49 protein-coding genes, 1 tRNA gene and 1 pseudogene are annotated in these 52,095 nt (G+C 58.3%); 18 read left to right on the top strand and 33 right to left on the bottom strand.

From position 1 onward, the window contains the following. From ACWR1S_RS25360 to ACWR1S_RS25335, 6 genes and pseudogenes are all read right to left on the bottom strand, one after another. Window positions 1-202, bottom strand: a pseudogene (locus tag ACWR1S_RS25360) (virion morphogenesis protein); the annotation flags it as partial. Continuing rightward, window positions 189-641: a phage tail protein gene (locus ACWR1S_RS25355; RefSeq protein ID WP_454565408.1), complete on the bottom strand. Its 453-nt coding sequence runs from the start codon at window positions 639-641 to the stop codon at window positions 189-191. The pseudogene ACWR1S_RS25360 and the gene ACWR1S_RS25355, both read right to left, overlap by 14 nt. Then, entirely contained in the window at window positions 638-1,099 is a 462-nt protein-coding gene (locus ACWR1S_RS25350; RefSeq protein ID WP_454565407.1) for a head completion/stabilization protein, read from the bottom strand. The genes ACWR1S_RS25355 and ACWR1S_RS25350 overlap by 4 nt, the downstream gene beginning before the upstream one ends. Window positions 1,100-1,197: 98 nt before the next feature. Further along, window positions 1,198-1,902, bottom strand: a complete 705-nt coding sequence (gene gpM / locus ACWR1S_RS25345; protein ID WP_454565406.1) for a phage terminase small subunit — start codon at window positions 1,900-1,902, stop codon at window positions 1,198-1,200. Continuing rightward, entirely contained in the window at window positions 1,899-2,924 is a 1,026-nt protein-coding gene (locus ACWR1S_RS25340; RefSeq protein ID WP_454565405.1) for a phage major capsid protein, P2 family, read from the bottom strand. Before ACWR1S_RS25340 ends, gpM begins: the two co-directional genes overlap by 4 nt. After that, window positions 2,925-3,851, bottom strand: a complete 927-nt coding sequence (locus tag ACWR1S_RS25335; protein WP_454565410.1) for a GPO family capsid scaffolding protein — start codon at window positions 3,849-3,851, stop codon at window positions 2,925-2,927. Window positions 3,852-4,013: 162 nt separating this feature from the next. Between ACWR1S_RS25335 and ACWR1S_RS25330 the strand changes: the two genes are divergently transcribed. From ACWR1S_RS25330 to ACWR1S_RS25320, 3 genes are read left to right on the top strand one after another with little or no spacing between them, the layout of a single operon-like run. After that, window positions 4,014-6,071, top strand: coding sequence for a terminase large subunit domain-containing protein (locus ACWR1S_RS25330; protein WP_454565404.1), 2,058 nt, complete (start codon window positions 4,014-4,016; stop codon window positions 6,069-6,071). After that, window positions 5,986-6,825, top strand: a complete 840-nt coding sequence (locus ACWR1S_RS25325; protein ID WP_454565403.1) for a phage portal protein — start codon at window positions 5,986-5,988, stop codon at window positions 6,823-6,825. Before ACWR1S_RS25330 ends, ACWR1S_RS25325 begins: the two co-directional genes overlap by 86 nt. 53 nt (window positions 6,826-6,878) lie before the next feature. Next, window positions 6,879-7,136 (top strand): ogr/Delta-like zinc finger family protein, encoded by a 258-nt coding sequence (locus ACWR1S_RS25320; protein ID WP_454565402.1) that lies wholly within the window; start codon window positions 6,879-6,881, stop codon window positions 7,134-7,136. On the opposite strand, the gene ACWR1S_RS25315 is transcribed toward ACWR1S_RS25320, so the two are convergent. The 9 genes from ACWR1S_RS25315 to ACWR1S_RS25275 form a co-directional block, all read right to left on the bottom strand. Next, window positions 7,112-7,324 carry a hypothetical protein gene (locus tag ACWR1S_RS25315; RefSeq protein WP_454565401.1) on the bottom strand — a complete coding sequence of 71 codons (213 nt, stop codon included), beginning with the start codon at window positions 7,322-7,324 and terminating at the stop codon, window positions 7,112-7,114. The two genes, ACWR1S_RS25320 and ACWR1S_RS25315, sit on opposite strands and share 25 nt — an antisense overlap. A gap of 510 nt (window positions 7,325-7,834) precedes the next feature. Beyond that, window positions 7,835-8,077, bottom strand: coding sequence for a hypothetical protein (locus ACWR1S_RS25310; RefSeq protein WP_454565400.1), 243 nt, complete (start codon window positions 8,075-8,077; stop codon window positions 7,835-7,837). Continuing rightward, the gene (locus ACWR1S_RS25305) at window positions 8,071-8,292 is read right to left on the bottom strand and encodes an Arc family DNA-binding protein (RefSeq protein WP_454565399.1); all 222 of its coding nucleotides are present in this window, start codon (window positions 8,290-8,292) and stop codon (window positions 8,071-8,073) included. Before ACWR1S_RS25305 ends, ACWR1S_RS25310 begins: the two co-directional genes overlap by 7 nt. Next, window positions 8,289-8,570, bottom strand: a complete 282-nt coding sequence (locus ACWR1S_RS25300) for a hypothetical protein (RefSeq protein ID WP_454565398.1) — start codon at window positions 8,568-8,570, stop codon at window positions 8,289-8,291. The genes ACWR1S_RS25305 and ACWR1S_RS25300 overlap by 4 nt, the downstream gene beginning before the upstream one ends. Window positions 8,571-8,631: 61 nt before the next feature. Further along, window positions 8,632-8,883 (bottom strand): hypothetical protein, encoded by a 252-nt coding sequence (locus ACWR1S_RS25295; protein ID WP_454565397.1) that lies wholly within the window; start codon window positions 8,881-8,883, stop codon window positions 8,632-8,634. A gap of 13 nt (window positions 8,884-8,896) precedes the next feature. Continuing rightward, window positions 8,897-9,190: a hypothetical protein gene (locus tag ACWR1S_RS25290; RefSeq protein ID WP_454565396.1), complete on the bottom strand. Its 294-nt coding sequence runs from the start codon at window positions 9,188-9,190 to the stop codon at window positions 8,897-8,899. A gap of 89 nt (window positions 9,191-9,279) precedes the next feature. Then, window positions 9,280-9,663 (bottom strand): hypothetical protein, encoded by a 384-nt coding sequence (locus ACWR1S_RS25285; RefSeq protein WP_454565395.1) that lies wholly within the window; start codon window positions 9,661-9,663, stop codon window positions 9,280-9,282. Continuing rightward, entirely contained in the window at window positions 9,660-12,284 is a 2,625-nt protein-coding gene (locus tag ACWR1S_RS25280; protein ID WP_454565409.1) for a toprim domain-containing protein, read from the bottom strand. Before ACWR1S_RS25280 ends, ACWR1S_RS25285 begins: the two co-directional genes overlap by 4 nt. 40 nt (window positions 12,285-12,324) lie before the next feature. Then, window positions 12,325-12,546 carry a hypothetical protein gene (locus tag ACWR1S_RS25275; protein WP_454565394.1) on the bottom strand — a complete coding sequence of 74 codons (222 nt, stop codon included), beginning with the start codon at window positions 12,544-12,546 and terminating at the stop codon, window positions 12,325-12,327. Between the two features lie 87 nt (window positions 12,547-12,633). Between ACWR1S_RS25275 and ACWR1S_RS25270 the strand changes: the two genes are divergently transcribed. Next, complete coding sequence (locus ACWR1S_RS25270; protein WP_454565393.1) at window positions 12,634-12,882, top strand: helix-turn-helix domain-containing protein; 249 nt, start codon at window positions 12,634-12,636, stop codon at window positions 12,880-12,882. Window positions 12,883-12,898: 16 nt separating this feature from the next. Further along, window positions 12,899-13,963, top strand: coding sequence for a phage integrase (locus tag ACWR1S_RS25265; RefSeq protein ID WP_454565392.1), 1,065 nt, complete (start codon window positions 12,899-12,901; stop codon window positions 13,961-13,963). Window positions 13,964-14,083: 120 nt separating this feature from the next. Here the strand turns inward: ACWR1S_RS25265 and ACWR1S_RS25260 are convergent. The 5 genes from ACWR1S_RS25260 to rpsU all read right to left on the bottom strand — a co-directional run bounded on the left by ACWR1S_RS25260 (window position 14,084) and on the right by rpsU (window position 22,627). Next, window positions 14,084-14,160 (bottom strand) — tRNA-Ile (locus tag ACWR1S_RS25260). 15 nt (window positions 14,161-14,175) lie between these two features. Beyond that, a complete protein-coding gene (locus tag ACWR1S_RS25255; RefSeq protein ID WP_454565391.1) occupies window positions 14,176-17,922 on the bottom strand; it encodes a bifunctional diguanylate cyclase/phosphodiesterase in 3,747 nt (1,248 codons plus the stop codon). 127 nt (window positions 17,923-18,049) lie between these two features. Further along, a complete protein-coding gene (gene rpoD, locus ACWR1S_RS25250) occupies window positions 18,050-19,894 on the bottom strand; it encodes an RNA polymerase sigma factor RpoD (protein WP_454565390.1) in 1,845 nt (614 codons plus the stop codon). Window positions 19,895-19,961: 67 nt separating this feature from the next. Beyond that, a complete protein-coding gene (gene dnaG, locus ACWR1S_RS25245; RefSeq protein ID WP_422610347.1) occupies window positions 19,962-21,926 on the bottom strand; it encodes a DNA primase in 1,965 nt (654 codons plus the stop codon). Window positions 21,927-22,411: 485 nt separating this feature from the next. Continuing rightward, window positions 22,412-22,627, bottom strand: coding sequence for a 30S ribosomal protein S21 (rpsU, locus tag ACWR1S_RS25240; protein ID WP_002551877.1), 216 nt, complete (start codon window positions 22,625-22,627; stop codon window positions 22,412-22,414). Window positions 22,628-22,826: 199 nt separating this feature from the next. Here rpsU and tsaD point away from each other — a divergent pair, with 199 nt between their 5' ends. Continuing rightward, window positions 22,827-23,852, top strand: coding sequence for a tRNA (adenosine(37)-N6)-threonylcarbamoyltransferase complex transferase subunit TsaD (tsaD, locus tag ACWR1S_RS25235; protein ID WP_123594035.1), 1,026 nt, complete (start codon window positions 22,827-22,829; stop codon window positions 23,850-23,852). 23 nt (window positions 23,853-23,875) lie between these two features. Here tsaD and plsY read toward each other — a convergent pair whose 3' ends face one another. Continuing rightward, window positions 23,876-24,445, bottom strand: coding sequence for a glycerol-3-phosphate 1-O-acyltransferase PlsY (gene plsY, locus ACWR1S_RS25230; protein WP_454565389.1), 570 nt, complete (start codon window positions 24,443-24,445; stop codon window positions 23,876-23,878). Window positions 24,446-24,519: 74 nt separating this feature from the next. Between plsY and folB the strand changes: the two genes are divergently transcribed. Both folB and folK read left to right on the top strand, forming a co-directional pair. Further along, the gene (gene folB / locus ACWR1S_RS25225) at window positions 24,520-24,876 is read left to right on the top strand and encodes a dihydroneopterin aldolase (RefSeq protein WP_454565388.1); all 357 of its coding nucleotides are present in this window, start codon (window positions 24,520-24,522) and stop codon (window positions 24,874-24,876) included. Next, on the top strand, window positions 24,867-25,382 hold the full coding sequence (gene folK / locus ACWR1S_RS25220; RefSeq protein WP_454565387.1) for a 2-amino-4-hydroxy-6-hydroxymethyldihydropteridine diphosphokinase: 516 nt from the start codon (window positions 24,867-24,869) through the stop codon (window positions 25,380-25,382). The genes folB and folK overlap by 10 nt, the downstream gene beginning before the upstream one ends. Window positions 25,383-25,471: 89 nt before the next feature. On the opposite strand, the gene ACWR1S_RS25215 is transcribed toward folK, so the two are convergent. From ACWR1S_RS25215 to ACWR1S_RS25165, 11 genes are all read right to left on the bottom strand, one after another. Further along, a complete protein-coding gene (locus ACWR1S_RS25215; protein WP_454565386.1) occupies window positions 25,472-26,695 on the bottom strand; it encodes a multifunctional CCA addition/repair protein in 1,224 nt (407 codons plus the stop codon). A 62-nt stretch (window positions 26,696-26,757) separates the two neighbouring features. After that, complete coding sequence (locus ACWR1S_RS25210; protein ID WP_454565385.1) at window positions 26,758-28,320, bottom strand: SpoVR family protein; 1,563 nt, start codon at window positions 28,318-28,320, stop codon at window positions 26,758-26,760. Continuing rightward, window positions 28,317-29,588, bottom strand: a complete 1,272-nt coding sequence (locus ACWR1S_RS25205; protein WP_158953247.1) for a YeaH/YhbH family protein — start codon at window positions 29,586-29,588, stop codon at window positions 28,317-28,319. Before ACWR1S_RS25205 ends, ACWR1S_RS25210 begins: the two co-directional genes overlap by 4 nt. Window positions 29,589-29,709: 121 nt before the next feature. Then, on the bottom strand, window positions 29,710-31,632 hold the full coding sequence (locus ACWR1S_RS25200) for a PrkA family serine protein kinase (RefSeq protein WP_007910115.1): 1,923 nt from the start codon (window positions 31,630-31,632) through the stop codon (window positions 29,710-29,712). 297 nt (window positions 31,633-31,929) lie between these two features. After that, on the bottom strand, window positions 31,930-32,259 hold the full coding sequence (gene glpE, locus ACWR1S_RS25195; RefSeq protein WP_454565384.1) for a thiosulfate sulfurtransferase GlpE: 330 nt from the start codon (window positions 32,257-32,259) through the stop codon (window positions 31,930-31,932). Window positions 32,260-32,292: 33 nt separating this feature from the next. Beyond that, window positions 32,293-33,174, bottom strand: a complete 882-nt coding sequence (locus ACWR1S_RS25190; RefSeq protein ID WP_454565383.1) for a symmetrical bis(5'-nucleosyl)-tetraphosphatase — start codon at window positions 33,172-33,174, stop codon at window positions 32,293-32,295. After that, a complete protein-coding gene (gene apaG, locus ACWR1S_RS25185; protein WP_454565382.1) occupies window positions 33,174-33,554 on the bottom strand; it encodes a Co2+/Mg2+ efflux protein ApaG in 381 nt (126 codons plus the stop codon). Before apaG ends, ACWR1S_RS25190 begins: the two co-directional genes overlap by 1 nt. 113 nt (window positions 33,555-33,667) lie before the next feature. Further along, window positions 33,668-34,486: a 16S rRNA (adenine(1518)-N(6)/adenine(1519)-N(6))-dimethyltransferase RsmA gene (rsmA, locus tag ACWR1S_RS25180; RefSeq protein ID WP_102900136.1), complete on the bottom strand. Its 819-nt coding sequence runs from the start codon at window positions 34,484-34,486 to the stop codon at window positions 33,668-33,670. After that, entirely contained in the window at window positions 34,483-35,472 is a 990-nt protein-coding gene (gene pdxA / locus ACWR1S_RS25175; protein ID WP_454565381.1) for a 4-hydroxythreonine-4-phosphate dehydrogenase PdxA, read from the bottom strand. Before pdxA ends, rsmA begins: the two co-directional genes overlap by 4 nt. Next, window positions 35,469-36,791 carry a peptidylprolyl isomerase SurA gene (gene surA, locus ACWR1S_RS25170; protein WP_454565380.1) on the bottom strand — a complete coding sequence of 441 codons (1,323 nt, stop codon included), beginning with the start codon at window positions 36,789-36,791 and terminating at the stop codon, window positions 35,469-35,471. The genes pdxA and surA overlap by 4 nt, the downstream gene beginning before the upstream one ends. After that, window positions 36,766-39,579: an LPS-assembly protein LptD gene (locus tag ACWR1S_RS25165; protein ID WP_454565379.1), complete on the bottom strand. Its 2,814-nt coding sequence runs from the start codon at window positions 39,577-39,579 to the stop codon at window positions 36,766-36,768. Before ACWR1S_RS25165 ends, surA begins: the two co-directional genes overlap by 26 nt. Before the next feature lie 130 nt (window positions 39,580-39,709). Here ACWR1S_RS25165 and ACWR1S_RS25160 point away from each other — a divergent pair, with 130 nt between their 5' ends. The 3 genes from ACWR1S_RS25160 to ACWR1S_RS25150 are packed head-to-tail and all read left to right on the top strand — an operon-like array spanning window position 39,710 to window position 42,166. Then, on the top strand, window positions 39,710-40,729 hold the full coding sequence (locus tag ACWR1S_RS25160; RefSeq protein WP_454565378.1) for an aminoglycoside phosphotransferase family protein: 1,020 nt from the start codon (window positions 39,710-39,712) through the stop codon (window positions 40,727-40,729). Beyond that, window positions 40,726-41,397: an N-acetylmuramate alpha-1-phosphate uridylyltransferase MurU gene (gene murU / locus ACWR1S_RS25155; RefSeq protein WP_454565377.1), complete on the top strand. Its 672-nt coding sequence runs from the start codon at window positions 40,726-40,728 to the stop codon at window positions 41,395-41,397. The genes ACWR1S_RS25160 and murU overlap by 4 nt, the downstream gene beginning before the upstream one ends. Window position 41,398: 1 nt before the next feature. Next, complete coding sequence (locus ACWR1S_RS25150; RefSeq protein ID WP_454565376.1) at window positions 41,399-42,166, top strand: TerB family tellurite resistance protein; 768 nt, start codon at window positions 41,399-41,401, stop codon at window positions 42,164-42,166. Between the two features lie 123 nt (window positions 42,167-42,289). On the opposite strand, the gene ACWR1S_RS25145 is transcribed toward ACWR1S_RS25150, so the two are convergent. Further along, window positions 42,290-43,273: an alpha/beta hydrolase family protein gene (locus tag ACWR1S_RS25145; RefSeq protein WP_454565375.1), complete on the bottom strand. Its 984-nt coding sequence runs from the start codon at window positions 43,271-43,273 to the stop codon at window positions 42,290-42,292. Window positions 43,274-43,346: 73 nt separating this feature from the next. Here ACWR1S_RS25145 and ACWR1S_RS25140 point away from each other — a divergent pair, with 73 nt between their 5' ends. The 7 genes from ACWR1S_RS25140 to ACWR1S_RS25110 form a co-directional block, all read left to right on the top strand. Then, a complete protein-coding gene (locus ACWR1S_RS25140) occupies window positions 43,347-45,743 on the top strand; it encodes a PAS domain-containing sensor histidine kinase (protein ID WP_454565374.1) in 2,397 nt (798 codons plus the stop codon). A gap of 127 nt (window positions 45,744-45,870) precedes the next feature. Further along, a complete protein-coding gene (locus ACWR1S_RS25135) occupies window positions 45,871-46,500 on the top strand; it encodes a response regulator (RefSeq protein ID WP_008085218.1) in 630 nt (209 codons plus the stop codon). 351 nt (window positions 46,501-46,851) lie between these two features. Beyond that, window positions 46,852-47,979, top strand: a complete 1,128-nt coding sequence (locus ACWR1S_RS25130) for an ABC transporter ATP-binding protein (protein WP_454565373.1) — start codon at window positions 46,852-46,854, stop codon at window positions 47,977-47,979. 58 nt (window positions 47,980-48,037) lie between these two features. Then, the gene (locus ACWR1S_RS25125; protein WP_016983607.1) at window positions 48,038-49,081 is read left to right on the top strand and encodes an ABC transporter substrate-binding protein; all 1,044 of its coding nucleotides are present in this window, start codon (window positions 48,038-48,040) and stop codon (window positions 49,079-49,081) included. 181 nt (window positions 49,082-49,262) lie between these two features. Then, entirely contained in the window at window positions 49,263-50,510 is a 1,248-nt protein-coding gene (locus tag ACWR1S_RS25120; RefSeq protein WP_454565372.1) for an ABC transporter permease, read from the top strand. A gap of 12 nt (window positions 50,511-50,522) precedes the next feature. After that, window positions 50,523-51,347: an ABC transporter permease gene (locus tag ACWR1S_RS25115; RefSeq protein WP_194935297.1), complete on the top strand. Its 825-nt coding sequence runs from the start codon at window positions 50,523-50,525 to the stop codon at window positions 51,345-51,347. Window positions 51,348-51,719: 372 nt separating this feature from the next. Further along, the coding region (locus tag ACWR1S_RS25110) for an iron-containing alcohol dehydrogenase (RefSeq protein ID WP_454565371.1) at window positions 51,720-52,095 on the top strand (376 nt) is incomplete at its 3' end.

The following is a 52,095-nucleotide window of genomic DNA, read 5'->3' as shown; positions in this document are numbered from 1 at the left end:
TGTCGCCCCTGCGTGGGGCGAAGGGCGTGCCGTCCAGGTTCTTCTGCTCACGCACACGCTTGCGGCTCATCGTCCGCACGCGTTTGGTGACCTGGTTCAGCAAGCGGCGGCGCAATTGCGGCGGCAGGCTCAACAACGCCAGTTGTTCGCGTACGCCCAAGCGACCGCGAATGTCGAGTTCGAACGTGCTACGCCCGGCCATCGGTGGCCACCTCGCCGCGCTCTGCAATCCACAGATCAAACGGGACAAAGGCCCAGGTCTTGCCGAAGGCTTCGATCTCGCCGTCCGGGTCTTCGGCCAGATACTGCGGCTCGGCGAATTCCAGCGTGACTTCCACGTCGAAAAGGTCGTTGTCCAACGGCTCTACCGCGAACTCCGGCGCCGGCAATTCATGGCGATCGCGATCGGCGTCGTGGTTTTCCAGCCAACTGCCGACCAGGGCCATCAGGCGTGCCGGATGGTCGGCGAAGCGCTCCAGCACGATCGCGGCGCGATAGTGCATATCGGCGAAGTGCATGCCTTCGACGTCGGGTTTCCAGATCAGCGAAAGCTTTACCTGCTCGGTGAAGCTGTCGAGCTGTTCAGGTGCAACCAGGCGGCGCTCCAAAAGGTAGGCGGTCAGTCCTTGCAGCTTGGTCATAGCAGCGCCGCCGTTATACGGCCACGGCCTTGCAGAACCCGGATGGCTTGCTGGCTGAATTCCAGAAAGGTTTCGCCGCGCTCGGGCAATTCCTTGCCGATGTTTTCGGCGCTTTCGCGACGGTTCACGGTGGCGAATTGGGTCAGTAGGCTGGCTTTTGCACGGCAGTAAACGGCGCGCTTGTACGTCGCAGAGTGAAATGTGCGTTCAGGCAGGACCGTAGGATCCGCCGTTTCCACGGTGGTGACACCGACGTTCTGCCAGTCGCTTTTGCGCTTGGTTAGATCGCCGTTTACCTCAATCATTGCGGTCTTTAAGTCGGTGACCAGCATGTCTACCAGGTACTCCGCCGGCAGGCGGTAACCCTTCTGAAACTCAGACACGGAGAGGTTTGGCCAAAAGCCGTCGTTCTCGATGGCCTGTTCCACAAAGGTCGTGGGTTTCCCGGAAAAGCTCATTACTGGGCACTCAAATAGGGCGGGGAAACTGTTTCTCATGGGGCGGGCCATAAATGGCCGACTCACGTCCACAGTTCCCCGCAGGGGGGGTAGTCGGGTTATTCGGGGGCGCTTTGAGCCTGTTGTTTTTCCAGTGCCTTGCGAGCGCCTTTCAGGCGCGTTCCCACGCCAATTTCGGAATGCAGTTCTTGGGCACGCTCAAAGTGGCGGACGGCGGTTTCCCATTCCTTGGCGTCGATAGCGCGGATGCCGAGCAACTTGTGATAGCGCGCCGGGATTTGTGCCGGCAGATCCCATTCACCATCCACGAACGGCATCATGTCGCTCAGGTATGGCTCGGGGCTGCGCCCGCACTTTTGCTCGTTCTCGGCCCAGTCGATCACTGCGTCACCCACGAACGTCGGCACGTCACGCTTGAATCCGTCGGGCATTGCCTGGCCTTGCTGGATAGCGAACATGGCGACCTGCAAGCCCAACTCGAACTGCTCGGTATCGAAGAGCCAGACCAGTACATGCACTAACACCGGGTTCGGGTGATTCAATCCTGAGTCGCGGTAGCGCTCGACGTATTCCATGTACTTGGGCAGCAACTCGTCACGCTTAATCAGCCGGCGGGTTTCGTGGTTGTTGATGTTGCTGAGTCGTTCCAAATCAACGGCCAGCGCGCTCTCCATCAGCTTGAGGTGCTTCTGCGCATTGGCTGGACTGGCCAGAGCCGTGCTGGAGCTGTACGGCTCCGCACGGGGCACCGTGCCCGGACCTTCCGCGAGAACACGCCGCTTGTGGGCAAGGGCGATACTCACGGCAGCAGCTCCAGATTGCTGGCTTCAATCGCCGCGAACTTTTCCAGCTGCTCGATCACATAGCCCTCGTTGCGGCCGTTGTAATCCTCAACGCGAGAGCGTTTTGGGTTTTCGATCAGATGGCGTCGCCAGCTGCTGTTTGGAAAGTAAATCGACAGGTTGTCCCAACTGGTGACGACGACGCCGGTGGATGGAAAGTGAGGGATCACGAAGGACGGCAAACCGCCGTAGGTGTCGATCACCTGAGCGTTCTCGATACGCTCCTTTTCGGTCGGCGTGTCGCCTTGCTTGGCGTACAGCTTGCCCTTGTCATTGGCCAGCAGATCGCTGCCGATGATTGCGATCAGGTCGCCAGCATCGCGGAAAACCGGATCGATCATCTGTTTGACGTCATGCACCAGGGCGTCAAGATTGGCGTAGTCGCCGCCGGCGCCGAGGGTGATCTTCCCGGCGGTCTTGCCTTCCTTCAGCACCTGAGCAGGGATCTGCTCTCGGGCCAATTGCAGCCAGCCTTTGTTGACGTCTTGCAGCATCGGATGAGCCGCGAGGTCGGTCTGTGCCGCCGCTTCGACGCCATGCCAGCCGATCATGATGCGATCCAGCGCGATCTGGCGTTGCACCGCCGCGCCGTAACGCTCTGCAAAGTCCGGGAACTTGGCCCAGCTGTCGATCTTCGCGAATGGCAGACCTACGTCGGATTCAGTGTGATACAGCTCGTAATCCAAGCCGGACACATCGCTGAAGTCCTTGGCTTCGCGGTCTTTGGTTTTGGTGTTGGTGCGGCTGGACACCGGGCCGGTCACGCCAAGCATGACTTTTTGACCCTTGATTTCATTGACAGGAACCACGTTGATGCGACTGAGAAAGTCGGATTTTTCGGTGATTTTGTCGTTCAGCTCTTGGGCAATACTCGGTTCTACCGCGAACTGCCGAGACACGTCATGGACGTTGTACGACTCGGCCATGTCGTCCTGCAGAAGCGCGAACTGTTCCTGGGCGTGACTGCTGAGAGAGGCGCCCATTTACAAGGTTCTCCGCTTCGGGCTTTGTGTCGCGCCGGTGGTGCGCGGCACATTGCGGCCCTTCGGCGTATCCAGTAGCGCGGTGAATTTCTTGTCCAGGTTGGCTACGGCTTTGGCCAACGCCAGGTTGCCGGTCGCGCCCTTGCGGCGACGGGAGTACTCGCGCTCTTCTTCAGCGGTGTCGAGAATGTCCTGCACGGAGGTGCCGACCGCGTCGATTTGATCCTGGTCTGCTTCAACTTCAGCCGTGTCTGGCTCGATCAAGGTTTGAATGCCGGCAGCGACGAGCAACAGCTGTTCGACCAGTGCGGCCAGCGCTTTGGCTTGGGCTTCATCCATTGGGGTTTGGCTCTCTGATTGGGGGTTCGGGGTTGCTGGGGGTTCTTCGATGCCGAAGCGTTTGAACAGTCCGGAGAACATCGAAAGGAGTTTTTGCAGCTCGCCCTTGGGTTCAGATTCGTCAAATGAACCCAGCGGGAGGGCGGCGCTGTAATAAACGGTGGGGGAGGCCTTTTTGCGGGAGAAATACAGCTCTTGGGTGCCAGTGCTGGCAGGGGAGTCGGTCACAGCCAGACCGGTCAAATAGGCTTTGCCTTTGCCACGGAAGTTAGGAGTGATCTCGATGCTGGTGAACAGCTTCTGGCCCTGGTCGTTCAGCCACAACAATTGATCGTTGGGCTTGAGTTGGGCCTCCAGCGCGACTTGGCCTGGTTCCATATCCTCGTCGTCTTCTACCAGGCGCACGGCGTAGACCGTCCCATGGGATCCATAACCACGTTCGTGTTCGCACCAGATCACTGCCGTGTAAAAAGACGGCTTGTAGGTCTCGGCAATGTCGCGCAGTTCCTGGGGCAGAATTTCGCGGTTATCAGCGGTGGTGCCGCTGGTGGCGACACGTTTCCAGAAAGAAACAAGGGAACGGGGCATTGGCGTTTCTGCGCTCAATCGGTGGTTTGAGCCGCCACGATAGGGAGCCGCTGACCACCAAACAAACGCTTCGTTTTTGCTTTTCTCCTATTTTTACGATCTAGGAGATTCGCGGAATTTAACACCGCGTTTCCGGCGTTTTCGCCGCATAGACTGCGGACCATGCTCTATTCAATCGAAGTCAAAGAAGCCGCAAAACGTCTCTATTTGCGTCGGTGTAAGCCGAAAGAGATTCAGGTCCAGCTCAAGCTGCCGAATATCCGGATCGTCTATTACTGGATCGCCAAGGGCGGCTGGGACGAGATGCTTTCGGATGAAGAACCGCTGACAGCGGTCAGCCGGCGTCTGACGTTGATCCTTGAGAAACAGACCACTCTGACCAAAGGTGAGTTGGACGAACTGGACCGACTGACCACCGTACGCGATCGACTGTTGAAGCAGTCCAACAAAGCGTCGCCAGCGATCGCAGGTGAGGCGCCCGCACACGACCAAGGTGATCGCCAAGACAGGCGCCGGGAACGTGGCGACAGAGGCGGTAAGAAGCGCGAAAAGAAAGTGAAGAACGACGTTTCCGGTCTAACCGAAGTCGACTTCCTTGATAAGTTCATCAGCAAGATGTACGGCTATCAAAAGGAATTGTTTGAAGCCAAACAGAACCCGCTGACACGCCGGATCCGCAACATTCTGAAGAGTCGGCAAGTAGGTTTGACCTACTATTTCGCTGGCGAAGCGTTCATGGACGCGGTGCTGACCGGGGACAATCAAATGTTCTTGTCGGCCAGCCGATCGCAATCCGAGATTTTCCGTAGCTACATCATCCAGTTCGCCCAGCAGTGGTTCGGATTGGAGCTGACCGGCAATCCTATTGTGTTGAGCAACGGTGCCGAGCTGCGGTTTCTCAGCACCAACAGCAGCACTGCCCAGGGGCACCACGGTCACGTCTACATCGACGAGTATTTCTGGATTCGCGACTTCGAAAAACTCAGCACTGTGGCCAGTGCTATGGGCACACATAAGAAGTGGCGCAAGACGTATTTCTCTACTCCGAGCGCAGTAACGCATCAGGCCTATCCGTTCTGGACTGGTGAGACTTTCCGCAACAGCAAGCGCAAGGCCGCGAAGAATCCATGGCCAAGCGAAAAGGAAATTGCCGCCGGCGCGCTGTGCCCCGATGGCCAGTGGCGCAAGATCATCACCATTGAGGACGCAATCGCCGGTGGCTGCGATCTGTTCGATCTGGAGCAATTGCAGCTTGAGTACGACGCGGACAAGTTCCAGCAGCTGTTCTACTGCAAATTCATCGACAGCACCCAAGGAGTATTCGCACTGGCCGATCTGGAGCGGTGCTACTCGGATCTGTCGTTGTGGACGGACTTCGAACCCGAGGACGATCGCCCCTACGGAAACAGTCCGGTATGGATCGGCTACGACCCGAGTCGAACGCGAGACGACGCGACCTGTGTTGTCCTAGCTCCACCTTTAGAGCCTGGCGCCAAGTTTCGGATACTGGAAAAACACAGCTGGCGTGGGCATTCGTTCACCTTCCAGGCAGCGCAAATCAAAAAGCTCACGGAGCGTTTCAACGTCCAGCACATCGGCATCGATACCACTGGTATCGGCTACGGGGTGTTTGACCTGGTGCGCGACTTCTACCCGCGAGCGACCTCAATTCACTACAGCCTTGAAACCAAAAACAGCCTGGTACTGAAAGCCCAGGACACCATCCAAGGCAGTCGAATCGAATGGGACGCTGGTTGGAACGACATCGCGCAGGCCTTCTTGACCATCAAGCGCGGTGCGACCAGCAGCGGCCAGATCACCTATAGCGCCTCTCGCACCGACGCGACAGGCCACGCGGACATTGCCTGGGCAATCATGCACGCGCTGGCCCACGAACCACTCAACACCAACAAGCAGCGCCGAAGCTCCTACACACTCAGCGGAACAGGTACACATGGGCAAGCGAAGAAACCAGCAAACCGTCAATCCACCACGCGGGCGAGCGCGGGCCTTTTCGTTCGGCGCTCCCGAGCAGGTGCTGACCGAAAACATCGGGCAATACCTGGGCACGTTTGCCAGCCACGACGGCCGTATTTACACGCCGCCAGTGTCACGCCAAGGACTGGCGAAGCTGTTGCGCGCCAACGCGCACCACGGCGCCATTCCGGGTTTCAAGCGCAACCTGCTGTTGCGAGAGTTCGTTCCCTCGGCGGGGTGTAGCATCCGCACTATGAGCCGTGCAGGGCTGGATTTCATGGTGTTCGGCGAGTCCTATTTCCTGAAGAACCGTAACGTGTTCGGCGAAGTCCTGGAAATGGAACACCTGGCGGCGATCAACATGCGCGTAAAAGTGGACGGCGGCTTTGTCATGTTGCTGCCGGACGGCAAGGAAGTGGAATTCGACCAGGAAGACGTCGAGCATGTGATGAATTATGACGTGGAGCAGGACGTCTACGGCATTCCCGATTACCTGGGCGGCATGCAGGCATTGTTGCTCAATGAGGCCGCGACCCTATTCCGCCGGCGCTATTACAGCAACGGTGCCCACGCGGGTTATATTTTCTACACCAACGACCCGAACTTGACCGAAGACGACGAAAATGAGCTGCGCGCGCAGATCAGTGCAAGCAAGGGTGTGGGTAACTTCAGGTCGATGTTCGTGAACATTCCGGGCGGTACCGAAAAGGCGATTCAAATTATCCCCGTGGGGGACTTCCAGGCGAAAGACGAGCTGGAGAAGGTGAAAAACATCACCCGTAACGACGTCATTGCGGCCTGGCGGATGAACCCGGCGCTGGCGGGGATTATCCCGGAGAACAGCGGTGGATTTGGTGACATCGAAAAGATCGATCGGGTTTACACCAACAATGAAATCCATCCGATCTGCCAATTATTCGAACAGTTGAACGACTCACTGCGGGCCGATCGGCGTATTGGATGGCGTGACCCAGTAGAGGCAGGCGCAGCAGTTTGAGGTTGCTTCACGTAGAATAGTGTATGTACATACACCATTGGGGAAGGGGCGCAATGCGGATTACTTGTAGGGAATGTGGGGGTAAGGCTCGTATTGGTTCGCGTGAAAACATGAATCTGGAATATGCGAAGCTGTATTGCCAGTGTCTCAACCCGCGCTGCGGGCATACGTTCGTAATGAGCCTTACCTATTCACATCCTTTGCGTCCATCTGCTCAGTCGGTCGACCAGTTGATTTTCGACCGACTCCGTGAAATGCCTATTGCTCAGCAGCGTCAGCTATTCGATCAAATTAGTTCATTGCCCGCCTGATTAAACAGTTCTCCCAGTTCTTTAGAACATTCCAGTAATCGACCATGACTCCAAGTCATGGTCGCTACTACTCCGCCGCTTTCTTCCTCGTTCAGTGGTCGAGCACCGACTGAAACGCTTAACGACATTATTACTTTTGCGACTTCTTCTAAAACATCTCTCGTATTGATGATTACGCGCTCGTCCATTACTACGGCTCCATGCTGGGCAGATCAATTGCGGCGCACTTTACGAATTTAAAAAATAGATTGTCAAATAGTATTTTGGAGGCTTTTTGAACTAGTCGGCACATCTCAAAGCTCACACTATGCCATCCTGAATCGTCCGGGAAGCCGCGTAGAGTGGGGTTTTGTGTGACATTGCAAAATGCCATTAGTTCCCAATCGCATGCATGATTTTATAGTTTCATGTAATCGCGGTTAGATCATGGCCAATGCGCTAGCCCGCTTCATGTTCAGTGTTTATTAGTTCAGATCCGCCGCTATGGGTTGTGTATAGCTAAACTCTTGCGGTGTTTCTATGTGATTTGATTTTTCGTGCTGTTGGTCTTGGGGGCAATGAATTGCATGAAAGTATGTTTTCATGTATGTCAAGAAACAACAGTTTTCGATTTGATTGGTGATTTACAGAAAAAAGAAAAGGGCGCCAAAGCGCCCTTGTGAATCAGCAAAGCAGTGTAGTTTTAGCCGCTAAAATTATTACGGTTTATTGCGGGGCATCGGTAGCGATACCACCCCGTATCGGCGATGACCCTGCGGATCTTCAAATGCGGCGACCACCAGTCCTACTGGCAAGCGAATGCGCGCAATGCCATTCCCCGTGTCGTGGTGTAGTAGAGCGGTGGCCTCCACCAGGTGAAAGTCACTGGGTAACTCAGCCTGTTTTCGGGCGCTGTCGTACTCGGCCTCACTGACAGCGATGAATTGACCATCTATCAGCATGGTTCAGTCTCCAAGGCGCTGATGCGCTTCAGTAATTGGGCAATCAACTGGCCTTGCTGTTGTGCCAGTTGTTCGAAGGCGAGCGACTGCTGTAGGCGAGAAATAATCTCTCCATTCATGCTGCGATTATTCATTCGGGCGACTGCCGCAATCTCAGGGCGCAAGCCTTCGGGCAGACGAACCACAAATTTGTCTTGCTCGCGAGAATCACTCATTGGGCATTTCCTTTCAGTAGTGGTGTGGTCGGTTTTGCGAGTACCTGTGCGACAACGTCAGCGTCACGGTCGGACAGGTCGCCAAGGTTCTGTGCCATTGCCGCTAAGCTTTCGAGTCGTTGCCGGGCGTCAGGGGTCTTGTGAACCACGTAACCGATCAGGGCCGCGCCTATTACCGCCGTGGCCAACAATGGGCGAGTGGGCTTAAAGGTGCTGCGGCCTTGATCCGGCGGTGTGATAGCCTTGTTACCGCTGCTGCTTAGGTGCTGTGCTTGCATGGTGTTGCTCCTTTCGTGGTGGTTGGTGTCGGGGAGCTGCAACTCCTCGACACCGTCTCTCTCACGCCTGCCGCAATTGGCTTGCCGTGAATACCGGGCGCTGTTCACAGCGCACTTCAAATAGTCCCAGGTCATGCCCATCGACGTCGCGCATGTGCACGACCGTGACGAATGTCGGCGTGTCCTCCGGGTGATCCCTCCAATGTGCAGCCGCTGCCAGTTCGGCCAAGTCTTCAGGGGTGCGCTGGTCGACGTAACTGGTCGGTAGAGCCAGTTCGCCGGGCAGCTTGTTGGCGACGTATCGAATAATCATGGCTTCCCCCTCCTTACGCTTGGCGCACCAAATGAACGACAAAGTCAGAGGGGATGCCCGAGTGAATGCCCTGTGCTTTCAGATTCATCGCCGCTTTGATTTGAAACTGGGTGCAGTCGTCGGCCAGGAAATGCTTGGCCCCCGTCATGGCTTTCTCTGTGATCAAGTTCACGAAGTACGGGGTTGTCCAGTGCTGGCCTACGAGGATTGGCGCCTCGATGCCCTGCGCTTGCAGTTCGGCTTGAATGGCGCGCAGTTGGGTTGTTTTGCCCGTGGCTTGCCCGCCAGTTATGACTTGTACTTGCATGGTGTTGCTCCTTGTTTTGCTGGTTGGATCAGGCCGCGCCTGAAAAAATGTCGCGTGTGCCCCGGCGTCCCCCGGAACAACCGGAACAATTAAAAGTTGATGACCGCGAACCCGAGGTTTATGGGGCTTTCAGCGCGCCTTTGCGGTGGAACGGATAACTGGAACATTGCGGAACAGCGAATTCGGAAAAATCGCTGTAGCCCTTGAAGCACAAGGCTTTGCGGGTTGTTCCGGCAAGTGCCTATGGCGGAACACTCCCGGAACAGCGATTGGAAAGTTGTTCCAGTGCGTTCCGGTTTGTTCCGGTCGATGATGGTGGGTTTATGCTTGTTATCTATTTGTTTTTTATAGATATTTTTCTTATAGATATTCATGTTCCAGATGTTCCGCCCAGTCAGTGGCCACACACGCATTTGCACAAAACTTGGGGTGCTCCCCCACGCACCTGGTTTAACACCCACGACGTTTTTCACGACTTGCTCCCCTTCCGGAACAACCAGCAGTTGAGCGAGCGTTTCTCGATTACCGATCGGACTTTGCGGGTTTCGATGAACGTGTGTGTGGTGCTGAGCGGTAAAGCTCGGTGCAGTTGAGTCGCGTGAATGACTTCTTGGCCAGCCAGACGGCAAGCGTTGTGGAAGTGTTCGATGTTGATCGCGATCAGATCTTTATCGGCGCTGTGATTGAGCGTTTCCTGCGTGACCTCGCGATCCCCATCCTTGTCGCTGATGAACATCGTCCGCTCGTTCAGGTAGTGATAGATCTGCCAGAAGCGGCCGGCTGTCGGGTTCTCAGTGCTGACGCGCTGCTGGCGGTCAATCGCGCGCCGTTCGATGTGTTTGATCAGTTGGTCCAGGGTGTCGTCGCTCCACTCGGGAAACAGCGCCTGAGTGGCTTTGGCTGCTGCCATCATCTGTGCGTGACACAGCACAATCCGCTGATGCTGGATTGCCGTATTGGCTTGCAGGCGTTGTTCGTACTCCGCAAAGGCGTCGAAGTAACGTTGAAGCCATTCCGACTCTTGGCCTATGCAATGCCCTAGATATCCCGCCAAGTGCTCCACCGGCAGACTGTTCAGGCGTACGGCTAGAACCTTTAACGCAGGTGTGTGGTGTGCTCTGGTTGCGTGGTAGTGGCTGATACGAGTCAGGATCGGCTCTGAGCCTTCCACACTGGCGTTCTGTGCGATGCACAGAGCGGCGAGGAAGACCAGGCTGTCGGTGTCGTTGCTCGAGGATTTCACGCCAACCGTTCGCAACGTAGCGTTGTGGTCGAACAACTGTTTCCAGATTTCCCAGTTGTACTGACTGACTACCGTGCGGCCTTGCGCGTCGACAGACTGGCTGTCGGATTCGATCAGCACCACCGGCAAATTGCTGACTTGGGACAGGGCGCGGGTCAAACCGATCGCACTGGCGCCGGTACTGTTGGGCTTGATGCCCTCAAAGTTGGATCGGCCGAACAGGCGCCATAGAAACCTGAGCAAGCTGGATTTGCCGGCACCGGCGTCACCGGTCAACTCCAGAAAAGGCCACGACTCTTGTTTGCTGCGGATCTGCTGAACAAACAGCGTTGCCGTCCACCACGATAGCGCCGCCAGTCCATTCAAATGGTGCACGGCGAGAAAGTCGGAAAACCAGCTTGGATCGAACGGGTTACCTCGAACGATCACAAGGCTGTTGAGTGAGGTTTTCAGACCGGTCTTACCCACTTCCAGATAGCCATGATCGTTCGCCAGGTACTCGCGGCCCTTGTGGTAACCGAACTTCTGATAGCAGTAGGTCTTGCTCGCCGCGTCATACCCTACGAACGGCAGCGATCGAACGGTAAGCGCATTGTCCAGCCACTTACTGCGAAGCATGGCCAGCACCTTTTCACCGCCTTCGAAGTTGCCGCCCGGGGTGCGCTCCAGCAAAGATTTGGCAAAGCTGCGGGGATCACCAATGGAGTTCGGCGCTAGCGGTTCCTTGCAGTTCTGTGCGGTGTTAGGAAAGTTGAATTGAAAAAAGAACTGCTGGTCACCGGTGATGGCATCTCGCTGGATGTACTCAAAATGCGGAACGCAGTTGGCCACTTGCTTCATGTCGCAATGCTTTTCGAACTTTGGCCAGTGGCCGTTCACGTTATCGCCGTCCAGATCCTTGTTCAGTTCGTCGGTGTTGATCTTGGCGGAGTAGAGGCGATTCTGAAATTCGACCAGGAAGAAGCTACGCGGCCTCTTGAGGTAAAGAAGAAACGCTTTTTTGGCGGCGCTGACCGCCACGAACAAGCGGCCCTGGTAGCAGGCTTCCCGCATGAAGTCGTCATTCAGTTGGCCATCGCGGTAAACGTCGTCCCAATCGCGGTCCGCCCCAGCGAGCGCTACCCATGCCTTTTCATCTTTGGCGTGCAACTGACTGCGGTATTTCGGGATGACAGAGTGACCGGCGGCGTCGTCGTCCAGGGCGATGACCCAGCGGACTTTCTTGCCCTTGTGTTCCTCGATCAGATTCCAGGGAAAGTTATTGGCTGAAATCGAAGCGACGGCCTTGTAGCCGGCAAGGAATAAAGCGATAGCGTGGAAGATGCCTTCAACGACATAAACGGTATCCCCTGGCTCGATGGTCATTCCTGGCGGCGCCCAGCATCCGCCCTTGTAGTCCATCCCCTTTTTGATCCCCGCCTTATCTCCCTCGTTTGCCTTGACCATGGTGACGTCAATGATGCGTTCCCAATGACCGTTGCAAAGCGGGAACCGGACAGTGTCAGCCCATTGGCCGTCCTTCATTGGACGGCGGCCTTGTTCATACCAGCCCTTCATCTTGCTGATATCAAAGCCGCGATTACGCTGTAGGTAAGCATCGGCCGTCGCGTTTGGATTCAGCTCGGTACGAGGGAACCGCTCACTGAGGTTTTCGAACAGGTGGCTGTAGCGCTCCCGGGTTTTTTCCTCGAATTGGCATTGGTTCAAGCGATTGCACTTGAGCTGATAAGGCTGCTTTCGAGCGATGTACAGGGTGCGTTCCCCACACCCAGGACAAACACCTTTTTGAAAGTAGGTGGTGCCGATGTCTTTGAAGTCCAGGTCGTTGTCATGCTTCAGGGCTTCGACCACTTCCAAGCGGTAGATATCTTCGAATTGCATTTCCAGCCCCTCAGCGCTTGGCCGATGCGGACATAACGCGCTCGGCCTGCTGAGCTGCTTCGATGGCCAAGGCGAGCATGTTGATCAGCACCGCTTCTTTCGAGCCTTCCGTCTTTTCACGAATCAGGATGCGGCCGCGCTCGATGTCGTTTCGGATGGCTCGTTCCGACTGGCCGGAGCGTCGGGCTAGTTCTCTGACAGTGGTGTAGGGCGTGTCGATCGTGATCTGCATTTGGTAAGCTCCGTGGGTATATATGCAGCAGATATGTATCTGCGCCCACAGAATATGTATGTACATACACAAAATCAAGGGGTCGTCATGGATTTAGGAAGCAAGCTCAAGGAAGTGCGGCTGACAGAGCGACTGACACAAACCGAAATTTGCGAACTCACCGGCGTCAAAATGGATACTTGGAAGGGCTATGAGTATGGACGCAGTAAGTCCGTCAGCTCGGTTGAGTTGTTGAAGGTCACCATGCATCCGCGGTTCAAAAAATATGCGCTGTGGCTGGTGACTGATGAGGTCGCACCTGAAGCGGGTCAGATCAGCCCCGTGATTGGCCAGTGACGTAGGACGCGACACCATGCCGATAAGAAAACTACCGGATGGCCGCTACGAAGTGGACTGCCGCCCTGACGGCAGCTACGGCTATCGAACCCGCAGGATTTTCCCTACCAAAAACGAAGCAACCCATTACCACAGCAAGGTCATGGGGGAAGGTGCGTCGGGGCAAGTTGCTAAGCCCGCCAAGCACGATGCGCGAACTATGCTCGACCTGGTCAATCGCTGGTACGTCGTCCACGGCCAGAACCTGAAGACCGGCAAACAGCGCCTAGCGTTGTTGGTCAGTATGGTGAATCGAATGGGGAACCCGAAGGCGCATAAGTTCACTTCTGCTCACTTTGCGCAGTACCGCGCCGAGCGCGCAGAGGGGAAGCATTCCAGATCGACGCCAGGCACTGGTTACTCCAAAGACGGCGCGGATCCGAAGCCCATCAGCGCAAACATGCTGAATCATGAGCTGACGTATCTACGTGCTGTATTCAACGAGCTGGCCAGACTGGGGGAGTGGGACGTCGACAACCCGCTGGGCAAGGTGCGCAAACTCAAGTTCGACGAAACGGAGATGGCCTACCTGCTGAGCGAGCAGATCGAGCAACTATTGGGCGATCTGGCTAAACGGGATTCCGACGCCGGGTTGATCGCTGAAGTGTGTCTGGCCACCGGTGCCAGGTGGGGCGAAGCGGAAGCGCTTCAACCGCGCCAGGTGCGAAATCAGATGGTGCACTACAGCCGCACCAAATCCAGCAAGAATCGGTCTGTGCCAATCTCGAAACGGCTTGAGGAGCGGTTGAAAGCTGCTCTGCCTTTCAGACCTTGCGCCATCACCTTTCGGCGTAGTGTTGAGGCGATCGGATTAGAGTTACCCGATGGGCAGATGACGCACGTCCTGCGACACACATTCGCATCCCATTACATGAGGAACGGCGGAGATATTTTGACGCTTCAAAAAGTGCTTGGGCATGCGACGTTGGCCATGACTCAAAAGTATGCTCACTTCAGTCCTGGACACTTGGCCGAAGTCGTCAATCTGAATCCACTGGCCAGCCTCTTGGAAGCGAAACCGATGATCGCTGAGGTAGCGTAAATGTCCGTCCAAAATTGAAATTGGACGAATTTTGGACGGACCGCATTTTTTGCAATTCGCCTGACCGGTTTTTTCAGTTGCCAGAAACGACGAAAGCCACGTAATACGTGGCTTTCAAGATGGTGGGCCCACACGGACTTGAACCGTGGACCAAAGGATTATGAGTCCTCTGCTCTAACCAACTGAGCTATAGGCCCTCAGTAGGCCGCGGATTATAGCGACGGTTTCTCGGCTGTGCTATCCGAATAATCCGATACGGTTACACGAAGAAACGTTGCCGCGAATTCTTCCGGCGGTAGCGGCAGGCTGACGATGTAGCCCTGGATCTGTTCGCAGCCCTCGACGGCGAGAAATTGTTGTTGTGCCTGGGTTTCCACGCCCTCGGCGATGACCGTGAATTGCATGCTCCGTCCCAGCGCGATGATAGCCCGGACAATGGCCGCGTCGTGGGGGTCGTCGGGCAATCCGCGGACAAACGACTGGTCGATTTTGAGGATGTCCAGCGGCAAGCGTTTGAGGTAACTGAGCGAAGAATATCCGGTACCGAAGTCGTCGATCGCCAATTGTACGCCGAGGTGTTTGAGCTGATGCAACACGGCCAGCGCCTCTTCGGCCTGACTCATGATGAAATTCTCGGTAATTTCCAGTTGCAGTAAATCCGGCTGCAGGCCGTTGTCGTTGAGCAGTTGTTCGATGCGTCCGAGCAGATTCGGCTGGCGCAGTTGCGCGCCGGCGAGGTTCACCGACAGTGGGCCGAGGCTGTCGTAGACCTGATTCCATTCGAACATTTGCCGGCACGCGGTCTCGAGCACCCAGTCACCGATCTGCAGGATCATGCCGTTCTCTTCGGCCAGCGGAATGAAGTGCTCTGGCGGTACGTCGCCGAAAGTCGGGTGACGCCAGCGGATCAGCGCCTCTGCACCGACCAGGCGATGGTCGTCGAGGCTGATTTTCGGTTGGTAGTAGAGGAATAGCTCGTCACGCTCGATGGCCCGACGCAGCTCGTGTTCCAGCGCGATGCGCTCGCTGGCCTGGGCGGTGAGATCGCGGGTGTAGCTTTCGACGCGGTTGCGACCCTTTGCCTTGGAGCGGTACATCGCCGCGTCGGCGTTTTTCACCAGTGTGGCGACGTCGCAACCGTCCCGTGGATAGAGGCTGGTGCCGATGCTGGCGCTGATGAAGAACTCATGCTCGCCAGCCTGGAACGGCGCACCAAAGCAGTTGAGCAGTTTGGTGGCGATGTTGTCGGCGTCGCTGGCCTGTTGCAGGCCGGGCAACAGGATGATGAATTCGTCACCGCCCAGACGCGCCACGGTATCGATGTCGCGCAGTTGCTCTTTCAGGCGCACGGCGATGCCCTTGAGCAGCAGGTCACCGACCGGATGGCCGAGGCTGTCGTTGATGTGTTTGAAACGGTCGAGATCGAGAAACAGCACGGCGCCTTGACCGCCGTTTTCCTGCTGACTGTTCAGTGCCATCAACAGGCGGTTTTCGAACAGTGTGCGGTTTGGCAGGCCGGTGAGCGGGTCGTGGTGCGCCTGATAGTCGAGTTTGGCTTGGGCATGTTTGAGGCTGGAGATGTCGGCAAACACCGCAACAAAGTGGGTGATGAACTTGTCGCGGTTGCGTACCGCACTGATGGTCAGCCAGCTCGGATACAACTCGCCGTTCTTGCGCCGGTTGGAGATCTCGCCTTGCCAGTGACCTTCATCGGTCAACTGGTGCCACATTGCTGCGTAGAACGCGCTGTCGTGAAGGCCGGAGGCAAGCAGGCGCGGGGTATGGCCGAGCGCTTCGCTTTCGCTGTAGCCGGTGATCTCGGTGAAGGCGCGGTTGACTGCGCTGATGTGCTGTTGGGTGTCGGTAATCAGCACGCCTTCGGCAGTGCTTTCGAACACGGTGGCGGCCTGTTGCAGTTTTTCCTGCATCAGATGGCGTTCGGTGATGTCGCGGGCGATGGTCAGCATGCAGTCTTCTTCACCGATCGGCAGCGGCCGGCTGGACACTTCGCAGAGGCGAATCTGCCCGTCACTGCGGCGGATGTGGCAGGTGAAGTCACGGACGAAGCCATCGCGATGCAACAGGTCGAGCATCTGTTTGCGTTCATTGAGATTGACCCAGATGCCCAGATCCAGCGCGGAGCGATCCACCGACATGGCGCTGTTGAAACCGGTGATGCGGCTGAAACCTTCGTTGACTTCCAGCAGCAGGCCATCGCTCTGGCGCGACAGCAACAAGCCATCCGGGGAGGCGTGAAAGGCCTTGGCGAATTTTTCTTCAGAGGTTTGCAGTTGTTGCTGGGTTTCCTTGAGTTGGGTGATATCGCGCACAACGACCACCAGCGCTGGCGTGGTATCCAGATCCAACGGCTCGGCGGAGATCAGGCCAGTGAACAACTGGCCGTTGTTGCGGCGAAAGGGCATCTCCAGATTGCGAATACTGCCCGCCTGCAAACGCTGCAGTAGCCCCGGACCGACGCCGGGAATGCCCCAGATATTGAGATCAGTCGCCGTCTGGCCCAGCACTTCCTCGGCGGTCAGTCCGATCTGTTCTTCAAACGCTTCGTTGACCTCCAGCAGACAGCCATCGGACAGCCGTGCAATCACCAGAATGTCCGGGCATTGCTGGAAGACCGAGGCGAATTTCTGCTCCGAGAGCCGCAGCGCCTCTTCGGTGCGCTTGATTTCGCTGATATCGATCATCAAACCGCGCATCACCGGCTCATGACCGTGCTCGATCAGGCTGACAATGTCGCGCACCCACAAGCAGCGGCCATCTGCGGTGATCACGCGATAATCGACGATGTGATCGCGCCCCTCACTGAGGGCTGCTTTGCAGTAACTTTGCGTGCGAGTCAGGTCGGCCGGATGAATGATGTTGTGCCAGAAACCGGGGATCAGCCAGTGCGATTGCGGGTAGCCGAGCAAGTCTTCGGCGTGGGGCGACACATAGCTGTAGGTGAAGTCGCTCATCCGCGCTTCCCAGGCGATGGCCGACAAGCTCTCGACCAGTCCGCGATAGTGATATTCGCTGCTGCGCAGTTCCTGTTCGAGGTCGATACGTCGGGCGATTTCCGAGCTCAGGCGGCGGTTGATGCGGATTACCACGGCGAGGATCGTCACCAACAGCAACAGCCCCGGTAAACCGTAGACCAGCAGATCCGACCAGAATGTCCGATGATCAAGGACGTTGCCGACCCAGTGCTCCTGAATGCTGCTGATTTCATCAGGACTCATGTCGGCCAGAACTTTGTCGAGAATCCCCACCAATACCTTGTTGTCGCGCGGCACGGCCATTGCCAATTGGTAGCGATACGGGGTTTCGCCGCTGACGTACAGGCCGTCGAGTTTGAGTTGGCGCAGGCTCCAGACACTGGACGCGAGATCACCGACGACAGCGTCCACCTCGTCGGTTGCCAATGCCTGCAGTGCCGAGCTGACATTGGGCATGGCGACCAGATTCAGATCGGGGTGGTGGGTGCGCAGCAGTTCGTGGGGCGCATAGTTTTCCACCACGGCGATTTTCAAACCGTACAGGTCGTCGAGTTTGCGCGGCTGCGCGCCGCCGATGTGGGCGAGGATGACAATCGGGAAATCAAGATAGGGGCGGGTAAACGACAGGTAGGTCTGGCGTTCAGGGGTGGACATGATGCCAGGCAGCAGGTCGATCTTGCCCGACTTCACTTGTTCCAGCACCACTGTCCAGCTCACCGGTTCGATGGGCGTCAATTTGATCGCCAGGCGTTGGCGAATCACGTCGATATAGTCGGCTGCGAGCCCCTGATAGCGATTCTGATCGTCACGAAACTCAAAGGGCGGCCACGACGCATCGACACCCAGGCGCAAGTCCGGGTGAGCCGCCAGCCAGCTACGTTCTTCATCGGTCAGAGTCAGCGCGTCAGCCGTTGCGGTCCAGATCATCAGTGACAGCAAAAAAAGCACGGACGCCAATCTGGGCATAACGCTCTCGTTATGGCTCGGGGATGATTGTTTCGAGTGTAGACGGGGTATGCGGGGGAGGGGCGTTGCGAAGGATTTTAATCTGCCACATAAACAAAACCCCCGGCCTGGGCCGGGGGTTCTGGTATCACTCGTCGAGGAAGGAGCGCAGATGCTCGCTTCGCGTCGGATGGCGCAGCTTGCGCAGCGCCTTGGCTTCGATCTGACGGATCCGCTCACGCGTTACGTCAAACTGTTTGCCCACTTCTTCGAGTGTGTGGTCGGTGTTCATGTCGATACCGAAACGCATGCGCAGTACTTTGGCTTCACGGGCAGTGAGGCCGGACAGCACTTCGCGAGTCGCTTCTTTCAGGCTCTCAACAGTGGCGACATCGATTGGCGACTGCATGGTCGAGTCTTCGATGAAGTCACCCAGATGGGAGTCTTCGTCATCACCGATCGGGGTTTCCATGGAGATCGGCTCTTTAGCGATCTTCAATACCTTGCGGATCTTGTCCTCAGGCATTTCCATGCGTTCACCCAGCTCTTCCGGGGTCGGTTCGCGACCCATTTCCTGCAACATCTGCCGGGAAATACGGTTGAGCTTGTTGATCGTCTCGATCATGTGCACCGGAATACGGATGGTGCGGGCCTGGTCGGCGATCGAGCGAGTGATCGCCTGACGGATCCACCAGGTGGCATAAGTCGAGAACTTGTAACCACGACGGTATTCGAACTTGTCCACCGCTTTCATCAGACCGATGTTGCCTTCCTGGATCAGATCGAGGAATTGCAGGCCGCGGTTGGTGTACTTCTTGGCGATCGAGATCACCAGACGCAAGTTGGCTTCAACCATCTCTTTCTTCGCGCGGCGGGCCTTGGCCTCACCGATCGACATGCGACGGTTGATGTCCTTGATTTCTGCGATGGTCAGACCGGTTTCGGTTTCCAGCGCGATCAGTTTCTGCTGGCAACGAATGATGTCCGGCTGCACGCGACCGATGGCTTCGGCGTACTTGCTCTTGCCTTTGGCCAGGGCGTCGGACCAGCTTTCGTCGACTTCGTTGCTCGGGAACTGACGCAGGAAATCGGCGCGTGGCATACGTGCATCACGTACACACAGTTGCATGATCGCGCGCTCTTGCTGACGCAGACGATCCAGGGCACCGCGAACACGCTCGACCAGGCCTTCGAATTGCTTCGGCACCAGTTTGATCGGCATGAACAGCTCGGCCAGTACCAGCAACTCGGCAATCGCTGCCTTGTTGTTGCGACCGTGCTTTTTCAGGGCCTTGCGGGTGATTTCCATCTGATCAGCCACGGCGCCAAAGCGCTGGGCAGCGATGACCGGATCCGGACCGCTTTCGGCTTCTTCTTCGTCATCGGAAGATTCGGCTTCGTCGTCATCGGTATCGTCGTCAGCTTTCGCCACTTTCGCTTCGACAGGCGGCGGCACTTCGGCAGGCGGCGCAATGCCGTCGTCCGGGTCGATATAACCGCTCAGAACGTCGGACAGGCGACCACCTTCGGTGGTGACGCGAGTGTACTCGGAGAGAATGTGGTCAACCGTGCCAGGGAAGTGCGCGATTGCGCTCATCACTTCACGGATGCCCTCTTCGATACGCTTGGCGATTTCGATTTCGCCTTCACGAGTCAGAAGCTCGACCGTACCCATTTCACGCATGTACATGCGCACTGGGTCAGTGGTGCGACCGATATCGGTCTCCACCGCTGCCAACGCAGCCGCTGCTTCTTCCGCAGCGGCCTCGTCGGTATCGGCGTCGGCCAACATAAGGGCGTCCGCATCCGGAGCACTCTCGTGTACGGGGATCCCCATGTCGTTAATCATGCGGATGATGTCTTCCACCTGCTCTGGATCTGAAATATCCTCGGGCAGGTGGTCGTTGACCTCGGCGTAAGTCAGATACTTCTGCTCACGACCCAGTTTGATCAACTCAATAATACGAGACTGCTGTTGCGCTTTTCCGGACATAACACCCTATCCACTGAAGGTCTTGGCGGGCAAAAAACAAGCCGAGGATTATACCTGAGCTATGACCTCACGCGCCAGTTGAGGTCGGGTTTGATGCGGAAACATTGCGACTTAGTAGGTCGCGCAGTTGATTTTTCTCTTCGATACTCAGTTCGCTTTGACGCGCTTTCCTGAGCAACTGTTCCAGATTTCGCTCGCGTTGGCGGGCTGACAAGCTAGTAATGGTGTCGAAAAACTGTTGTTCAAGGTTATCTCCGTCAATCAGCCACTCCTTTTCTGCTAATGCCTTGAGCAAACGACCCTGTTCAGTGCCGTGCCATCGCGCGATCAACTGAAATGAGTTTAGCTTGGGATTCTTCTGTACGGCTTCGAGCAGCGCCACAAGTAGTTGGGCGTTGGTCTGATTCTCGTCTGCAATGTGCCCGGCGTCTTCGACGCGCTCGGCCAGTTGCGGGTGATGAAGCAGGGTGCGCAGGGCGGTCAGGGTTGGTGACTCGACACCAATCGGCGTACGCGGGCGTTGCTGATCGCGATCACCGCCACGCTTACCGTTTTTGTCCCAGGGCTTCTTGTCCCACTTTTTGCCGCCAGCGCCGGGTTTCTTTGGCGTCCACTCCTGCTGCGGCACATACATGTCCTGTGCCTGCGGCTGATGGTAGTCGCTGTAGTCCGGCATTGCGTCGTAATCGATGCCCGGATCGTAGGCGGGCGGCGCTTCCTGCGGCGCACTTTGTGCGAGCTGGCTGACGGTTTCGCTGCTCAGTCCGGTGATTTCGGTCAGGCGTTGACGCATCAAAATCCGCAGATTGGCGCCCGGCACTTTGTCGATCAGCGGTGCCGCGAGGGTGGCCATGTGGGCCTTGCCTTCGAGCGAGCGCGGATCGGCTTCTTCGGTCAGTTGCTGGAAGAAATAATCCGCCAGCGGCTGAGCATGTTGATTGATCCTCGCCTTGAATGCATCAGTGCCTTCGGCGCGCACCAAGGTATCCGGGTCTTCGCCTTCGGGCAGAAACAGAAAACGTGCGCGACGCCCGTCCTGCAGGCTTGAAAGCGTTGCTTCCAGTGCGCGCCATGCGGCGTTGCGGCCGGCCTGATCGCCGTCGAAGCAAAACAGCACGTTCGGCACTACGCGGAACAGACGCTTCAAGTGTTCTTCGCTGGTTGCGGTGCCGAGCGTCGCGACGGCATTCTTCAGCCCTTGCTGAGCGAGGGCGATGACGTCCATATAGCCTTCGACGACGATGATTTCGTCGAGGTTGCGGTTGTTCTTGCGCGCTTCATAGAGGCCGTAGAGTTCCTGGCCTTTATGGAATACCGGGGTTTCCGGTGAGTTCAGGTACTTCGGCTTGTCGTCGCCGAGTACGCGGCCGCCGAAAGCGATAATTCGCCCACGGGTGTCGCGGATCGGGAACATCACGCGATCGCGGAAGCGGTCATAGCGTTTGCCAGTCTCGGCGTTCTCGATCAGCAGCCCGGCGTCGATCATGGCCTTCTGCTGCAAAGTGTCGCTGCTCAAATGCTTGAACAGGTTGTCCCAGCCGGGTGGCGCGAAGCCGAGACCGAAATCCCGGGCGATCTCGCCCGTCAGGCCGCGGCCCTTGAGGTAGTCCACTGCAGCTTTTCGCGATGGATGGCTCTTGAGCGCCTGCCGATAAAAGTCGGCGGCAGCGGTGAGCAGCGGATACAGCGGCGAATCGGTCGGCTGCCGCGGTTTATGTGGACGGCCGCTTTCTTCGCGAGGGATTTCCATGCCGGCGGCTTTCGCCAGATCTTCGACGGCCTGGGGGAAGTCCAGGTTGTCGTGATCCATGAGAAAGCCGAGGGCATTACCGCCGGCGCCGCAGCCGAAGCAGTAATAGAACTGCTTGTCGGGGCTGACGCTGAAAGACGGGGTTTTCTCTTTGTGAAACGGGCAACAGGCGGTGTAGTTCTTGCCGGCCTTCTTCAATTGCACGCGCGAACTGACCACATCGACGATGTCGGTGCGGTTCAGCAGGTCGTCAATGAAGCTCTGGGGAATCAGCCCGGCCATGGCGTACTCGTCGTCTGCGCTGTAATAAGTCCGATGCGTAAGGCTGCCGGACGCGGGTCATTGTTTGAAGCGCGCAAAATATGCGGCTCGACCGGTGTCGTCTGCGTAATCGCTGTCGGGAAGTGTATCTGCCGAAAATCCCCTGACGTTAGTACTCATCAGTCTTCGACTATTTGAAAGTGTTGCGCTGAATCCGCTGACGGCCGGTTAAGGGCCTCGGATAGCTCAATAAAGCGGGCACGCATGCAGGTGCCTTGGGCTGATCGTCGTGAGAGGAATCAGTGGGTGTGCTCGTCAGTAGCCTTGAAAGGCTCGTCAGAAAAGACGTGCACCGCTGGCAAAAGAGCCAGGTCTGACGCGTGAAGCAGATTTGTCTCAGTCGCGTGTGCGGCTTCGACGGTGAAGCATCAAGCGTTTTACGCAAATGCCATTAGCCCGGCTGAGAGCCGGGCTTAGGCAAGAAGCTTGCTACGAACGTCTGTGTATTAGTACAGACGAACGGCGCGGCGCTGTTCGCGCTGAACTTTCTTGGCGTGACGCTTAACAGCGGCTGCTGCTTTGCGCTTACGCTCAGAAGTTGGCTTCTCGTAAAATTCGCGGCTACGAACTTCAGCCAGTACACCGGCTTTTTCGCAGGAGCGCTTGAAACGACGCAGAGCTACGTCGAAGGGTTCGTTCTCTTTAACTTTGACGGCTGGCATCCAGAGCTACCTTCATTCATTACCGGGGTCAACATCCTCGCGGCAAAAGAGCACTTGAAGACGTCGGTTTTTAAGGGTTGCGGATGTTAACCCCTCATCGCTCGGAATGCAAAGCCTCTGATCGAAAACCGCTGGTCGGGGCATCACGCGGGGACTATTATGCGCGCCTTCGAATTCAGCCTAAACAAGGCGCAAACCCATGCTAGTACTGGGATTAGAAACCTCCTGCGACGAAACCGGCGTCGCATTATATGACAGCGAACGCGGCCTGCTGGCCGACGCACTGTTCAGCCAGATCGACCTGCATCGCGCCTATGGCGGGGTGGTGCCGGAGCTCGCCTCGCGTGACCACGTCAAACGCATGCTGCCCTTGATTCGTCAGGTGTTGGCAGAAGCTGACTGCGTGCCGACCGAGATCGATGCGATCGCCTATACCGCGGGTCCTGGACTGGTTGGCGCGCTGCTGGTCGGTGCATCCTGTGCTCAGGCGCTGGCCTTTGCCTGGGGCATTCCGGCGCTCGGCGTGCACCACATGGAAGGGCATTTGCTGGCGCCGATGCTGGAGCCGAAACCGCCGCAATTCCCGTTCGTCGCTTTGTTGGTCTCCGGCGGTCATACGCAGCTGGTTCAGGTCGATGGCATCGGTCAATACAGCCTGCTCGGCGAGACGCTCGACGATGCCGCCGGCGAAGCTTTCGACAAGACCGCGAAGATGATGGGCCTCAATTATCCGGGTGGGCCGGAAATCGCCAAGTTGGCAGAGAAGGGTGTCGCAGGACGTTTTACCTTTCCGCGTCCGATGTGTGATCGTCCGGGCCTGCAATTCAGTTTCAGTGGTCTGAAAACCTCTGCGCTCAACGCCTGGCAGCAGTGCGTCAGCGCCGGGGACGACAACGAGCAAGCCCGTTGCGACATCGCGCTGGCGTTCCAGCAGGCCGTGGTGGAGACTTTGACCATCAAGTGCAAGCGTGCCCTCAAGCAGGCAGGCATGAAGCGTCTGGTGATCGCAGGCGGCGTCAGCGCCAACAAGGCCTTGCGGGTTTCGCTGGAAAAGATGCTCGGCGACATGAAGGGCGATGTGTTTTATGCGCGCCCGGAGTTCTGTACCGACAATGGCGCGATGATCGCGTTTGCCGGTTGCCAGCGTTTGCAGGCCGGTCAGCAGGAAAGTCTGGCAATCAGCGTGCAGGCGCGCTGGCCGATGGAGCAGTTGTCGGCGTTGTGATGAGCGGCGCTCATGGGCGCTATTTAAAAATGCCGTTCGCGCCCGGCAAACAGGTCGCGTAGATTGCCGCGGTGGCGCCAGACGATCAGTAAGGTCAGTGCGCTCATCGGCACCAGCGCCTCCGGTTCCTGCCAGGCTAACAGCGGCAAGGTCAGTGGCGTGGCGATCAGCGCCGCCAGCGAGCTGGTGCGGGTCAGGTAGAACGTCAGCAGCCAGGCGCATACTGCCAACAGTGCTGCAGGCGGATACAGGCCCAACAGCATGCCGGCAGCGGTGGCGACACCTTTGCCACCACGGAAGCGGAAATACAGCGGGAACAGGTGACCGATCACGGCGCACACGCCGATCCACGCCTGATCCTGCAGCGAAAGGCCTGCAGCCGAGGCGATCAGCACCGGCACCAGGCCTTTGCACAGATCACCCAGCAGGGTCAGGATCGCGAGTTTGCGGCCGGCCAGGCGCAGCATGTTGGTGGCACCGGCATTGCCCGAGCCACTCATTCGCGGATCCGGATTTCCGGTCAGGCGGCTGAGCAAAATGGCGAAGGACAGCGAGCCAAGCAGGTAGGCGAAAGTCGCCAGTAACCAAAACATGCTAACTATTCCGGGCGAGGACGCCCTGATTCTAACGGCGCATTGCGCCCTTGTCGTGCAGCGGAGAGAAGTGCTTGGACAGAGTGTTTATCGAGGGCCTGGAAGTTGACACTGTGATTGGTGCCTACGACTGGGAGCGCGGCATCCGACAGTGCCTGCGCCTTGATCTGAGCTTCGCCTGGGACAATCGTCCGGCCGCCGCCGGTGACGACCTCACTCTGGCGCTCGACTACGCCAGTGTTTCCGCGCGGATTCAGGCGTTTGCCGAGCAGGCGCAGTATCAACTGGTCGAGACGTTCGCCGAGCGCCTGGTTGAGGTGCTGATGAATGAATTCAAGATTACCTGGGTTCGCCTGAAGTTGACCAAGCCAGGCGCTGTACCGGCTGCGAAAGGTGGCGTGGGTGTGGAGATCGAGCGCGGATGTCGCTGACTCAGGTGTACCTCGGGCTCGGTAGCAACATCGAGCGCGAAAACCATTTGCGCGCCGGGCTCGACGCTTTGGCGACGTTTCTGGTGGATATCCGCTGTTCGGCGGTGTTCGAGAGCCAACCGGTGGGTATCAAGAGCGGGCCGTTCTTCAACTTTGTGGTGTCGGCGTTTACCGATCTGCCGTTGATGGAGCTGGATCGACGCTTGAAATTCATCGAGGCGGACAATGGTCGCTACGCGCCGGATCGCAAGGGTTTGCCGCTCGATATCGACGTGCTGTTGTATGGCGAACTGGCGGGAAATTTCGACGGGTTGGTTCTGCCACGTGCCGAGATTCTGAAAAATGCTTTTGTGCTGTGGCCGTTGTCGCTGATTGCGCCGGACCGCCTGCATCCGGGTGTGGGAAAAAGCTTCGCGACGTTGTGGGCTGAGGCGCAGATCGACCAAGTGCTGGCGCCGGTCGCGTTCGAGTGGCGTGGCGAGCAATTGACCCCGCAGAATCTTTAACAGCGACAGATCGCAGCCTGCGGCAGCTCCACAGAGAACGCGTGTTGCCGTGTAGGAGCTGCCGCAGGCTGCGATCTGTTGATCTTGCTTCAGGCGTTCTCTTTGTACGCTTTCAACGCCTTCAACCGCTCACGCTTCAGCGCTTCGCCCAGTTCGGGGCCTTTGAACCCCTTCTCCAGCAACGGCTGCACCGCCACCTCCCGCGCAACCTTGGCTGCGCCACGCAAATAATCCGCCTGTGGATAACTTCTCTGCTCGAGCCCCTTGCGGCCCCGCGCATCCATCTCGCACGCAACGATAAACTCTTCAAACCGCTGCGGTCGGCGATACACATCAAAACTCTGCAACAGCTCTAGCAGTGTCGAAGCCTTCAACTCCAGTGCCCGGTGCCCATGGGTGTGGTACTGGCCGACCAATAGCGCCAATTCCTGACAATCTTTCGGTGCCTTGAAGCGTTCGTTGACCGCTTTGATCAGCTTCAGTCCTGTGTGCTCGTGGGCGATGTGCCGTGGCCATTCTGCTGCTGGTGTCAAACCTTTGCCGAGGTCGTGCAGCAGGCAAGCCCAGCGCACGGTCAGCGGTTGTTTGTGCAGCGCCGACTGCTCCAGGACGCTAAGCGTGTGCAGGCCGGTGTCGATTTCCGGGTGATGGGCTTCCGGTTGCGGCACACCAAAAAGTGCGTCGACTTCCGGCATCAGTACCTTCAACGCGCCACAGTCGCGAAGCACCTGAATGAACACCTGCGGCTGATCCTCCATCAGCGCGCGGGAGATTTCCTTCCAGCTGCGCTCGGCGGTCAACGCCTCCAGTTCGCCGGAGTCGCTGAGCTGCCGCATGAATTCCAGTGTTTCGGGCGCGACGGTGAAGCCTAATCCGGCATAACGCGCGGCGAAACGGGCAACGCGCAGCACTCGTAGCGGATCTTCGGCAAACGCCGGGGAAACGTGGCGCAGGATGCGCGCTTCAAGATCGCGCTGGCCATGGTAAGGATCGGTCAGATTGTGCTGATCGTCCTCGGCCATGGCGTTGATGGTCAGGTCACGGCGAATCAGGTCTTCTTCAAGCGTCACTTCGGGGCTGGCATGAAAGGTGAAGCCGCCGTAACCGCGACCGCTTTTGCGTTCGGTGCGGGCGAGGGCGTATTCCTCGCCGCTTTTGGGATGAAGAAACACCGGAAAATCCGCGCCGACCGGCCGATAACCCTTGGCGAGCATCTCTTCCGTGGTGGCGCCAACCACCACCCAATCGATATCCGTGACCGGTTTACCGAGCAGGCGATCTCGAACCGCACCGCCAACCTTGAAAATCTGCATAAAAAACCTCCGTTAGCCCGACAGGATAACCCTTGCGTCAGACTTTCGGAGGCCAGACCGGATCAAAGATGAATGACGGCCAGATCCAGTCGACCGTAATCCCCTTCGCTGTGTTCACTGCGTGGCGGAACGTGATGGGTTTTCATGATTTGGTCGCCTTGCAGGGTTTCCAGGTGGATATCGAAGCCCCACAAGCGATGCAGGTGTTTGAGCACCTCGTCGGTGGAATCTCCCAGCGGTTTGCGGTCGTGCTGTTGGTGACGCAAGGTCAGTGAGCGGTCGCCGCGCCGATCGATGCTGTAGATCTGCACGTTTGGCTCACGGTTGCCGAGGTTGTACTGCGCCGCCAAAGTTTCACGGATGATCCGGTAGCCGGGTTCGTCGTGGATGGCCGGCACCAGCAAGTCGTCCTTTTGATCGTCATCCATAATGCTGAACAGCTTCAGATCACGGATTACCTTGGGTGACAGGTACTGCAGGATGAAGCTCTCATCCTTGAAACTGCTCATGGCGAACTTGATGGTCGATAGCCAGTCGGTACCGGCGATTTCCGGGAACCAGTGACGATCTTCCTCGGTTGGCTCTTCGCACATGCGCCTAATGTCGCGGTACATGGCAAAACCCAACGCATACGGGTTGATACCGTTGTAGTACGGGCTGTCGAAGCCAGGCTGGAATACCACGCTTGTGTGTGACGTCAGAAACTCCATCATGAAACCGTCGGTTACCAGTCCCTCGTCATACAGGTCGTTCATCAGCGTGTAGTGCCAGAACGTCGCCCAGCCTTCGTTCATCACCTGGGTCTGACGCTGTGGATAAAAGTACTGAGCGATCTTGCGCACGATTCGCACGATTTCGCGCTGCCAAGGTTCGAGCAATGGCGCGTGTTTCTCGATGAAGTAGAGGATGTTTTCCTGCGGCTCGGCCGGAAAGCGTGCATTGTCCCTGTCGCTATACTTGTCCGCGCCTTTGGGGATGGTGCGCCACAGATCGTTGATCTGCTTCTGCAGGTGTTCTTCGCGATCCTTCTGTCGCCGGCGTTCCTCTTCGGCGGAAATCGGATACGGGCGTTTATAGCGGTCAACGCCGTAGTTCATCAACGCATGGCAGGAGTCGAGCAGGTCTTCCACCGCATCGATGCCGTGGCGCTCCTCGCACTGCATGATGTACTGCTTGGCGAACACCAGGTAATCGATGATCGAGCTGGCGTCGGTCCAGGTGCGAAACAGGTAATTGCCCTTGAAGAAGCTGTTGTGGCCATAGCACGCGTGCGCCACCACCAGCGCCTGCATGCAGATGGTGTTTTCTTCCATCAGATAGGCAATGCAAGGATCGGAGTTGATCACGATTTCGTAGGCCAGGCCCATCTGCCCGCGACTGTAGGATTTCTCGGTGCTGAGGAAGTGTTTGCCGTAAGACCAGTGGTGATAACCCAGCGGCATGCCCACCGAGGCGTACGCGTCCATCATCTGCTCGGCGGTGATCACTTCGATCTGGTTGGGATAGGTATCCAGCGCATAGCGGGCCGCGATCCGGGCGATTTCGCGGTCGTAGGTCTGGATCAGCTCGAACGTCCATTCGGAGCCTGTGGAAATGGGTTGGCGCTTCTGCTCTTTGGCGGTCATGTCACTAACCTGCGCTGGAAGAGTTCACGGAAGACCGGATAGATATCCCCGGCCGAGACCAGTTGTTGCTGGGCAAAAGTGTCAGAGAAGGCTTCGGCAATGCGTTCGTATTCGTACCACAAGGCCTGATGTTCGCGCGGGGTGATCTCCACGTAAGTGTAGTACTGCACAAACGGCATGATCTGGTTGATCAGGATGTCGCGGCAGATCGGCGAGTCGTCGTTCCAGTTATCACCGTCGGAAGCCTGCGCCGCGTAGATGTTCCACTCGTTGCTCGGGTAACGCTCGGCCATGATCTCCTGCATCAGCTTCAGGGCGCTGGAGACGATGGTGCCGCCGGTTTCCCGTGAATAGAAAAACTCCTCTTCGTCGACTTCTCGGGCGCTGGTGTGGTGGCGGATGAACACCACGTCGATCTTGTCGTAATTCCGTTTCAGGAACAGGTACAACAGGATGAAAAAGCGTTTGGCGATGTCCTTGGTCGCTTGGGTCATGGAGCCGGAAACGTCCATCAGGCAAAACATCACCGCTTTCGAGCTGGGGTTCGGTTGTTTGATCAACAGGTTGTATTTCAGGTCGAAGGTGTCGAGGAACGGTACGCGATGGATGCGCGCGCTGAGCTTTTCGACTTCGGCCTCGAGTTCCTGAATATCGCCGAAGTTGTCCGGCTCTTCGCGTCTCAGGCGCTCAAGTTCTTCTTTGACTTCGCGCAGTTTCGCCCGACTGCTGCCAGACAGGGCAATGCGCCGTGCATGCGCCGAACGCAGCGTGCGGATGATATTGATGCGTGACGGATTGCCTTCGTTGCTGATCCCGGCCCGCACGGTTTTGAAGGTGTCGGTACCGCTGAGGTTGCGCTTGACCAGATTCGGCAGCTCGAGGTCTTCGAACATGAACTCGAGGAATTCTTCCTGGGTGATCTGGAAGACAAACTCGTCCATGCCCTCGCCGGAATTGCCTGCCTTGCCTGGACCGCGCCCGCCGCCACCGCCCGGTGGCCGAGCAATGTGTTCGCCGGCGGTAAATTCCTTGTTGCCGGGGTGGACCACGGTTTGCTTGCCGCCACGGCCGTGATGAAGCACCGGTTCGTCGATGTCGCGACCGGGAATGCTGATCTGTTCGCCGTGTTCCATATCGGTAATGGAGCGCCGGCTGACCGCCTCTTCGACGGCCTTCTTGATGTGGTCACGGTAACGCCGCAGGAAACGCTGGCGGTTTACCGTGCTCTTGTTCTTGCCATTGAGACGTCGGTCGATCACATAACTCATAGGAAGCCCTCCGGGCAGCTTCAAGTTGTGAGCTTCAAGCTGCAAGTAAAAGCAGGTTCCCGGGCATCAGTGGGTTACGCGCTTTGTTCTTGCAGCTTGTAGCTAGAAGCTTGCAGCTGCTTCACTGCGACTTCCGTACCCGCAGGTACCATTCGGAAAGAAGCCGTACCTGTTTGTCGGTGTAGCCGCGTTCGACCATTCGAGTGACGAAGTCGTTGTGCTTTTGCTGATCCTCCTTGCTGGCCTTGGCATTGAAGCTGATGACCGGCAGCAGATCTTCGGTGTTCGAGAACATTTTCTTCTCGATGACCACCCGCAGTTTTTCGTAGCTGAGCCAGGTCGGGTTTTTGCCGTTGTTGTTGGCCCGGGCGCGCAGGACGAAGTTGACGATTTCATTGCGGAAATCCTTCGGATTGCTGATGCCGGCCGGTTTCTCGATTTTCTCCAGTTCTTCGTTCAGGGCGACGCGGTTGAGGATCTCGCCGGTTTCCGGATCACGATATTCCTGATCCTGAATCCAGAAGTCCGCGTAGAGCACGTAGCGGTCGAAGATGTTCTGGCCGTACTCGCTGTAAGACTCGAGGTAAGCGGTCTGGATCTCCTTGCCGATGAATTCGATATAACGCGGTGCCAGGTATTCTTTCAGGTAACGCAGATAGCGCTCGCGGGTTTCAGCCTGGAATTGTTCCTGTTCGATCTGCTGTTCCAGTACATAGAGCAGGTGCACCGGGTTGGCGGCGATTTCATGCGGATCGAAGTTGAACACTTTGGAGAGGATCTTGAATGCGAAGCGGGTCGACAGACCGTTCATGCCTTCGTCAACGCCGGCCGAGTCGCGGTATTCCTGAATAGACTTGGCCTTCGGATCGGTGTCCTTGAGGTTTTCGCCGTCGTACACACGCATCTTCGAATAGATGTTGGAGTTTTCCGGCTCCTTCAGGCGTGACAGCACAGTGAACTGCGCCAGCATTTTCAAGGTGTCCGGCGCGCAATGCGCTTTGGCCAGGGAGCTGTTGAACAGCAGTTTGTCGTAGATCTTCACTTCGTCGCTGACGCGCAGGCAATACGGCACTTTGACGATGTAGATCCGGTCGATGAACGCTTCGTTGTTCTTGTTGTTGCGGAAGGTGTGCCACTCCGATTCGTTGGAGTGGGCGAGCAGGATCCCGGTGAACGGAATCGCGCCGAGGCCTTCGGTACTGTTGTAGTTGCCTTCCTGAGTCGCGGTCAGCAATGGGTGCAGCACCTTGATCGGTGCCTTGAACATTTCAACGAATTCCATCAGGCCCTGGTTGGCTCGGCACAGCGCACCGGAATAGCTATAGGCGTCGGCGTCGTTCTGTGGGTATTCCTCGAGTTTGCGGATGTCGACTTTACCGACCAGGGCGGAAATGTCCTGGTTGTTCTCGTCGCCCGGTTCGGTCTTGGCCACGGCGATCTGATTGAGGATCGACGGGTACAGTTTGACCACGCGGAACTGGCTGATGTCGCCACCGAATTCGGCCAGGCGTTTGGTCGCCCATGGCGACATGATGGTGTTCAGGTAGCGCCGCGGAATACCGAAATCTTCTTCGAGGATCGCGCCATCTTCAGTGGCGTTAAACAGACCCAGTGGCGATTCGAATACGGGCGAGCCCTTGATTGCGTAGAAGGGCACTTTCTCGATCAGCTGTTTCAGCTTCTCGGCCAGCGACGATTTACCGCCGCCGACGGGGCCGAGCAGATAAAGGATTTGTTTCTTCTCTTCCAGGCCTTGGGCGGCGTGGCGGAAATACGAAACGATCTGGTCGATGCATTCTTCCATCCCGTGGAAGTCTTCAAAGGCCGGATAGCGACGGATCACCTTGTTGGAGAAGATGCGTGACAGCCTCGAATTGGTCGAGGTGTCGAGCAGTTCCGGTTCGCCGATCGCCAGCAATAGACGCTCGGCGGCGGAAACGTAGGCGCTACGGTCTTTCTTGCACAGCTCCAGGTACTCTTGCAGCGAGAGTTCTTCCTGGCGTGTGGACTCGAAGCGTTGTTGGAAGTGGCTAAAGATACTCATGACGTCACCTCGCTCGATACGTGGAGCCGACGCCGGATCACTCAGTCGATGCTGGCAAACAACCGTTTTGGCAGTTGTTTGTTTACCCCCCAGAACACTTCCACGATCGACAATCGTGAAAGTCACTCCCGATGACCCGTGCGCCGGTGTACCGGCTCTCCCCTGATTTGGATGGCCTGGGCTTAAGGATAGTTGGGAATTCAGGAGGTAAAGGCGAGATACGTAATTAGTTGTCGCAAGACCGTTCGTCTGCCCGCGCAGGCCCGCGGCAGCCGGGGCCTGCGCGTGACAAAAAAATTATTCGGTGGTGCCTTGGGCGGTTTCTGCAGGATAAGTCGTACGCCACAACTCGAAGCCGCCATCCATGCTGTAGACGTCGGAGAAGCCTTGGCTGATCAGATACGCGGCAGCGCTCTGACTGGAGTTGCCGTGATAGCAGACCACTACCGTCGGTGCATCAAGGTCGGCGGCACGGATGAAATCCGAGATGGAAACGTTGTCCAAATGCTTCGAGCCGCTGATGTGCAGGGCGGCAAAAGTCGCTGGGTCACGGACATCGACTACAATGGCACCTTGCTCACGCAGGGCTTGGGCCTGTTCCGGGGGGATTCGTTTGAATTCGCTCATGGCGGGTTCCTGTTGCTCGGCTGAAAGCGCAGTCTAACGCGGTGCGCTGACTGGCGAAGTTTCGGGGATAAGTGGTGCGACGGTCGGGGCGAGGCCGCCGTGTTCGTCGCATTTGCACGACAGGCGTTCGCCGCTGTCGACGTTCATCAGGGTCAGGCTGCCGCCCCAGACGCAACCGGTGTCCAGCGCCGAGATGCCTGGTTCATGGATATTGCCTTCGAGTGCCGCCCAGTGGCCGAAGATGATGCGCAGGCCTTTGGTCTTGCGCTCTTTATGCTGGAACCACGGTTTGTAGCCGGGCGGCGCGGTGTCGAGGCCTTCCTTGCTCTTGAGGTCGAGTTTGCCTTCGGCGGTGCAGAAGCGCATGCGCGTGAAATAGTTAGTGATGACGCGCAGGCGGGTCACGCCTTTGAGGTCGTTGTCCCATTTCGCCGGATCGTTGCCGTACATGCCGTCGAGGTAGGCGGGAAAGAGGTTGTCGTCACGCAGGGCGGTTTCGACTTCGTCGGCACATTTCAGGGCGCGACGCAGCGACCATTGCGGTGGAATGCCGGCGTGAACCATGGCGACATCGCGTGTTTCATCGTAATGCATGAGCTTTTGTTGGCGAACCCACTCAAGCAATTCGGCGCAGTCCGGGGCATCGAGAATCTCGCGCAAGGTATCGGACTTCTTCAAACGCTCGATATTTTTAGCTGCAGCCAGCAGATGCAAGTCGTGGTTGCCGAGCACGCAGATCAGCGATTCACGCATGCCATACAGAAAACGCAGGGTTTCCAGAGACTGCGGGCCTCGGTTGACCAGATCGCCCACGAGCCACAGTCGATCGATTTTCGGGTCGAACGCGACTTGCTTGAGCAGGCATTTCAGCGGTTCGAGGCAGCCCTGCAGGTCGCCGACGGCATACGTAGCCATCAGTGCAAGGATCCGGGCACGGCGAGGCGGAACGGCTGGATGATCGCGTCGAAATGCTTGCCATCGTCGGCGACCATTTCGTAGGTGCCCTGCATGGTGCCGACCTTGGTGGTCATTACCGTGCCGCTGCTATAGGTGTGGCTCTGGCCGACATCGATCAACGGTTGCTGGCCGACGACGCCGGCGCCCCGCACTTCCTCGACATGGCCATTGCCATCGGTGATCACCCAGTGCCGCGACAGCAGCTTGGCCGGGATCGCGCCATTGTTCTGCACCGTGATGGTGTAAGCGAAGGCGAAGCGGTCGTGCTCGGGTTGCGATTGGTCTGCCAGATAGTGGGTAACGACGCTGACATCGACCTGGTAACGGGAATCGGACATGCAAGAGGCCTTAAACGAAGCGGAACGCGGGGCGTAGCTGATGGGGAATCAGTCTAGGCAAGTATCGGGCAGTAAACCAGAGTGGCGTCCTGCCCGATAGCGTTCATCGTTTGTCAGTCGGCGGCAGGGGAGGCCGGGACCTGTATCGCGAGCTGGTCGGCCAGGCGTACGAACGCCGCCAGGTCCAGTTGCTCAGGGCGCAGGCTGCCATCGACGCCGGCGGCTTCGATCTCGGCATTGCTGAGCAATTGCTTGAGGGTGTTGCGCAGGGTTTTGCGGCGTTGGTTGAATGCTTCACGCACAACGCGCTCCAGCAACTTGTGATCCTTGGCCGGGTGCGGCAGTACCGCGTGCGGCACCAGACGGACGATCGCCGAATCGACCTTCGGCGGCGGGTTGAACGCGCCCGGGCCGACGTTGAACAGGTGCTCTACGCGGCAGTGGTACTGAACCATGATCGACAGACGACCCCAGTCACCACCGCCAGGGCCTGCGGCCAGACGCTCGACCACTTCTTTCTGCAGCATGAAGTGCATGTCGCGGATGATGCCGGCATTGTTCAGCAGGTGAAAAATCAGCGGCGTGGAGATGTTGTACGGCAGGTTGCCGACCACGCGCAGGCTGTTCGGCGCGGCATTCAGGGTGTTGAAGTCGAACTTCAGTGCATCGCCCTGATGCAGGTTGAAGTTACTCTTGCCGGCAAACTGCTGGTTGAGGATCGGGATCAGGTCCTTGTCCAGTTCCACCACGTCGAGTTGCGCACCGGAGTTGAGCAGGCCGGCGGTCAGCGCGCCCTGGCCCGGGCCGATTTCCAGCAGGCGGTCTTCGGACTTGGCGCTGATGGAGCGCAGGATGCGGTCAATAACGCCGGCATCGTGCAGGAAGTTCTGGCCAAAGCGTTTGCGCGCCTTGTGTTGGTATTGCTCGGTCATAAACGGGTCTCGGCCATCTGGTAGGCGGTTTCCAGGGCGACTTGCAGGCTGCCGGTGTCGATCTTGCCGCTACCGGCCAGATCCAGGGCGGTGCCGTGGTCGACGGATGTGCGGATGATCGGCAGACCAAGCGTCACGTTAACGGCAGCGCCGAAGCCTTTGTACTTGAGCACAGGCAAGCCCTGGTCGTGGTACATCGCCAGCACTGCGTCGCAGTGCTCCAGATATTTGGGGGTAAACAGAGTGTCGGCAGGCAGCGGGCCACGAAGGTCCATGCCCTCGCCGCGCAGGCGCTCTAATGTTGGTTCAATGATGTCGATTTCTTCATGGCCCAGGTGGCCGCCTTCACCGGCGTGCGGGTTGAGTCCGCAGACCAGGATGCGTGGCCGGGCAATGCCGAATTTGTTTTGCAGGTCGCTGTGCAGAATCCGTGTAACCCGTTCCAGCCGTTCCGGCGTGATCGCATCGGCGATCTCGCGCAAGGGCAGGTGAGTGGTGACCAGTGCGACGCGCAAACCGCGGGTGGCAAGCATCATCACTACTTGTGCGGTGTGGGTCAGGTCAGCGAGAAATTCGGTGTGTCCGGAGAACGCGATGCCCGACTCGTTGATCACGCCCTTGTGTACAGGGGCGGTAATCATCCCGGCGAAGTCGCCGTTGAGGCAGCCGTTGCCGGCGCGAGTCAGGGTCTCGAGTACAAACGCGGCGTTGGCCTTGTCCAGTTGCCCGGCGACCACGGGGGCGCTGAGCGGTGTATCCCAGACATACAGGCTGCCTGCGGGCGCCGGGGCGTCCGGCCAGTGATCCGGCCCGACGTCCAGCAAGTTGACAGCCAGCCCCAGCTGCGCGGCCCGCTCAAGGAGCAGGTCGCGGCTGGTGATGGCAATCAGGGGATGTGGCTGGGCTTGCGAGGCGAGCAGCAGGCACAGGTCGGGACCGATGCCGGCTGGTTCGCCGGGTGTCAGCGCGAAACGCTGGGGTTTCACTGCGCTGCCTGGTCTGCACCAGGGAGTTTGATCTCTACGTACGCTTCGTCACGGATCTGACGCAGCCAGGTTTGCAGCTCTTCGTCGTATTTGCGGTTACGCAGTACGGTCATGGCTTGCTGCTCGCGGGCCTGTTCGGTGCTGTCGGTGGCGCGGCGGCCAAGGACTTCCAGAACGTGCCAGCCGTATTGGGTCTGGAATGGCTTGGACAGCTGACCTTGTGGGGTCTTGGCCATCACTTCGCGGAATTCCGGTACCAATGCGTTCGGGTCGATCCAGTTCAGGTCGCCGCCGTTAAGCGCCGAGCCCGGGTCTTCGGAGTAGCTTTTCGCCAGAGTGGCGAAATCTTCACCGGCCAGAATGCGCTCGTACAAGGATTGAACCAGTGCCTTGGTCTTCGCTTCATCGCGAATCGGGCTCGGCTTAACCAGAATGTGACGTACATGCACTTCGTCGCGCATCTGCGCTTCGCCACCACGTTTTGCCAGCAGCTTGAGGATGATGAAACCCCCCGGCGTGCGTGCAGGTTGCGTGATGTCGCCAACGGCCATGCTGCTTAACTCGCGGTCGAACGGCGGTGGCAGTTGCGCGGCTTTACGCCAGCCCATGTCGCCGCCTTCCAGTGCGTTGTCGCTGCCGGACTTGGCAACGGCCATCTGGCCGAAGTCAGCGCCTTGCTTGAGTTGCTGGTAAACCTCCATAGCCTGACGGGCAGCACTCTGAATCGCTTCAGAGTTGGCGCTTTCCGGCGTCGGGATCAGGATGTTGGCCAGGTGCAGTTCTTCGGACAGTTGCATTTTGCCGAGGTCGGAAGCGAGGAAGTTCTTCACTTCCTGCTCGGAGACCTGAATGCGCTCTGCCACACGACGCTGACGCACACGGCTGATGATCATTTCACGCTTGATCTGATCACGGGCGTCGTCATAGTTCAGACCGTCGTGAGCCAGGGCGGCACGGAACTGATCAACCGTCATGTTGTTGCGCTGGGCGATGGTGCCGACGGCCTGGTTCAGTTCTTCGTCGGTGATGCGGATACCGGAGCGGTCGCCAATCTGCAGTTGCAGGTTTTCGACGATCAGGCGCTCAAGCACCTGTTGATCCAGTACGCCAGGAGGTGGCAGGCCACCGCCACGCTTGGCGATGGTCTGCTGCACTTCGTGGACGCGCTGGTCCAGTTGACTCTGCATGACCACGTCGTTGTCGACGATCGCTACCACTTTGTCGATGGATTGAACTGCGGCGTTAGCCGCAGTACCCAGGAACAGCGCGCCCAGCATCAGCGGGCGCAGACAATCAGAAAGCTTGGTCTTCACGTTCACGATAACCTTGAATGCCTTTGTCGAGGAAGCTCTCTACCTTGGCGCCGGTGAGGCCGCCGAGTCCCTTCAGAACAATTTGGAGGAAGACGCCATGGTCGCCTTTTTCGTTTTGCGGAGCTTCCTGGCTGAACTCGTCATAGGAAACCCAGTAACGGTTGATCAGGCGCAGTTTCCAGCAGCAGTTGTCGTACTCGAAACCACCGAAGGCTTCCAGCGTACGGTTGCGGTTGTAGTCGTACTGCCAGCGGCTGATCGCGTTCCACTGTGGAACGATCGGCCAGATGACCGAGAAGTCATGCTGCTGGATCTTGTAGTAGTCCTTCACGTAGCCAGGTTGGCCAGGAGTGCCGTAGTCACCACCGCCCACTGCCCATTTACCGGTGTTCTGGTCGTAGCGAATCTGGTCATTGCGATAGCGATAACCGGCGTTGATGACCTTGTTCGGGTTGTCTTCTGGCTGGTAGTGGAACATCGCACTGCCGGAGCGTGGGCTGCGGCTGTCCGGGTCCCAGTTGTAGTCGGCCGTGGTGCGCCAATCGCGGTTCCAGCGGTATTCGTATTCCAGTGCGTATGGCGAAACGTTGGATTTCGCGTCGTCACGGGTTTTGGCATCGATACCTGGCAGTTGAACTTCGCGATCCTTGAAGTACAGAGCCTGGCCGACACTGATGCGTTGACGCTCGAAGCCGTCGTCTTCGATCCAGCGGCTGGTCACGCCCAGCGACAGCTTGTTCTCGTCGCCGACGCGGTCGGAGCCGGAGAAACGGTTGTCACGGAATAGCGACGAGTAGTTGAAGGTGTATTCGCTGGTGTCGAATACTGGAATATCTTCCTGATTCTCCTCAGGTACATAGAGGTAGAACAGTCGCGGTTCCAGTGTCTGGCGGTAGTTCTTGCCAAAGAAGGATGTATTGCGGTCGAAGTACAGGCCGCTGTCGATGCTGGCAATTGGTACGCCGCGGTTCTGATTGCTGCCGAACTTGCCGCCGATGTAGTCAGTACCTGCCGTAGCTGCGGCATTTTGCTGAGCAACGATTTGAGACTTGCCAGTACCGTCCAGGTCCAGTTGATACTGGGTGTACTGATACTTGAGCGATGGCTTGAGGAAGCCGTAAGTCCAGTTCATTGGCAGACTGACACCAGGCTTCAAATTCAGACGGTCGCCGTTGGCACGGGCCAGACCTTGAACATTGGTATCGAGGCGCGGTGACGAATTACCGTTTTCATCAATGAAATTACCGGTCTTCAAGTCACGATCAAACCGAACAAGCTCCGTCTCGTAATCGAAGTTCAGGCCTTCCGGGTGATACGGCAGCTGACCATTGAAGGTGATCTGCGGCAAACGGCCGTAAGGCGTGATGTTCGAAACGGTCGCGAGCTGATACTGCTGAGCGTTCAACGTGGCGGTATACGAATCACCACGGTAAGACACCAGACCTTGCTGATTGACGAAGTCGCTGGACTTCACGCCAATCTGATCGGTCTGCAGATCCTGGAAGTAGTACGGATCGCTGATCTTCGTGTAGTCAACCTGCGTAAACACACGGGAGTCGAGACCACCCTTGTGCTGCCAGTTGTACATATAGCGGGTTTTTTCGTAGTCGGTCTGCTTGCTGCGCTCGGTATCGTCATCGTTCAGATACGCCGCACCAAACTGCCCTTCACTCGACTTGGTCAGGTAACGGAACTCACCTTCCACCAACATGCCACGCTTGCTCATGTAACGCGGGTACAACGTGGCGTCGTAGTTCGGTGCCAGGTTGAAGTAGTAAGGCGTCACCAGCATGAAGCCGGTATCGCTGCCGCTGCCAATGGTTGGCGGCAGGAAGCCCGACTGACGGCGGTCGTCGATCGGGAAGTAGATGTACGGCGTGTACAGAATCGGAATGTCTTTTACGCGCAACGTCACGTTGGTCGCGGTACCGAAACCGGTGGCCGGGTTCAAGGTGATGTTGTTGCCCTTGAGCTGCCAGGCATTGCTGTTCGGTTCGCACGTGGTGTACGTGCCGTCCTTCAAGCGGATGATCGCGTTCTCTGCACGCTTGGCGTACAGCGCGTTACCGCGGATACGCGATTTGTGCATCACGTATTCGGCGTTGTCGACCTTGGCTTCACCGGTGTCGAGTTGGACGTCGGCGTGATCGCCAACGATCAGCGCGCCGTTGTCGCGGATACGTACATCGCCGTTGAGTTCGGCGCGGCTCTCGGCCTGATACAGGCTGGCCTCGTCGGATTCGACCTGCATGCTGCCCTGACGCAGGACAACATCACCGGCCAGCGTACCGACTTGATCATCGGTGTTATAGCGCGAGGCTTTTGCGCCGATAAAGGTCGGAGCATCGCTTTTGTTCGTCTTGTCATTCATGCCAGGACGAATCGGTTCGATATAGGCACCAGAGCAGTAAGGCCCGGTCTCGGCCAATTGAGCGGCGGTGAGCTTCTCGCGCGGAACCCAGTCGAGGTGACTGAAGTCTTCGCTACGGGATTTCAGACCGCGGCCCTTGGCTTCGGTGACCAGCGCCGTTTTAGGGGCTGTGTCGGCAACCGAACCGTTCTCGCTCGCCGCTTCGCCGGTGGCGCTGACGGCACTGCCGTCATGCACTGGGCGCGGCGGCAACGCAGCAGCGGTTGATTTGGGCGCACAGGCCCAACCACCCGAAGCCGAGACGGAGCAGTCATACTGCTCGGCGGCAACAACGAATTGACTGGCCAGAGGTTGCATAGCCAGCAGACTGCCGGTTACCAACAACGGAAATTTTTTACGAAACGCGGGGGATTTCAATGCCATCTTATTAGTCCGGGCTTCCTGCGTGCCATCTGCCCGCGGTGTGGGCCGCACGCCTCTCGATGGTCTGAAAAAGATGCTGGATAATAAAGCATGACCCGCTTGACGGCTAGCGCCGTCGGAGACCCTTGCAATGCCTGACCAAGATGTACGCTTGCAACACCTGAAAGTTTGGCTCGATGAGCAGTTGGCAAAGCTGTTTGCAGATCAGGGCTGGGGCACCGTGCCCCCGGCCACGTTGACCGCGGCCAGCAGCGACGCGAGTTTTCGCCGTTACTTCCGTTGGGAAGGCGCGGGCAAAAGCTTTGTCGTCATGGACGCTCCGCCCCCCCAGGAAAACTGCAAACCGTTCGTGGATATCGCTTTTTTGCTGGCGAAATCCGGAATAAATGTGCCGAAAATTTATGCTGAAGACCTCGAACGCGGATTTCTTTTGCTCAATGACCTGGGCAACAAGACCTATCTCGACGTGATCGATGGCGAAAATGCCGATCAATTATTCAACGATGCCCTGCAAGCGCTACTGGCTTTTCAGCAGTTGCCGATGGTCGCGCCGCTGCCAAGCTACGACGTTGCCTTGCTGCGTCGTGAACTGGAACTGTTCCCCGAATGGTATGTGAAGCGCGAACTTGGCGTCGAATTCGACTCGACCCAACAACAACAGTGGCAGCAGGTCAGCGATCTGCTGATCGACAGTGCGCTCGCCCAGCCAAAAGTGCTGGTGCACCGCGACTACATGCCACGCAACCTGATGCTCAGCGAGCCGAACCCCGGCGTGCTGGATTTCCAGGATGCGGTCTACGGCCCGGTGACCTACGACGTGACCTGCCTGTTCAAGGATGCCTTTCTCAGCTGGCCTGAGGAGCGTGTGCGTGGCTGGCTGCAAAGCTACTGGCAGCAAGCCTCGGCACTGAACATCCCGGTGCAGCCGGACTTCGAAGACTTCCTGCGTGCCAGCGACCTGATGGGCGTGCAGCGCCACCTGAAAGTCATCGGCATCTTCGCGCGCATTTGTCATCGTGATGGCAAGCCGCGTTATCTGGCCGACGTACCGCGTTTCTTCTCTTATATAGAAGCGGTGATTGCGCGTCGTCCCGAACTGGCAGAACTGCAAGCGCTGTTCACCAGCCTGCGGGGTGGAGCAACAGCATGAAGGCAATGATTCTGGCGGCAGGCAAAGGCGAGCGCATGCGTCCGTTGACCCTGACCACGCCGAAACCGCTGGTACGAGCCGGTGGCGTGCCATTGATCGAGTATCACCTGCGCGCCCTGGCGGCTGCAGGATTCAACGAGATCGTGATCAACCACGCCTGGCTCGGTCAGCAGATCGAGGATTATCTGGGTGACGGTGCGCAGTTTGGCGTGAGCATTCAGTACTCGCCGGAAGGGGAGCCACTGGAAACCGGCGGCGGGATTTTCCGTGCGCTGCCGTTACTTGGCGATGATGCGTTTCTGGTGGTCAACGGTGATATCTGGACCGATTACGACTTCAGCGTGTTGCACCAGCCGATCACCGGTCTGGCGCATCTGGTGCTGGCGGACAACCCGGCGCATCACCCGCACGGAGATTTCACTCTGGTTGATGGCAAGGTACACGACGCTCAGCCGGACGCTGCGACCCTGACCTACAGCGGCATCGCCGTGCTGCATCCACAGTTGTTCGACGGCTGTGCAGATGGCGCTTTCAAACTGGCGCCGCTGTTGCGCAACGCCATGGCGGCTGGCGAAGTCACGGGCGAGCGTCTGAAAGGTCACTGGGTGGACGTCGGCACGCACGAACGTCTGGCCGAAGCTGAAGCATTGATAGAAGCGAGTCGCTGACATGTTGTGGCCAGGGACTCTGATTGGAGCCGGAGCGGGTTTTGCGATCGCCAGCATTCCGGGGGCCATGCTTGGGGCATTGTTGGGGCAGGCGCTGGATCGGCGTCTGAACCTGCAAAGCTTTGGGCATCTGCGGGAAAAACTCGGCGGTCGGCCGATGCTGCGTAACGACGAACTGTTGTTTGTGTTGCTCGGACGTCTGGCCAAGAGTGACGGTCGAGTCACCGACGGGCATATACAGCAGGCGCGCAACGAGATGCGCGCGCTGGAGATGAGCGAGCCGGCAACGCGCCGCGCCATCGCAGCATTCAACCGTGGCAAGTCTGAAAATGACAACCTGCGCGGTTATCTGCGGCGCCTGAGCGCGCAGCCTCATGCGGCCGAGGGTGTATTGCGGGCGTGTTGGCGGATGGTTTGGGCCGATGGTCGTGCGGGCGTCAGCGAGCGGGAATTGTTGGCACAGTGGGGTAAATGGCTAGGCTGGACAACGCATCAGGTACAGGCGCTGGCCAGTGATTACGAACCGGGCAAACGGCCGATCGTCAGTGCTGCGGTGAGCTATCAGGAGGCGATGCGGTTATTGGGTGTGTCGGCGTCCAGTGAGCCGGCACAGATCAAGCGAGCCTATCGGCGCCTGCTCAGTCGTCATCATCCGGACAAGATTGCCGGCACGGGGGCGACGCCAGCGCAGGTGCGTGAAGCGACCGAGCGCACGCGCGAACTGCACAATGCCTACACATTGATTCGTGAGCGGCGGGATTTTCGCTAGTCGTTAGAGGTGTAGTGACTGCGCTGGCCCCTTCGCGAGCAAGCTCGCTCCCACAATGGACTGTGTACGCAGATCCAATGTGGGAGCGAGCCGGCTCGCGAAGGGGGCGACGCGGTTTACCGATCAGTCCGTGTTCTGCGGATTCAGCCAGCCGCGTACCCGGCGGAACAACTGTTCCTGTTCAGCCTTGTTATCCGGCAAAGCCTTGAGCGCGACCTGACTGAACGCCGAGGTCTTCAAACGCTTGCTCGCCTGCATGCGTTCCAGCGCGGCATTGCGATCCAGCGGCTTGTCCATGTAGAAAATATCCGCCGTCGGCAGCTTCAGCGTTGGCGTCAGTTCGGCCAGGGGCGGTTTGGCCTTGGCTGGCATCTGCGCATCGACCATGACGAATTTTTCCACCTGCGCCGTTTGTTTTTCGCTTAGATAACGCGCAGCCCAATAAGCACCGGTGCCGTGCCCAAGCACGACAATGCTGCGCGCGCTCTGCTGTTCGGCGTAGGCAATCGCGGCGTCGATGCGCGCGAAGATTCGTTCGGCGTCAGCCTTGGATTGCTCTTCCGTGGTTTCGGCGACCACTTGATCCGCCACCTCGGCTTCACCGCCGGCGGCTTGCTCGATCGGCTGCGCGGTGGTGGCGTCCTTGCTGCCGGACTCCGGGGCTTTCGGCACAGCAGGCGCCTCGACCACACGCGGTGCAATGGCGTCGCTTTGCAGGTCGGGCAGCGTGATACTCAGGCTGCTCCACTTTGCATCCGGCAATTTGCGCCGCAGCGGGCCGATTGCCTGCGGCCAGTCGGCGGTTTCGCCGGCACCGGGGATGATGATCACCGCGCCTTTCGGTTCGGCGGTGTTGGCCGGTTTCCACAGGGCGAGGAAGGTGTCGCTGCCGGCCTGCAACTGTTGCTGTTCTTGCGTCGGGACTTTACGTTCCAGTGCAGCGGCCTCTTCCTGACTACGCTCAAGCAGTGGCTGGCGTTCGGCCGGTTGTTCTTCTGCCGGTTTTTCCGCCGCAGGAGTGGGATCGGCGGCGCTGACGGAAAACGCACAGGGCAGGAGCAGCGACAGGCACAATGCTGGCATTGCCAGGCGGTAAACAGAGGGCATCGGTTATTCCAGGCCAGAAAGTATCCCGGCAGCCTAATGGGTTGGTCAGAATTTGTCAGTGTATGAGACTTCAATGAAGCGATTTTGCTGCCTGTGGGTTATCGGCTGTTTGTGGTTTCCCTTGATGGGCTGGGCGGCGCCTGCGCCGCCGTCTCATCTCGCACAGTTGTCGGCGAGCCAACAGCAATGGCTGGCGCAACACAATGAACTGCGCGTCGGTCTGGTGCTGCAAGCGCCCTATGCGCAATATGATCGGCGCTTGCAACGGTTGTCCGGGGCTAACGTCGAGCTGATGAAGTTGCTGGCCAAGGCGCTGAATGTCGAGCTGAGCTGGCGCAACTTTCAGGATCTCGCACAACTGGAAACCGCCGTGCGCGAGGGCGAGATCGATATCGCTCCGGGCCTGAGCCAGACGCCGAGTGCCCTGCGTCTATGGCAGTTTTCCGACCCTTACATGCGTGTGCCGCAACTGGTAGTCAGTGACCAGAAGGCCAGTGGTGTGGTCGATCTGGAAAAACTCGATAGCCAGGTCCGCGTCGCCGTGCGTATGCCCAGCAGCACCGCTGACTATCTGCGCGGCAACTATCCACATCTGAACTTGCAAGGCGTGCCGCTGGAGCGTCAGGCCTTGCAGTTGCTGTTGAGTCAGCAGGCCGCCTACGCCGTGATCGACGAGGCACAACTCGGACGGTTGTCGGTAGAGCCGGAATTCGCCGAACTGGTGGTGGTCGGTGATATCGGCCTGCCGCAACTGCTGCGGGTCGGCTCGCGCCGCGATTGGCCAGAGCTGGCCGGCATGGTGCAAAGCGCCTTGCGCGCGATCCCGGCCAAAGATCTGGAGCAACTGCACAACCAATGGCTGCAACCGAAATACCCGCGACTGTCGGAATCACCGGGCTTCTGGCAGAACCTCAGTCTGTTGTTTGCGGTGATGCTGCTCAGTTGTGTCGCGATCGTGTTCTGGCAGCGCCGCCAACAGCACAGCCTTGAGCAGCGACTGCTGGCCGCCCGGGAAGACATCGCCTTGCGCGCGGCCAGCGAAGAAGCGCTGCGCTTGACGCAGTTCTCTATTGATCAAAGCACCGTCGGCATCCTCTGGGTCAACTGGGACAGCCATGTGCGCTACGCCAACCGCGCGGCGGAAAACATGCTCGGGTATCCCTCCGGCGGACTGATCGAACGGCCATTGATCGACTTCGAACCGGGGCTGCACATGGATCGCTGGCTCAATCTTTGGAAGCGTGCGCGGGCCAGCGAAGAAGGGCCGCTGAGTTTCGAAACCAGTTGCGTGCGCGCCGATGGCAGTGTCTTGCCAGCGGACGTGTCGCTGAGTTTTCTGCGTTTTCGCGACAGCGAATACCTGGTGGTTTATCTCACCGATGTCACCGAGCGCCGCCGTGCACTGGCGGCGTTGCAGGAAAGCGAGGCGCGTCTGCAAGGCATTGCGGCCAACGTGCCGGGGCTGGTGTTCCGTCTGGAGCGGGCGCCGGTGACCGGGCAGATCGACTTTGCCTACATCAGCGAGGGCAGCGAAAGTCTGGTCGGTTATGCCCCGGCCACTCTCGCGCATCGCGACATGGGTCTGCGCAGCCTGGTGCACCCCGACGACAAGGCCAGTTATCACCGCACCCAGGATCAGGCGCTGGACACTGACAGCGACTGGTCGTGGCAGGGAAGAATTCTCACGCGTCAAGGCCAGCAGCGCTGGGCCGAGATCAAGGCCATCACCCGGCAACTGGAGGATGGCGCTTACGTCTGGGATGGCATCGTCTGGGACATCACCGAGAGCAAGCGTATCGAGCTGGAACTGGCGGCCTCTCGTGAGCAACTGCGCGAACTGTCGGCGCACCTTGAGAGCGTGCGTGAAGAAGAGAAGGCGCGCATTGCCCGCGAGGTGCACGATGAATTGGGGCAGATGCTCACGGTGCTGAAACTGGAGACATCGATGTGCGAATTGGCCTACGCGCAACTCGACCCCGGTCTGAACGAACGGCTGAACAGCATGAAGCGCCTGATCGCCCAGTTATTCCAGTTGGTGCGTGATGTGGCGACGGCGCTGCGTCCGCCGATTCTCGATGCCGGGATTGCTTCGGCGATCGAGTGGCAGGCACGACGGTTCGAGGCGCGCACGCAGATTCCGTGTCTGGTGCAGGTGCCGGACAATCTGCCAGCGATCAGTGATGCCAAGGCGATTGGGTTGTTTCGGATTTTGCAGGAGGCGCTGACCAATGTGATGCGCCATGCCCAGGCGCATACTGTGGAACTGACGTTGGCGCTGGAAGGCGACGAATTGTGCCTGACGGTCAGTGATGATGGCGTAGGATTTGCCCCCGCTACGGGTCGGCCGACTTCGTTTGGGCTGGTGGGCATGCGTGAGCGGGTGCTGATCATGGGCGGGCGGTTGGTGCTGGAGAGTGAGCCGGGGGAGGGCACCAGTCTGGTGGTGAGGGTGCCGGTGAGTGAGGTTTGAGTTTTTTGCGGTGTCGACGCCGGCCTCTTCGCGAGCAAGCTCGCTCCCACAGGGAAATGCATTCCAATGTGGGAGCGAGCTTGCTCGCGAATGATGCTGACGTTGAATTCGAACAATGGAGAGAAACGTGATCCGTGTACTGGTAGCCGAAGACCACACCATCGTCCGCGAGGGCATCAAGCAATTGATTGGCCTGGCCAAGGATCTGCAAGTGGTGGGCGAGGCGAGCAATGGCGAGCAACTGCTGGAGACGCTGCGCCATGTTCCGTGCGAAGTGGTGCTGCTCGACATCTCCATGCCCGGCGTCAACGGACTTGAAGCGATCCCGCGCATCCGTGCGCTGAACAACCCGCCAGCGATTCTGGTGCTGTCGATGCACGACGAAGCGCAGATGGCTGCACGAGCACTGAAGGTTGGCGCAGCGGGGTATGCGACCAAGGACAGTGATCCGGCGCTGTTGCTCACGGCGATCCGCAAAGTCGCGGCGGGTGGGCGCTATATCGATCCGGATCTGGCGGATCGCATGGTCTTCGAAGTCGGCCTGACCGATGCGCGGCCGCTGCACTCTCTACTGTCCGAACGCGAGTTCTCGGTGTTCGAACGTCTGGCCCAAGGCGCCAACGTCAATGACATCGCCCAGCAACTGGCCCTGAGCAGCAAGACCATCAGCACCCACAAGGCGCGGCTGATGCAGAAGCTCAACATCACCTCGCTGGCCGAACTGGTCAAATACGCGATGGAGCACAAACTCCTCTAACAGTCACCGCGATCAAAATGTAGGAGTGAGCCTGCTCGCGATAGCTTTCTCTCAGTCAACACTGCAGTGACTGATCCACCGCTATCGCGAGCAGGCTCACTCCTACAGGGGATCTCCATAGCGCCGGAAATTTCGGGCATATCCATAAGCGACAGGCGCTTTTGCTTGTTCTTGCAGCTTGCAGCTCAATCCTTGTCACTGCTTTATCCATTAGCGCCATCCTTGTAGGGCAATCCCTACCCCCAACCTTCCATCCGGCTGAGGCGATTCTCTCCTGCGCCCCGATTTGCGTGGTTGTCAGCAGCCACTAGGCTTAACCCACAAGCAGTCATCAACAACAAAGGTGTGGGTATGAGCCAGGTCGATACAAACGCAGGGGCCAGTGATGTGCTGGTCAGCTTTCGTGGAGTGCAGAAGAGCTACGACGGCGAGAACCTGATCGTCAAAGACCTCAACCTCGACATTCGCAAAGGCGAATTCCTCACCCTGCTCGGGCCTTCCGGTTCCGGCAAGACCACCAGCCTGATGATGCTCGCCGGTTTCGAAACACCGACCGCTGGCGAGATTCTGCTGGCCGGGCGCTCGATCAACAACGTGCCGCCGCACAAGCGCGACATCGGCATGGTGTTCCAGAACTACGCGTTGTTCCCGCACATGACCGTGGCGGAAAACCTCGCGTTCCCGCTGACCGTCCGTGGCCTGAACAAAAGCGATGTGAGTGACCGCGTGAAGAAAGTCCTCAGCATGGTTCAGCTCGACGCATTCGCCTCGCGCTATCCGGCGCAGTTGTCCGGTGGTCAGCAGCAACGTGTGGCGTTGGCTCGCGCGCTGGTGTTCGAACCGCAACTGGTGCTGATGGATGAACCGCTCGGCGCCCTCGACAAACAACTGCGTGAACACATGCAGATGGAAATCAAACACCTGCACCAGCGGCTCGGCGTGACCGTGGTCTACGTGACCCACGATCAGGGCGAAGCGCTGACCATGTCCGACCGCGTCGCGGTGTTCCATCAAGGCGAGATCCAGCAGATCGCCCCACCGCGCACGCTCTACGAAGAGCCGAAAAATACCTTTGTCGCCAACTTTATCGGCGAGAACAACCGCCTCAACGGCCGCTTGGTCAGCCAGAGCGGCGAGCGCTGCGTGGTCGAGTTGGGCCGTGGCGAAAAGGTCGAGGCGCTGGCGGTCAACGTCGGTCAGACCGGCGAACCGGTGACCCTGTCGATCCGTCCGGAGCGCGTCAGCCTCAACGGTTCGAGCGATCAATGCGTTAACCGCTTCTCAGGGAGGGTGGCGGAATTCATCTATCTGGGCGACCACGTCCGGGTACGCCTGGAAGTCTGCGGCAAGACCGACTTCTTCGTGAAACAACCGATTGCCGAGCTCGATCCAGCGCTCGCCGTCGGTGACGTGGTTCCGCTTGGCTGGCAGGTCGAGCATGTTCGCGCGCTCGACCCACTAAGTGAGAGCGTCCCCTGAGGCGCATTAATCGCCCCGGCAATACCAACACCAACCCTGCACGTGGAGAGAACAATAAATGTTGAGATCCCTGAAGTTCACCGCCCTGACCCTGGGCCTGATGGGTGCGGCCAGCGCAATGGCCGCTGGCCCGGATTTGACCGTGGTGTCGTTTGGCGGGGCGAACAAGGCGGCGCAAGTCAAAGCCTTCTACGCACCATGGGAAGCGGCGGGCAACGGCAAGATCGTCGCTGGCGAGTACAACGGCGAAATGGCCAAGGTCAAAGCCATGGTCGACACCAAAAGCGTGTCGTGGGACCTGGTGGAAGTTGAATCGCCAGAGCTGTCCCGTGGTTGCGACGAAGACATGTTCGAACAACTCGACCCGGCGCTGTTCGGCAAAACCGAAGATTACGTCAAAGGCGCGATTCAGCCGTGCGGCGTGGGCTTCTTCGTGTGGTCGACCGTACTCGCTTACAACGCCGACAAGCTGAAAACCGCACCGACCAGTTGGGCGGATTTCTGGGACACCAAGAAATTCCCGGGCAAGCGTGGTCTGCGTAAGGGCGCCAAGTACACCCTCGAATTCGCGCTGATGGCCGACGGTGTGGCGCCGAAAGACGTCTACAAGGAACTGGCGAGCAAGGGCGGTCAGGACCGTGCGTTCAAGAAGCTCGATGAGCTGAAACCGAACATCCAGTGGTGGGAAGCCGGCGCACAACCGCCGCAATACCTCGCTTCCGGTGACGTGGTGATGAGCTCGGCCTACAACGGTCGCATCGCTGCCGTGCAGAAAGAATCCAACCTGAAAGTGGTGTGGAACGGCGGCATCTACGACTTCGACGCGTGGGCCATCCCGAAAGGTCTGGACGCCAAGCGTGCGGAAGCGGCGAAGAAATTCATCGCCTACTCGGTACAGCCACAGCAGCAGAAGACCTACTCGGAAAACATCGCCTATGGCCCGGCCAATACCCAGGCTGTGCCGCTGCTGGCCAAGGATGTCCTGAAAGACATGCCGACCACCCCGGAAAACATCGCCAACCAAGTGCAGATCGACGTCAGCTTCTGGGCTGACAACGGCGAGCAACTGGAACAGCGCTTCAACTCCTGGGCGGCGAAATAACCGAGGGCTCGCTCTCTTGTGGGAGCGAGCTTGCTCGCGAAAGCGCCAGTCCATTCAACACTGATGTCGACTGATGCGCCGCCTTCGCGAGCAAGCTCGCTCCCACATTTGGATCTGTGTGCATCAATCGATCGAGGTGGTTCGCCACCTCTGTAACGATCAAAGATTTGCGGAGTACGTCATGGCCATCGCCGTTCCCCTGAACGAGGGCAACAGCCCCACCTTGAAGCAGAAGCTCAAGCGCGCCGAGCGGGTCAACCGCTGGAAGGCTCAAGCGCTGATCGCGCCGCTGGTGCTGTTTCTGTTGCTGGTGTTTCTGGTGCCGATCGTGGCGCTGCTCTACAAAAGCGTCGGCAACCCCGAAGTGGTCGGCGGCATGCCGCGCACCGTGGCGGCCATCGCCAGTTGGGACGGCCGCGGCCTGCCCGCTGAACCGGTCTACAAAGCCGCCGGCGAAGACCTCGCCGAAGCGCGCAAAAACCAGACACTGGGCGATTTGTCCAAGCGCTTGAACATGGAGTTGGCCGGCTATCGCAGCCTGCTGACCAAAACCGCCCGGGCGCTGCCCTTCGCCAGCGAACCGGCCTCTTATAAAGAAGCGCTGGAAGCGCTCGACGAACGTTGGGGCGACCCGGCCTACTGGCAAGCGGTCAAACGCAACACCAGCAGCATCACCCCGTACTACTTGCTGGCAGCGGTCGATCACCGTATCGACGACCTCGGCGAAATCGCCCCGGCCACCCCGGATCAGGCGATTTACCTCGACATCTTTGCCCGCACCTTCTGGATGGGCCTGATCATCACGGTGATCTGCCTGCTGCTCGCCTATCCATTGGCTTACCTGCTGGCCAATCTGCCTTCGCGGCAAAGCAACTTGCTGATGATTCTGGTGCTGCTGCCGTTCTGGACCTCGATTCTGGTGCGCGTCGCCGCATGGATTGTGCTGCTGCAATCGGGTGGTCTGATCAACAGTGGCCTGATGGCGATGGGCATCATCGATAAGCCGCTGGAACTGGTGTTCAACCGCACCGGCGTGTACATCTCGATGGTGCACATCCTGCTCCCGTTCATGATCCTGCCGATCTACAGCGTGATGAAAGGCATCTCGCCGACCTACATGCGCGCGGCGATTTCCCTCGGCTGCCATCCGTTCGCCAGTTTCTGGCGGGTGTACTTCCCGCAGACCTACGCCGGTGTCGGCGCCGGATGCCTGTTGGTGTTCATCCTCGCCATCGGCTACTACATCACCCCGGCGCTGCTCGGCAGCCCGAACGATCAAATGGTCAGCTACTTCGTCGCCTTCTACACCAACACCAGCATCAACTGGGGCATGGCCACCGCCCTGGGCGGGCTGTTGCTGCTGGCGACCGTGGTGCTTTATCTGATTTACAGCTGGCTGGTCGGCGCCAGTCGCCTGCGCCTGAGCTAAGGGGAATTCGAGATGCTGAGTCCTTACATGTCGCCCATTGAACGGGTGTGGTTCTACAGCCTGCGGATCCTTTGCGGCCTGATTCTGTTGTTCCTGATTCTGCCGGTGCTGGTGATTATTCCGCTGTCGTTCAATTCGGGGAGTTTTCTGGTCTATCCGCTGCAGGGTTTTTCGTTGCACTGGTATCAGGATTTCTTCGCCTCGGCGGAATGGATGCGCGCCCTGAAGAACAGCATCATCGTCGCCCCGGCCGCGACAGTGCTGGCAATGGTCTTCGGCACGCTGGCGGCGATTGGCCTGACTCGCGGTGACTTTCCCGGTAAGTCTTTGGTGATGGCGTTGGTGATTTCGCCGATGGTGGTGCCGGTGGTGATCATTGGTGTGGCGAGTTATCTGTTCTTCGCCCCGTTGGGGTTGGGCAACAGTTTCTTCTCGCTGATCGTCGTGCATGCGGTGTTGGGTGTGCCGTTTGTGATCATCACCGTGTCGGCGACGTTGCAGGGGTTTAACCATAACCTGGTGCGTGCTGCGGCGAGTTTGGGGGCTTCACCGCTGACGGCGTTCCGTCGGGTGACCCTGCCGCTGATTGCGCCGGGAGTGATTTCGGGGGCGCTGTTTGCGTTTGCGACTTCGTTTGATGAGGTGGTGGTGACGCTGTTTCTTGCCGGACCTGAGCAGGCGACGTTGCCTCGGCAGATGTTTAGCGGGATTAGGGAGAACCTTAGCCCGACCATCGCCGCCGCTGCTACTTTGTTGATTGCGTTCTCGGTCATCCTGCTGCTGACCCTGGAATGGCTACGTGGCCGCAGCGAAAAACTGCGGACTGCTCAGGTTTAAGGGCCAGATCAAAAGCTTACCCCCTCACCCCAGCCCTCTCCCCCAGGGGGGCGAGGGGGAAAGGGAGCAGATATTCGTGCTGTTCAGAATCTGAGTTCGACTTTCTCCCATCCACCTCGGTCAGTCTTTTTACCTTCGGTGGGAAAGGGAGCAGATCGTTGTGCTTTTCAAAATCTGAGTTCGACTCGGTATCTCAAGTCGGTGTACCTCTCACATTCACCTCGATCAGTCCCCTCTCCCTCCGGGAGAGGGCTAGGGTGAGGGGCTCTTGATTTTCTAACCGATCAACCATTCACCACCTGAATAACAGACAACCCCAAATCCCCAGCTAATCTTGTGCCCAGCTCCCACATCTATAAGAGGCTGCGCACGATGAGTCTGTCCCAGTTCAAAATCGCTCACAAACTGATCACCGGCGCCGGAGCCATCGAGCAACTGGCCGCCGAGCTCACCCGCCTCGACATCGACAACCCCTTGATCGTCACTGACGCCGCGCTGGTCAAATCCGGTACGGTCGAGCTGGCGCTGGTGCAGCTCGGTGGGCGCGACTACGAGATTTTCGACCGCGTTCTGCCCGATCCGGAAATCGCCATCGTCGAAGACTGCATGCGCGTTTACCGCGAGGGCGGACATGACGGCTTGATCGGCCTCGGTGGCGGCAGTGCCATCGACATCGCCAAAAGTGTCGCGGCCTATGCCGGTTACCACGGCGCGCTGGAAGATCTGTTCGGCGTCGATCAAGTGCCGC

It is taken from the genome of Pseudomonas sp. AIG, from assembly GCF_977020205.1.
Note: the sequence above shows the minus strand (reverse complement) of the source record. Positions and strands in the feature narration are given on the sequence as shown.

Excerpts from the sequence above, each read along its gene's own strand:
- ACWR1S_RS25355 (WP_454565408.1), bottom strand. The coding sequence starts at position 641 with ATGACCAAGCTGCAAGGACTGACCGCCTACCTTTTGGAGCGCCGCCTG.
- ACWR1S_RS25350 (WP_454565407.1), bottom strand. The coding sequence starts at position 1,099 with ATGAGCTTTTCCGGGAAACCCACGACCTTTGTGGAACAGGCCATCGAG.
- ACWR1S_RS25340 (WP_454565405.1), bottom strand. The coding sequence starts at position 2,924 with ATGGGCGCCTCTCTCAGCAGTCACGCCCAGGAACAGTTCGCGCTTCTG.
- ACWR1S_RS25335 (WP_454565410.1), bottom strand. The coding sequence starts at position 3,851 with ATGCCCCGTTCCCTTGTTTCTTTCTGGAAACGTGTCGCCACCAGCGGC.
- ACWR1S_RS25330 (WP_454565404.1), top strand. The coding sequence starts at position 4,014 with ATGCTCTATTCAATCGAAGTCAAAGAAGCCGCAAAACGTCTCTATTTG.
- ACWR1S_RS25320 (WP_454565402.1), top strand. The coding sequence starts at position 6,879 with ATGCGGATTACTTGTAGGGAATGTGGGGGTAAGGCTCGTATTGGTTCG.
- ACWR1S_RS25315 (WP_454565401.1), bottom strand. The coding sequence starts at position 7,324 with ATGGACGAGCGCGTAATCATCAATACGAGAGATGTTTTAGAAGAAGTC.
- ACWR1S_RS25310 (WP_454565400.1), bottom strand. The coding sequence starts at position 8,077 with ATGCTGATAGATGGTCAATTCATCGCTGTCAGTGAGGCCGAGTACGAC.
- ACWR1S_RS25305 (WP_454565399.1), bottom strand. The coding sequence starts at position 8,292 with ATGAGTGATTCTCGCGAGCAAGACAAATTTGTGGTTCGTCTGCCCGAA.
- ACWR1S_RS25300 (WP_454565398.1), bottom strand. The coding sequence starts at position 8,570 with ATGCAAGCACAGCACCTAAGCAGCAGCGGTAACAAGGCTATCACACCG.
- ACWR1S_RS25295 (WP_454565397.1), bottom strand. The coding sequence starts at position 8,883 with ATGATTATTCGATACGTCGCCAACAAGCTGCCCGGCGAACTGGCTCTA.
- ACWR1S_RS25290 (WP_454565396.1), bottom strand. The coding sequence starts at position 9,190 with ATGCAAGTACAAGTCATAACTGGCGGGCAAGCCACGGGCAAAACAACC.
- ACWR1S_RS25275 (WP_454565394.1), bottom strand. The coding sequence starts at position 12,546 with ATGCAGATCACGATCGACACGCCCTACACCACTGTCAGAGAACTAGCC.
- ACWR1S_RS25270 (WP_454565393.1), top strand. The coding sequence starts at position 12,634 with ATGGATTTAGGAAGCAAGCTCAAGGAAGTGCGGCTGACAGAGCGACTG.
- ACWR1S_RS25265 (WP_454565392.1), top strand. The coding sequence starts at position 12,899 with ATGCCGATAAGAAAACTACCGGATGGCCGCTACGAAGTGGACTGCCGC.
- ACWR1S_RS25255 (WP_454565391.1), bottom strand. The coding sequence starts at position 17,922 with ATGCCCAGATTGGCGTCCGTGCTTTTTTTGCTGTCACTGATGATCTGG.
- rpoD (WP_454565390.1), bottom strand. The coding sequence starts at position 19,894 with ATGTCCGGAAAAGCGCAACAGCAGTCTCGTATTATTGAGTTGATCAAA.
- dnaG (WP_422610347.1), bottom strand. The coding sequence starts at position 21,926 with ATGGCCGGGCTGATTCCCCAGAGCTTCATTGACGACCTGCTGAACCGC.
- rpsU (WP_002551877.1), bottom strand. The coding sequence starts at position 22,627 with ATGCCAGCCGTCAAAGTTAAAGAGAACGAACCCTTCGACGTAGCTCTG.
- tsaD (WP_123594035.1), top strand. The coding sequence starts at position 22,827 with ATGCTAGTACTGGGATTAGAAACCTCCTGCGACGAAACCGGCGTCGCA.
- plsY (WP_454565389.1), bottom strand. The coding sequence starts at position 24,445 with ATGTTTTGGTTACTGGCGACTTTCGCCTACCTGCTTGGCTCGCTGTCC.
- folK (WP_454565387.1), top strand. The coding sequence starts at position 24,867 with ATGTCGCTGACTCAGGTGTACCTCGGGCTCGGTAGCAACATCGAGCGC.
- ACWR1S_RS25215 (WP_454565386.1), bottom strand. The coding sequence starts at position 26,695 with ATGCAGATTTTCAAGGTTGGCGGTGCGGTTCGAGATCGCCTGCTCGGT.
- ACWR1S_RS25210 (WP_454565385.1), bottom strand. The coding sequence starts at position 28,320 with ATGACCGCCAAAGAGCAGAAGCGCCAACCCATTTCCACAGGCTCCGAA.
- ACWR1S_RS25205 (WP_158953247.1), bottom strand. The coding sequence starts at position 29,588 with ATGAGTTATGTGATCGACCGACGTCTCAATGGCAAGAACAAGAGCACG.
- ACWR1S_RS25200 (WP_007910115.1), bottom strand. The coding sequence starts at position 31,632 with ATGAGTATCTTTAGCCACTTCCAACAACGCTTCGAGTCCACACGCCAG.
- glpE (WP_454565384.1), bottom strand. The coding sequence starts at position 32,259 with ATGAGCGAATTCAAACGAATCCCCCCGGAACAGGCCCAAGCCCTGCGT.
- ACWR1S_RS25190 (WP_454565383.1), bottom strand. The coding sequence starts at position 33,174 with ATGGCTACGTATGCCGTCGGCGACCTGCAGGGCTGCCTCGAACCGCTG.
- apaG (WP_454565382.1), bottom strand. The coding sequence starts at position 33,554 with ATGTCCGATTCCCGTTACCAGGTCGATGTCAGCGTCGTTACCCACTAT.
- rsmA (WP_102900136.1), bottom strand. The coding sequence starts at position 34,486 with ATGACCGAGCAATACCAACACAAGGCGCGCAAACGCTTTGGCCAGAAC.
- ACWR1S_RS25165 (WP_454565379.1), bottom strand. The coding sequence starts at position 39,579 with ATGGCATTGAAATCCCCCGCGTTTCGTAAAAAATTTCCGTTGTTGGTA.
- ACWR1S_RS25160 (WP_454565378.1), top strand. The coding sequence starts at position 39,710 with ATGCCTGACCAAGATGTACGCTTGCAACACCTGAAAGTTTGGCTCGAT.
- murU (WP_454565377.1), top strand. The coding sequence starts at position 40,726 with ATGAAGGCAATGATTCTGGCGGCAGGCAAAGGCGAGCGCATGCGTCCG.
- ACWR1S_RS25150 (WP_454565376.1), top strand. The coding sequence starts at position 41,399 with ATGTTGTGGCCAGGGACTCTGATTGGAGCCGGAGCGGGTTTTGCGATC.
- ACWR1S_RS25145 (WP_454565375.1), bottom strand. The coding sequence starts at position 43,273 with ATGCCCTCTGTTTACCGCCTGGCAATGCCAGCATTGTGCCTGTCGCTG.
- ACWR1S_RS25140 (WP_454565374.1), top strand. The coding sequence starts at position 43,347 with ATGAAGCGATTTTGCTGCCTGTGGGTTATCGGCTGTTTGTGGTTTCCC.
- ACWR1S_RS25130 (WP_454565373.1), top strand. The coding sequence starts at position 46,852 with ATGAGCCAGGTCGATACAAACGCAGGGGCCAGTGATGTGCTGGTCAGC.
- ACWR1S_RS25125 (WP_016983607.1), top strand. The coding sequence starts at position 48,038 with ATGTTGAGATCCCTGAAGTTCACCGCCCTGACCCTGGGCCTGATGGGT.
- ACWR1S_RS25120 (WP_454565372.1), top strand. The coding sequence starts at position 49,263 with ATGGCCATCGCCGTTCCCCTGAACGAGGGCAACAGCCCCACCTTGAAG.
- ACWR1S_RS25115 (WP_194935297.1), top strand. The coding sequence starts at position 50,523 with ATGCTGAGTCCTTACATGTCGCCCATTGAACGGGTGTGGTTCTACAGC.